56 protein-coding genes (2 of these 56 cut by a window edge) are annotated in these 56,878 nt (G+C 65.5%); 35 read left to right on the forward strand and 21 right to left on the reverse strand.

The annotated features are described in order from the left end of the window. The 3 genes in view from DFR67_RS03545 to DFR67_RS03555 are tightly spaced (each overlapping or abutting the next) and all read left to right on the forward strand, a layout consistent with a single transcriptional unit that may run on beyond the window. Window positions 1–932: the 3' portion of an MCE family protein gene (locus DFR67_RS03545; protein ID WP_110468051.1), read on the forward strand. 589 nt of this gene lie to the left of the window's left edge; the window shows 932 of its 1,521 coding nt (coding positions 590–1,521); its start codon lies off the left edge, out of view; it ends in the stop codon at window positions 930–932. Continuing rightward, complete coding sequence (locus tag DFR67_RS03550) at window positions 899–1,894, forward strand: hypothetical protein (RefSeq protein WP_146240354.1); 996 nt, start codon at window positions 899–901, stop codon at window positions 1,892–1,894. The genes DFR67_RS03545 and DFR67_RS03550 overlap by 34 nt, the downstream gene beginning before the upstream one ends. Further along, entirely contained in the window at window positions 1,895–2,506 is a 612-nt protein-coding gene (locus DFR67_RS03555) for a hypothetical protein (protein ID WP_110468053.1), read from the forward strand. A gap of 252 nt (window positions 2,507–2,758) precedes the next feature. On the opposite strand, the gene DFR67_RS03560 is transcribed toward DFR67_RS03555, so the two are convergent. Then, window positions 2,759–4,246 (reverse strand): aldehyde dehydrogenase, encoded by a 1,488-nt coding sequence (locus tag DFR67_RS03560; RefSeq protein WP_110468054.1) that lies wholly within the window; start codon window positions 4,244–4,246, stop codon window positions 2,759–2,761. A gap of 99 nt (window positions 4,247–4,345) precedes the next feature. Here DFR67_RS03560 and DFR67_RS03565 point away from each other — a divergent pair, with 99 nt between their 5' ends. Then, window positions 4,346–5,134, forward strand: coding sequence for a putative protein N(5)-glutamine methyltransferase (locus tag DFR67_RS03565; RefSeq protein WP_110468055.1), 789 nt, complete (start codon window positions 4,346–4,348; stop codon window positions 5,132–5,134). Here the strand turns inward: DFR67_RS03565 and DFR67_RS03570 are convergent. After that, window positions 5,131–5,439, reverse strand: coding sequence for an antibiotic biosynthesis monooxygenase family protein (locus DFR67_RS03570; protein ID WP_110468056.1), 309 nt, complete (start codon window positions 5,437–5,439; stop codon window positions 5,131–5,133). The genes DFR67_RS03565 and DFR67_RS03570 overlap by 4 nt on opposite strands. 136 nt (window positions 5,440–5,575) lie before the next feature. Between DFR67_RS03570 and DFR67_RS03575 the strand changes: the two genes are divergently transcribed. Then, window positions 5,576–6,340, forward strand: coding sequence for an alpha/beta fold hydrolase (locus DFR67_RS03575; RefSeq protein ID WP_110468307.1), 765 nt, complete (start codon window positions 5,576–5,578; stop codon window positions 6,338–6,340). Between the two features lie 9 nt (window positions 6,341–6,349). Here DFR67_RS03575 and DFR67_RS03580 read toward each other — a convergent pair whose 3' ends face one another. Continuing rightward, a complete protein-coding gene (locus tag DFR67_RS03580) occupies window positions 6,350–7,243 on the reverse strand; it encodes an HhH-GPD family protein (RefSeq protein WP_110468057.1) in 894 nt (297 codons plus the stop codon). On the opposite strand from DFR67_RS03580, the gene DFR67_RS03585 reads away from it, so the two are divergent. Further along, complete coding sequence (locus tag DFR67_RS03585) at window positions 7,242–7,895, forward strand: carbonic anhydrase (protein ID WP_110468058.1); 654 nt, start codon at window positions 7,242–7,244, stop codon at window positions 7,893–7,895. The two genes, DFR67_RS03580 and DFR67_RS03585, sit on opposite strands and share 2 nt — an antisense overlap. Window positions 7,896–8,064: 169 nt before the next feature. Then, the gene (locus DFR67_RS03590) at window positions 8,065–8,832 is read left to right on the forward strand and encodes a hypothetical protein (protein ID WP_110468059.1); all 768 of its coding nucleotides are present in this window, start codon (window positions 8,065–8,067) and stop codon (window positions 8,830–8,832) included. A 138-nt stretch (window positions 8,833–8,970) separates the two neighbouring features. On the opposite strand, the gene disA is transcribed toward DFR67_RS03590, so the two are convergent. Beyond that, window positions 8,971–10,053 (reverse strand): DNA integrity scanning diadenylate cyclase DisA, encoded by a 1,083-nt coding sequence (gene disA / locus DFR67_RS03595; protein ID WP_211324930.1) that lies wholly within the window; start codon window positions 10,051–10,053, stop codon window positions 8,971–8,973. A 47-nt stretch (window positions 10,054–10,100) separates the two neighbouring features. Here disA and DFR67_RS03600 point away from each other — a divergent pair, with 47 nt between their 5' ends. After that, window positions 10,101–10,667 carry a PaaI family thioesterase gene (locus tag DFR67_RS03600; protein ID WP_110468061.1) on the forward strand — a complete coding sequence of 189 codons (567 nt, stop codon included), beginning with the start codon at window positions 10,101–10,103 and terminating at the stop codon, window positions 10,665–10,667. 22 nt (window positions 10,668–10,689) lie between these two features. On the opposite strand, the gene radA is transcribed toward DFR67_RS03600, so the two are convergent. Next, window positions 10,690–12,087 carry a DNA repair protein RadA gene (gene radA / locus DFR67_RS03605; RefSeq protein ID WP_110468062.1) on the reverse strand — a complete coding sequence of 466 codons (1,398 nt, stop codon included), beginning with the start codon at window positions 12,085–12,087 and terminating at the stop codon, window positions 10,690–10,692. Between the two features lie 97 nt (window positions 12,088–12,184). Further along, window positions 12,185–12,838 (reverse strand): copper chaperone PCu(A)C domain-containing protein, encoded by a 654-nt coding sequence (locus DFR67_RS03610; RefSeq protein ID WP_146240355.1) that lies wholly within the window; start codon window positions 12,836–12,838, stop codon window positions 12,185–12,187. A 233-nt stretch (window positions 12,839–13,071) separates the two neighbouring features. Between DFR67_RS03610 and DFR67_RS03615 the strand changes: the two genes are divergently transcribed. The 6 genes from DFR67_RS03615 (at window position 13,072) to rlmB (ending at window position 18,263) form a co-directional block, all read left to right on the forward strand. Continuing rightward, a complete protein-coding gene (locus DFR67_RS03615) occupies window positions 13,072–13,998 on the forward strand; it encodes a hotdog family protein (protein WP_245937701.1) in 927 nt (308 codons plus the stop codon). Between the two features lie 185 nt (window positions 13,999–14,183). Then, a complete protein-coding gene (locus tag DFR67_RS03620; RefSeq protein ID WP_020107769.1) occupies window positions 14,184–14,672 on the forward strand; it encodes a CarD family transcriptional regulator in 489 nt (162 codons plus the stop codon). A 19-nt stretch (window positions 14,673–14,691) separates the two neighbouring features. Next, a complete protein-coding gene (gene ispD / locus DFR67_RS03625) occupies window positions 14,692–15,372 on the forward strand; it encodes a 2-C-methyl-D-erythritol 4-phosphate cytidylyltransferase (protein ID WP_110468064.1) in 681 nt (226 codons plus the stop codon). Beyond that, the gene (gene ispF, locus DFR67_RS03630; protein WP_110468065.1) at window positions 15,369–15,833 is read left to right on the forward strand and encodes a 2-C-methyl-D-erythritol 2,4-cyclodiphosphate synthase; all 465 of its coding nucleotides are present in this window, start codon (window positions 15,369–15,371) and stop codon (window positions 15,831–15,833) included. Before ispD ends, ispF begins: the two co-directional genes overlap by 4 nt. Window positions 15,834–15,844: 11 nt before the next feature. Then, the gene (cysS, locus tag DFR67_RS03635) at window positions 15,845–17,257 is read left to right on the forward strand and encodes a cysteine--tRNA ligase (protein WP_110468309.1); all 1,413 of its coding nucleotides are present in this window, start codon (window positions 15,845–15,847) and stop codon (window positions 17,255–17,257) included. A gap of 43 nt (window positions 17,258–17,300) precedes the next feature. After that, a complete protein-coding gene (rlmB, locus tag DFR67_RS03640; RefSeq protein WP_110468066.1) occupies window positions 17,301–18,263 on the forward strand; it encodes a 23S rRNA (guanosine(2251)-2'-O)-methyltransferase RlmB in 963 nt (320 codons plus the stop codon). A gap of 77 nt (window positions 18,264–18,340) precedes the next feature. On the opposite strand, the gene DFR67_RS03645 is transcribed toward rlmB, so the two are convergent. Then, window positions 18,341–19,078: a hypothetical protein gene (locus DFR67_RS03645; RefSeq protein WP_110468067.1), complete on the reverse strand. Its 738-nt coding sequence runs from the start codon at window positions 19,076–19,078 to the stop codon at window positions 18,341–18,343. 238 nt (window positions 19,079–19,316) lie between these two features. After that, window positions 19,317–20,087: an alpha/beta fold hydrolase gene (locus DFR67_RS03650; protein ID WP_110468068.1), complete on the reverse strand. Its 771-nt coding sequence runs from the start codon at window positions 20,085–20,087 to the stop codon at window positions 19,317–19,319. Between the two features lie 91 nt (window positions 20,088–20,178). Here DFR67_RS03650 and DFR67_RS03655 point away from each other — a divergent pair, with 91 nt between their 5' ends. The 3 genes from DFR67_RS03655 to DFR67_RS03665 are packed head-to-tail and all read left to right on the forward strand — an operon-like array spanning window position 20,179 to window position 22,684. Then, a complete protein-coding gene (locus DFR67_RS03655) occupies window positions 20,179–21,741 on the forward strand; it encodes a carboxylesterase/lipase family protein (RefSeq protein WP_110468069.1) in 1,563 nt (520 codons plus the stop codon). Next, window positions 21,741–22,199: a MaoC family dehydratase gene (locus DFR67_RS03660; protein WP_110468070.1), complete on the forward strand. Its 459-nt coding sequence runs from the start codon at window positions 21,741–21,743 to the stop codon at window positions 22,197–22,199. The genes DFR67_RS03655 and DFR67_RS03660 overlap by 1 nt, the downstream gene beginning before the upstream one ends. Continuing rightward, window positions 22,196–22,684, forward strand: coding sequence for a DUF2599 domain-containing protein (locus tag DFR67_RS03665; protein ID WP_245937702.1), 489 nt, complete (start codon window positions 22,196–22,198; stop codon window positions 22,682–22,684). The genes DFR67_RS03660 and DFR67_RS03665 overlap by 4 nt, the downstream gene beginning before the upstream one ends. Window positions 22,685–22,702: 18 nt before the next feature. Here the strand turns inward: DFR67_RS03665 and DFR67_RS03670 are convergent, their stop codons facing one another. The 10 genes from DFR67_RS03670 to DFR67_RS03715 form a co-directional block, all read right to left on the reverse strand. Beyond that, the gene (locus DFR67_RS03670; protein ID WP_110468072.1) at window positions 22,703–24,103 is read right to left on the reverse strand and encodes an FAD-binding oxidoreductase; all 1,401 of its coding nucleotides are present in this window, start codon (window positions 24,101–24,103) and stop codon (window positions 22,703–22,705) included. Between the two features lie 131 nt (window positions 24,104–24,234). After that, complete coding sequence (locus DFR67_RS03675) at window positions 24,235–27,714, reverse strand: ATP-binding protein (RefSeq protein WP_110468073.1); 3,480 nt, start codon at window positions 27,712–27,714, stop codon at window positions 24,235–24,237. 250 nt (window positions 27,715–27,964) lie between these two features. Then, the gene (locus tag DFR67_RS03680; RefSeq protein WP_245937703.1) at window positions 27,965–29,212 is read right to left on the reverse strand and encodes an HNH endonuclease signature motif containing protein; all 1,248 of its coding nucleotides are present in this window, start codon (window positions 29,210–29,212) and stop codon (window positions 27,965–27,967) included. A gap of 269 nt (window positions 29,213–29,481) precedes the next feature. Next, the gene (locus DFR67_RS03685; protein ID WP_110468074.1) at window positions 29,482–30,375 is read right to left on the reverse strand and encodes a metal ABC transporter permease; all 894 of its coding nucleotides are present in this window, start codon (window positions 30,373–30,375) and stop codon (window positions 29,482–29,484) included. After that, on the reverse strand, window positions 30,372–31,244 hold the full coding sequence (locus DFR67_RS03690) for a metal ABC transporter ATP-binding protein (protein WP_110468075.1): 873 nt from the start codon (window positions 31,242–31,244) through the stop codon (window positions 30,372–30,374). Before DFR67_RS03690 ends, DFR67_RS03685 begins: the two co-directional genes overlap by 4 nt. Before the next feature lie 55 nt (window positions 31,245–31,299). Beyond that, window positions 31,300–32,289: a metal ABC transporter solute-binding protein, Zn/Mn family gene (locus tag DFR67_RS03695; protein WP_110468076.1), complete on the reverse strand. Its 990-nt coding sequence runs from the start codon at window positions 32,287–32,289 to the stop codon at window positions 31,300–31,302. A gap of 104 nt (window positions 32,290–32,393) precedes the next feature. Next, window positions 32,394–32,999, reverse strand: coding sequence for a TetR/AcrR family transcriptional regulator (locus DFR67_RS03700; RefSeq protein WP_110468077.1), 606 nt, complete (start codon window positions 32,997–32,999; stop codon window positions 32,394–32,396). Next, window positions 32,996–34,243 carry a cytochrome P450 gene (locus DFR67_RS03705; protein ID WP_110468078.1) on the reverse strand — a complete coding sequence of 416 codons (1,248 nt, stop codon included), beginning with the start codon at window positions 34,241–34,243 and terminating at the stop codon, window positions 32,996–32,998. Before DFR67_RS03705 ends, DFR67_RS03700 begins: the two co-directional genes overlap by 4 nt. A 45-nt stretch (window positions 34,244–34,288) precedes the next feature. Beyond that, window positions 34,289–35,584, reverse strand: a complete 1,296-nt coding sequence (locus tag DFR67_RS03710; protein ID WP_110468079.1) for an aspartate aminotransferase family protein — start codon at window positions 35,582–35,584, stop codon at window positions 34,289–34,291. Next, window positions 35,585–36,553 carry a pirin family protein gene (locus DFR67_RS03715; RefSeq protein WP_110468080.1) on the reverse strand — a complete coding sequence of 323 codons (969 nt, stop codon included), beginning with the start codon at window positions 36,551–36,553 and terminating at the stop codon, window positions 35,585–35,587. It abuts the gene before it with no gap. Window positions 36,554–36,679: 126 nt separating this feature from the next. On the opposite strand from DFR67_RS03715, the gene DFR67_RS03720 reads away from it, so the two are divergent. Genes DFR67_RS03720 through DFR67_RS03735 form a run of 4 tightly spaced genes read left to right on the forward strand, consistent with a single transcriptional unit; the run spans window position 36,680 to window position 41,270 of the window. After that, on the forward strand, window positions 36,680–37,549 hold the full coding sequence (locus DFR67_RS03720) for an alpha/beta fold hydrolase (RefSeq protein WP_110468081.1): 870 nt from the start codon (window positions 36,680–36,682) through the stop codon (window positions 37,547–37,549). After that, entirely contained in the window at window positions 37,546–38,928 is a 1,383-nt protein-coding gene (gene mshA / locus DFR67_RS03725; protein WP_110468082.1) for a D-inositol-3-phosphate glycosyltransferase, read from the forward strand. Before DFR67_RS03720 ends, mshA begins: the two co-directional genes overlap by 4 nt. Next, window positions 38,925–39,602 (forward strand): type III secretion system chaperone family protein, encoded by a 678-nt coding sequence (locus DFR67_RS03730; RefSeq protein ID WP_110468083.1) that lies wholly within the window; start codon window positions 38,925–38,927, stop codon window positions 39,600–39,602. The genes mshA and DFR67_RS03730 overlap by 4 nt, the downstream gene beginning before the upstream one ends. A gap of 60 nt (window positions 39,603–39,662) precedes the next feature. After that, window positions 39,663–41,270, forward strand: a complete 1,608-nt coding sequence (locus tag DFR67_RS03735) for an AMP-binding protein (RefSeq protein ID WP_110468084.1) — start codon at window positions 39,663–39,665, stop codon at window positions 41,268–41,270. Between the two features lie 84 nt (window positions 41,271–41,354). On the opposite strand, the gene DFR67_RS03740 is transcribed toward DFR67_RS03735, so the two are convergent. Both DFR67_RS03740 and DFR67_RS03745 read right to left on the reverse strand, forming a co-directional pair. After that, the gene (locus DFR67_RS03740) at window positions 41,355–42,824 is read right to left on the reverse strand and encodes an MFS transporter (protein WP_110468085.1); all 1,470 of its coding nucleotides are present in this window, start codon (window positions 42,822–42,824) and stop codon (window positions 41,355–41,357) included. A gap of 388 nt (window positions 42,825–43,212) precedes the next feature. Then, window positions 43,213–43,953, reverse strand: a complete 741-nt coding sequence (locus DFR67_RS03745) for a tyrosine-protein phosphatase (RefSeq protein ID WP_110468086.1) — start codon at window positions 43,951–43,953, stop codon at window positions 43,213–43,215. A gap of 64 nt (window positions 43,954–44,017) precedes the next feature. Here DFR67_RS03745 and DFR67_RS03750 point away from each other — a divergent pair, with 64 nt between their 5' ends. The 4 genes from DFR67_RS03750 to DFR67_RS03765 all read left to right on the forward strand — a co-directional run bounded on the left by DFR67_RS03750 (window position 44,018) and on the right by DFR67_RS03765 (window position 47,351). Continuing rightward, window positions 44,018–44,764: a phosphoglyceromutase gene (locus tag DFR67_RS03750; RefSeq protein ID WP_110468087.1), complete on the forward strand. Its 747-nt coding sequence runs from the start codon at window positions 44,018–44,020 to the stop codon at window positions 44,762–44,764. Between the two features lie 96 nt (window positions 44,765–44,860). Beyond that, on the forward strand, window positions 44,861–45,196 hold the full coding sequence (locus DFR67_RS03755) for a GNAT family N-acetyltransferase (protein WP_110468311.1): 336 nt from the start codon (window positions 44,861–44,863) through the stop codon (window positions 45,194–45,196). 164 nt (window positions 45,197–45,360) lie between these two features. Beyond that, window positions 45,361–46,665 (forward strand): sensor histidine kinase, encoded by a 1,305-nt coding sequence (locus tag DFR67_RS03760; protein ID WP_245937704.1) that lies wholly within the window; start codon window positions 45,361–45,363, stop codon window positions 46,663–46,665. Next, the gene (locus DFR67_RS03765; RefSeq protein ID WP_110468088.1) at window positions 46,662–47,351 is read left to right on the forward strand and encodes a response regulator transcription factor; all 690 of its coding nucleotides are present in this window, start codon (window positions 46,662–46,664) and stop codon (window positions 47,349–47,351) included. Before DFR67_RS03760 ends, DFR67_RS03765 begins: the two co-directional genes overlap by 4 nt. Window positions 47,352–47,450: 99 nt before the next feature. Here DFR67_RS03765 and DFR67_RS03770 read toward each other — a convergent pair whose 3' ends face one another. After that, window positions 47,451–48,305 (reverse strand): DUF3109 family protein, encoded by an 855-nt coding sequence (locus tag DFR67_RS03770; protein ID WP_245937732.1) that lies wholly within the window; start codon window positions 48,303–48,305, stop codon window positions 47,451–47,453. Window positions 48,306–48,336: 31 nt separating this feature from the next. Between DFR67_RS03770 and DFR67_RS03775 the strand changes: the two genes are divergently transcribed. The 10 genes from DFR67_RS03775 to DFR67_RS03820 all read left to right on the forward strand — a co-directional run. After that, on the forward strand, window positions 48,337–49,293 hold the full coding sequence (locus DFR67_RS03775; protein ID WP_110468089.1) for a Ppx/GppA family phosphatase: 957 nt from the start codon (window positions 48,337–48,339) through the stop codon (window positions 49,291–49,293). A gap of 17 nt (window positions 49,294–49,310) precedes the next feature. Further along, window positions 49,311–50,888 (forward strand): hypothetical protein, encoded by a 1,578-nt coding sequence (locus DFR67_RS03780; protein ID WP_110468090.1) that lies wholly within the window; start codon window positions 49,311–49,313, stop codon window positions 50,886–50,888. Window positions 50,889–50,895: 7 nt separating this feature from the next. Next, window positions 50,896–51,792 carry a sugar phosphate isomerase/epimerase family protein gene (locus DFR67_RS03785; protein ID WP_245937705.1) on the forward strand — a complete coding sequence of 299 codons (897 nt, stop codon included), beginning with the start codon at window positions 50,896–50,898 and terminating at the stop codon, window positions 51,790–51,792. Window positions 51,793–51,812: 20 nt separating this feature from the next. Continuing rightward, window positions 51,813–52,661, forward strand: a complete 849-nt coding sequence (locus DFR67_RS03790; RefSeq protein WP_211324932.1) for a thioesterase family protein — start codon at window positions 51,813–51,815, stop codon at window positions 52,659–52,661. A 27-nt stretch (window positions 52,662–52,688) separates the two neighbouring features. After that, complete coding sequence (gene proC / locus DFR67_RS03795; protein WP_110468091.1) at window positions 52,689–53,525, forward strand: pyrroline-5-carboxylate reductase; 837 nt, start codon at window positions 52,689–52,691, stop codon at window positions 53,523–53,525. 166 nt (window positions 53,526–53,691) lie between these two features. Beyond that, window positions 53,692–53,907 (forward strand): helix-turn-helix domain-containing protein, encoded by a 216-nt coding sequence (locus DFR67_RS03800; RefSeq protein WP_110468092.1) that lies wholly within the window; start codon window positions 53,692–53,694, stop codon window positions 53,905–53,907. Between the two features lie 221 nt (window positions 53,908–54,128). Further along, complete coding sequence (locus DFR67_RS03805) at window positions 54,129–54,230, forward strand: 30S ribosomal protein bS22 (protein ID WP_003402602.1); 102 nt, start codon at window positions 54,129–54,131, stop codon at window positions 54,228–54,230. Between the two features lie 126 nt (window positions 54,231–54,356). Further along, the gene (locus tag DFR67_RS03810; RefSeq protein WP_110468093.1) at window positions 54,357–55,436 is read left to right on the forward strand and encodes an NAD-dependent epimerase/dehydratase family protein; all 1,080 of its coding nucleotides are present in this window, start codon (window positions 54,357–54,359) and stop codon (window positions 55,434–55,436) included. Window positions 55,437–55,575: 139 nt separating this feature from the next. Beyond that, complete coding sequence (locus DFR67_RS03815) at window positions 55,576–56,712, forward strand: lysophospholipid acyltransferase family protein (protein WP_110468316.1); 1,137 nt, start codon at window positions 55,576–55,578, stop codon at window positions 56,710–56,712. A gap of 13 nt (window positions 56,713–56,725) precedes the next feature. Then, on the forward strand, window positions 56,726–56,878 hold the 5' end (the start) of the coding sequence (locus DFR67_RS03820; protein WP_110468094.1) for a phosphohydrolase. It continues 402 nt past the right edge of the window; 153 of the gene's 555 nt are visible here — the first part of the coding sequence; the start codon lies at window positions 56,726–56,728; its stop codon lies beyond the right edge, outside the window.

Genomic DNA, 56,878 nt, shown 5'->3' on the forward strand with positions numbered 1-56,878 from the left:
TCGTCAAGCTGATCGAGCAGGCCGCGCCGTTGCTCGAGACCCAGACCGCGACGGTCGGCGACATCCGGGCCTGGACGGCGAATCTCGCTCAGGTGACCGATCAGTTGCGGGCCAACGATCCACAGCTCAAGGACATCCTGCAGAAGGGGCCCGGCGTCGCGAAACAGACGCAGGAACTGTTCGCATCGATGAATCAGACCCTGCCACTGCTGTTCTCGAATCTGAACACGGTGTCGCGGACCCTGGCGATCTACCACCCGAATCTGCGACAGATCGTGGTGATCTACCCCCGGCTGATCGCCGCCCTGATCACTGCGCTCAACTCCGAAGACGCCCGCAACGGTGCCAACGTGGACTTTGCGCTCGGGTTCCAGGACCCGGGCACCTGCACCGTCGGATATCTGCCGATGACATCCGACCGCAATGCATCGGCACAGACCCCTCGCGATCTGCCGCCCGGGATGCTCTGCCGCGTGCCGCAGGACTCCAATGTCGGTGTCCGCGGCACCCGTAACTTCCCGTGCGTGGAACTCCCGGGCCGTCGCGCCCCGACTCCCGAAGAGTGCAGGACCGGTTATGTGCCGGTCGGTGAGAACGTTCCGCTGCCGCAGGGACTTCCGGGAATCGATGTGCCCCAGGGGTTCTTGACCAATGCAAATCCCGGCGCCGACGACGGCAGCCCATCGGTGTACGCCACCACCTACGATCCCGTCAGCGGCGACTACATCGGACCCGATGGCAAAACCTACAATGCAGGAACAGGGTCTGCGACGGCTGGAACAGGGTCTGCGACGGCAGGAACAGGGTCTGCGACGACTTCTGGTACGAGTGGTGGGGCCGGTACAACGCGTTCCGGATCCACAGATGCCGGCGCACAACCGCAGGAAGACAACAGCCAATGGCAGAGCCTGATAACGGGGACCGTGAGGTGACCCGCCCTTCGGCCAAGCGTCGTCGGGCACGTCGCCCGGCGGGCCCACCCGAGGACGTCGAGCGCGCCCGCTCCACTCCCGGCGGCAAGTCGAGTCCCACCGGCAAGTCGACTCCCGGGGGTAAGTCGACTCCCGGGGGTAAGTCGACTACTGCCGGAAAGCCGGTCAAATCGGCACCGTTGGGCCGCAAGCGCAAGCTCACACCGAAGCCGGAGCCCGCGACCGAAGTCGTCGCCCCCTCTGTGGACCTGAACAAGTCCGACGAGCCGGACTCGAGCAAGCCTGACTCAACCCAGGCCGGCGAGACGGTTTCGACGCCACCGGTCGAGAACACCGCCGTCGTCGCATCCCGCGTCTCGTACCGCGAACGCCGCTCTGCCGGCCGGGGTGAATCCGACGGCAGGCCGCGCAGAACCAGGGGTTCGCTGCGCCGAGGCAAGTCCGGCCCCGGCAAAAAGCGCGCGAGTGTGCGGGGACTCGGAGTGGTCATCGCGGCGGTCTCCGCTATCGCGCTCATCGCGGCCATGGTCGTCGCCTCGACATTTTTTGTCCTGGGCACCAACAAGATCGACGACCGCAACGATCTGCGGGCCGAGTACTCAGCGTTCGCGCGGCAGATGGTCACCAACCTCACCACCCTCAACCCGGAGAACATCGACGCCTCGATCAAGTCGTTCCAGGACGACACCAGCGGCAAGGCGATGGAGCAGGTCGGGCAGTCGGTGGAGCAGACGGTCAACATGATCAAGTCCGAGAACGTCTCGACCAGGGGCGCGGTGATTTCCGAAGCCGTCACCGCGAGCGATGCCGATTCGGCGACGGTCATCATGGTCTTCAGCTGGGAGATGAACCAGCCCAACGTCACCGAGCAGCAAACCGTGCTCCAGGTTTTCCGGTGGAAGCTGGAGATCACCCGGATCAACGGTGAACTCAAACTCACCAACGTCGAGTGGGTGACCTAGATGTCGCGTCGATTCTGGATATGGACGGTGTCGTTGCTGACCGTCGCGCTGCTGGTGGCCGGAGCGGTCATCACGACGATCGTCGGTCTCGACTACCGCGACACCAAGCTGGCAGAGGATGCCCGCGGTGAGGCGCTCGATGCCGGGAAGCAGACCGCCACGATCATGTTCGGCTATCAGCCCGACAACGTCGAGCAGCATGTGGCGGACACCCGAAAGTCGTTGGCAGGGCCGGCCGAGCAGCAGTACGACGAGATCATCAAGGAATCGAATCTCGTCGCAGAAGTACAGAAGCAACAGGTCAAGTCGGAGGTGTCCATCCAGGACGCAGGCGTGGTCAATTCAACTCGCGACAAGGCTCTGCTCCTCATCTTCATGAACCAGTCGGTCACCAAGGGCGGCAAGGACCTGGTGTCGGTCAATGCGAGCCGGTTGCAGTACTCGATGGAGCGGTCGGGTGACCAATGGAAGGTCACCAACATCGACATCCTGACCGATGATTCGGTGAAGGCCCGCCTCGCCGAAGAAGCAGACAAACCAGGTGCGTCCACCGCACCTGCGCCGGCGCCCGCGTCGTCGGCCCCGGTACCCGCGCCGGTACCAACTCCCTGAGCCGGATACCCCAGCCATGAGTCAGGCCCTCCCGTTTCGCAACCGGAGGGCCTGACTGGTGTCGGAGGATCTGGCATTTCCTCCGACTGTGGTGACTTCCTCCGGTTGCAACCGGAGTACCTGACCGGTGTCGGAGGATCTGGGACTTCCTCCGACTTCGGCGGTGACTACCTCTGGTCGGAACCGGAGGATCTGGGACCTCCTCCGACTTCGGCGGTGACTACCTCCGGTCGGAACCGGAGGATCTGAAGCCTAGGCGTTCGGGTCGTATCCCATCGGCAGGATGACCGACTTGTGCTCGAGGTAGGACTCGAGACCCTCGGGTCCGTTCTCACGACCGATACCGGAGTTCTTGTATCCACCGAACGGTGAACCCGGGTCGATCGCGTACCAGTTGACCCCATAGGTTCCGGTCCGGATCTGGGCGGCGATCTGCAGTCCGTGTTCGACGTCGGCGGTCCACACCGTGCCTGCGAGACCGTATTCGGAATCGTTGGCGATCGCGACGGCCTCTTCTTCGGTTTCGTAGTCGATCACCGAGATCACCGGTCCGAAGATTTCCTCGCGGGCGATCGCCATGTCATTGGTGACCCCGGTGAAGATCGTCGGGCTCAGGTAGTATCCGGACTCCAGCCCTTCCGGCCGGACGCTGTCGAGAACCGCCGTGGCGCCGGCTTCCTTGCCCTGGCGGATGTAGTCCTCGACCTTGGTGCGCTGCTTCTCGGTGATCAGGGGTCCGAGCTGGGCCTCCGGGTCGTCGGGCAGACCCGGCTTGAGGAGCTTGGCCGCGTCGATCATGGCCGAGACGATCTCGTCGCGCTTGGCGCTCGGTACCAGGACGCGGGTCTGGGCGACGCACGCCTGTCCCGTGTTCATCAGGCCGGTGAACGTCAACATGCCCGCGATCTCGGCCGGATCGGCGTCGGCCAGCACGATGGCGGCGGACTTGCCGCCGAGTTCCAGGGAACAGCGCTTGAGCTGCTCACCGCATGCTGCACCGATCGCGCGTCCGGCTGCTGTCGATCCGGTGAAGGTGATCTTGTCGACGTCGGGGTGTGCGACGAGCGCCTTGCCGGTGTCGGGGCCACCCGGGATCACCGACAGCACCCCTTCCGGCAAACCGGCCTCGGTGAACAGTTCGGCGATCAGGTTCGCCGACAACGGCGTTTCGGGGGCAGGCTTCAGCACCACGGAACAGCCCGCGGACAGGGCGGGACCGAGCTTGTTGCAGATGAGGAACAGCGGCACGTTCCAGGCTGTGATCGCGCCGACGACGCCCACCGGCTCGCGGGTGATCTGGGTCTTGCCGAAGAGGCCGTCGCGATACTCGTGCCAGGTGTAATTGGTTGCTGCCTTGGCATATTCGCGCAATACGCCCGTGGCGGGTAGCTGCTGCAGTGTCGCCACCGCCACCGGGGGAGCACCCATTTCGGACGACACCAGCTCCGCGATCTCCGCGCCGCGTTCGTCGATCAGATCGGCGACCTTTGCCACAACTGCGGCCCGGTCCTGCGGCGACGTGTTGCGCCAGACGCCCGAGTCGAAGGCAGCCCGGGCGGTTTGCACTGCGGTGTCCACGTCGGTGGCATCCGCCAGCGGGGTGCTGCCGACACGCTGCCCGGTCGCGGGTGAATGGACCTCGAGGACTTCAGAAGAATGAGGGGCGACCCAGGTGCCGCCGATGTAGAGCTGAGAGAAGTCATGCGAGGTCGTGGGTGCGGCTTGCGCAGTGTCCGTCATTGGTCCTCCGTTGGGTTATTGCTTTCCCGCCAATGTTAGAACACGTTCCAGTTTTCTGGAATGGAGTTGGTTGCACCCGTATGCGCTACCTTCGACCCAATGACGGAAACGGCCAGGTCTGCGGCGTCGTCGGCGGTGGTTGTAGCCCGTCTGCGGGCAGCCGGTTGCGTCTTCGCCGAGGACGAGGCGCAAATCCTCGTGGCCGCTGCCGCGGACCCGGTGGCCCTGGAGCGGCTGGTGCAGCGCCGTGTTGCAGGCGAACCGCTCGAGTACATCACCGGGTCGGTCGAGTTCGGCGACCTGCAGGTGTCGGTGATCCCGGGGGTCTTCGTGCCGAGGCAGCGGTCGCTGCTCCTGGTCGAGATCGCCGTAGAGCTCGCCCTCCCGGCGGCAACGATCGTCGATATGTGTTGCGGATCCGGGGCCCTCGGGTCGGTGTTGGCGACGCGATTGCCTGCCGCGACGATCGTCGCCGCAGACATCGACCCGGTCGCGGCCGACTGTGCCCGGGTCAACCTCGCCGGGCGTGGCCAGGTCCATCTCGGCGATCTGTTCGATGCATTGCCGCACGAACTCGGGAGGCACATCGACGTGGTGGTGTGCAACGCCCCGTATGTGCCGACCGCAGCCATCGCGACGATGCCGCCCGAGGCCCGCGAACACGAGCCGCAAGCGACACTCGACGGCGGTGTCGACGGGCTGGATCTGCTGCGACGAGTTGCTGTGTCGGCGCCGCGGTGGCTGGCCCGGCCGTCCCACCTGGTGATGGAAGTCGGTGCAAGCCAAGCTCATACGGCTTGCGACATCTTCACGGCCGCCGGCTTCGCGGCGTCGATCCGACGGGATGACGACCGCGGCGCGATCGCCGTTGTCGGGGTGCTGGACTAGGTACCGGGCTTGACGTCCAGGACGATTTCGAATTCCAGCAGGTCGGCGCCGCTGGAGACCGGCTTGGCGCGTTCCCCGGCGTGGGCCTCACGGGCAGGACCGGCGGCCCAGGCCTGGAAGGCCTCTTCCGACTCCCATTGCGTCACCACGAAATACCGGTCGTCGCCCTTGACCGGGCGCAAGAGCTGAAAACCGAGGAAACCCGGCGATCCGTCCACGGAGTGGGCGCGATGGGCGAACCGCTTCTCCAACTCGGGTCCGGAACCTTCGGGAACGGAAATCGCGTTGATCTTCACAACAGCCATGGATGTCACACTACCGCCGGGCCCGGATGCACGGAACTTCCGGCGGCGCCGCCGCAGGCCGCCAAGCTGACGTCGTGCAGGGCGGATAACGTTCTACCCCGTGAGTGCGGACACGGGATTCATCGACTACGGCGGAATGCCGGATCAGCCGCCGATCGTCCTGATGCACGGGCTGATGGGTCGAGGCCGGACCTGGCAACGGCAGATCCCGTGGTTGCGGCGGTACGGCCGGGTCTTCGCGTTCGACGCCGCCTGGCACACCGGTCGCGACATCGCACCGCCCGCGGACCTCGACGAACTCAGCACCGAACGGTTCGTCGCCGACCTCGCAGAAGTGCTGACCTGGATCGACATGGGGCCGGCGGTCCTCATCGGCCATTCCATGGGCGCCCTGCACTCGTGGTGCGTGGCAGCCGAATACCCGGAACTGGTGTCGGCGCTGGTGATCGAGGACATGGCTCCCGACTTCCGGGGCCGCACGACGCAGGGCTGGCAGCCCTGGTTCGATTCCTGGCCCTCGAAATTCGACTCCCTCGAGCACGCTCAGGACATGTTCGGCGACATCGCTGGGCGCTACTTCTACGAAGCGTTCGACGACGGTGTCCTGCATGGCCGGCTCGACATATGGGCGCAGATCGCCGAAGAGTGGGGGCAGCGAGACTTCTGGGACCAATGGCACCGGGTCGCGGCTCCGAGCCTGTTGATCGAAGCCGGCAACAGCGTCGTACCGCCGGGTCAGATGGCGACCATGGCCGAATCGAAAGACAACTCGATCTATCTCAAAGTTGCCGGCGCAAGCCATCTCGTGCACGACGACGCCCCGAACGAATACCGCGGCGCCGTCGAGGCCTTCTTGTGCGGGCGGCCTGCGCCCTGGCGGAGCAGCAACATCAAACCCTGACCACCGCGATCAGCCTTCGCCCGCGAGCGCGAATCGGCCGTCCGCGGTGATCTCGGCCAAGCCGTCGACCAACAACGAATCGAGCGCCCGGTCGCGTTGTGCGGTGTCGGAGGTCCAGACCACGTCCAGTGCCGCCCGCGACACAGGCATCTCACTGCCGCGCAACACGTCGAGCAGCAGGCCACGCACCTGCCGGTCGGTGCCGGCGAACTTCTGCACCTTGCGGGCCGGCCCCACATGCGCGGGCGACCCGGCAGCCACCCACCGGCAGTCGGTCAGCGGGCAGCGCTCACAGCGCGGATTCTTTGCGACACACACGAGCGCACCGAGCTCCATCAGGGCGGCCGAGAAGCGCGGGGCCCGAGCATCATCGGGCAGCAGCAGTTGGGCGTCGACGAGATCTGCCCGCGCCGGATTGCCTGGTTCGGCGCGCCCATGAACAGCCCTGGCGATCACCCGTCGCACATTGGTGTCGACCACCGGCACGGACTGCCCGTACGCGAAGCAGGCGATGGCCCGCGCGGTGTAATCCCCGATCCCGGGAAGGGTCAGCAGCACGTCGACGTCGGCGGGCACCACGTCGCCATGCTCGGCGGCCAACACTGCCGAACACGCGTGCAGACGCATCGCCCTGCGCGGATAGCCGAGCTTGCCCCACGCCCGCACCACCTCACCCACCGGCGCGGCCGCCATCGCCGACGGCACGGGCCATCGCTCGACCCACTGCTGCCAGATGGGCGCGACCCGTGACACCGGGGTCTGCTGCAGCATGATCTCGCTGATCAGGATGTGCCACGCGGTCACGTCGTCCCGGCGCCATGGCAGGTCCCGCTCGGCCGTATCGAACCAACCGAGGAGCTTGCCCGGCGAGACCGGATCGGGACGGGGCACAATGTCACCCATGGCTCAGACAACTCCGGCGCAGGCGTGGAAACAGCTGCGCGAAGGTAACGAACGTTTCGTGGCAGGCAACTCGGCTCATCCCAGCCAGGGTATCGAGGATCGTCACCGGCTCACCGGCGGCCAGCATCCGAAAGCCGTACTCTTCGGGTGCGCCGACTCGCGTGTTGCCGCCGAGATCATCTTCGATCAGGGACTCGGCGACATGTTCGTCATCCGCACTGCCGGCCACGTCATCGACTCGGCGGTGCTCGGCTCGATCGAATACGCCACCGAGGTACTCGGCGTACCGCTCATCGCGATCCTCGGCCACGACAGCTGCGGCGCGGTCCGCGCGACCCTCGACGCCCTCGACGATCTCCAGATCCCAGGTGGCTTCATCCGCGACGTCGTCGAACGCGTGACCCCGAGCATCCTCGCCGGCCGCAGCGAAGGGCTCACTCGTGTCGACGAGTTCGAGGCGCGACACGTCAAGGAGACCGGCCGGTTGATGGTGCAGCGCAGTCGCTACATCGCAGACCGGGTCGAGAAAGGTGAGGTCGGCATCGTCGGCCTGACCTACGAGCTCTCCGAAGGCAAAGTCCGGCTGCGCGGCACCCTCGGTGATGTCGGCGAAGACAACAGCAACCCGGAGACCCCCAGCCTCAGCGCCTAGTCGAGCTCCGCTCCGCTGCGCTGCGTCTCAGGCGACCGGTTCGAGCTCCGCTGCGCTGCGTCTCAGGCGACCGGTTCGAGCTCCGCTGCGCTGCGTCTCACAGGACCCGAAATGCGACACGCCGCGTCTGGTCAGCCGGTGGGTGGCTACCGGCCACTAGCGTCAGGGTGTGCTAGATCCTCAGGGCCCACTGCCACCGGAAATCTACTGGCGCCGACGCGCACTAGCGGTCGGCGTCCTGGTGGTCGTGCTCGCAGTGATCATCGGCTTGATCTTCTGGGTGACCAGCGACGACAGCGGCAAGAACACCGCAAACTCGACGGACCTCTCGGGAACTCCCAGCTATGCGTTGCCCTCGGCATACAGCGATCCGTCGGCATCCGCCTCGGGTGTGCCAGGGGTCAGCGGCGGCTCGAGTGGCGGCGGCGGCGGTAATGCGGCGGCCCCCGGCGAGTCACCTGCGCCAGGCGAGCCGGGCATCCCCGGCGGTACGCCCGCCGGTGAGACCCCACAGCCGGTTCCCGCGAGCGGACTGTGCCCTGATCAGAACATCTCGGTGGTGCTCTACACCGACAAACCTGCCTACGTCGAAGGCGAACAGCCGATCTTCACGATCGCCGTCACCAACGCCGGGCTCTCCGAATGCACCAGGGACGTCGGCAAGGCGATGCAGAGCGTCACCGTGCTCAACCTCGCCGGAGACCGGCGCATCTGGGCCTCAGGCGATTGCGCACCCGTCGAAGGCGTCAACAATCAGCTGCTCAAGCCCGGACAGCAGGTCAAAGACACCATCGACTGGTCCGGCACCACCAGCACCCCGGGCTGCGAGACCGTGCGTCAGCCGGTCGCTCCCGGTGCCTACCAGGCGGTCGCACGGATCGGCGAAAAAGCAAGTGCCCCGATCACATTTAACGTGAATCGCCCCGCCGCGCAGTAACATTTTGCTCGCCCGCTCGCTGGGTCGTCGCGGCCCTGATCGCACGTTCTTCCCTCGTCTTCACCTCGCTGGCGCTCGTTCATCCTCAGTCCAGAACGTGCGGGGCCACGAGACCGTTGTGGTCACCCGAAGTGGTTTCTAATCAAACCGTTCGATGCTGGACTCGGCCAGACGGGAGAGTCCCTCTCGGATGTGGCGGGCCCAGATGCTGCCGATACCCTCGACAGCCTGTAGATCGGCTGCGGTGGCCGCCAGCAACGCCTGCAGCGTGCCGTAACTGCGCACCAAGCGGTCGATGTGCGCGAACTGCAGTCGCGGGATGCGTGCGAGCAACCGATAGCCGCGGGGACTCATTGCGATGTCCTGAGCGTCAATGGTATTCGGGTAGCCGAACGCCCGGGCCAGGGCTGTCAGGTCCAGCAGGTCTGCGTCGGTGAGTTCTTCCACCGCGGCCAAGGCCTGTTCCACTTCTTGCGTGCTCGCCGGTTCCGGGCTCGCGAAGTAGTCGCGCACCACCAACTCACGTTGAGAGTCGTTCTCGCCCACCAGTTCCTCGAGCTGCAAACTGAGCTGACGGCCGTTGACTCCGAGTTCGAGGACATAGTGCTGGATTTCGTCCCGTACCCGGCGGACCATCTCGAGGCGTTGCACCACGGTCATGGCGTCGCGGAGTGTCACATAGTCTTCGATCTCGGAACGCGACAGCTGTGCGCTGACCTCGTCCAGGCGGGTCTTGTAGCGCTCGAGCGTTGCCACCGCGAGGTTCGCACGGGAGAGAATCGCGTCGGAACCCTCTACGACGTAACGGATTCCGGCCACGTAGGCGCTGACGATCGACATCGACGCACTGACCGAGATGACGGGATAGCCGGTCTGGATCGCGGTCCGCTCGGCAGATCGGTGCCGTGTTCCGGACTCGTCGGTGGGGATCGAGGGGTCAGGGACGAGTTGCACGTTGGCGCGCACGATCCGGCTGCCGTCGGTGGAGAGCACCACGGCACCGTCCATCTTCGACAGCTCGCGCAGGCGGGTGGGGGCGAAGGCGACGTCCAGGTGGAAACCACCGGCGCAGATGCGTTCGACCTCCGGATCATGCCCGATGACGATCAAGGCACCGGTACGGCCACGGAGGATACGTTCGAGGCCGTCTCGCAGAGGGGTGCCGGGCGCTAGCCGGGCAATCGTCGTGCGAAGCAGGTCCGAGGCCGGAACCTCAGGCATGAGGCGCCTTTCTGTCATGAAGCAGGTGGAGACTAGATTAGCTGTCTGTGAAAACCTCTTTCGTATTGCCCGACGACCTGGTCCCCGCAGTGCGGTCCCCGAAGGCTCCGGCGGCGGGCGGACCCGTGCGGGCGCACAACCCGATGTGCTTTGGATGTGGCGAGGATGCGCCGTCAGGTCTGCAGCTCAAGGCCGTCGCAGGTGAAGGGGTCGAAATCACCGCTCATATGCAGGTAGAGCCCCGTTTCGAGGGCGGGCCCGGCGTTATCCACGGCGGCATCCTGTCGTCTGCGTTCGACGAGGCGATGGGCCTCGCGCAGTGGATGGTCGGAGCAATCGCCGTGACCGCCCACCTGGAAATCGATTTCGCGAAGCCGATACCGATCGGCAGTGAGTTGCGCATCGAGGCCGAATGCATCGGCGAGGTCCGTCGCAAGCTGTACACCCGCGCGGTCGCTTACCTGGGTGACGATCCCGAACCGGTCGGGTCCGCACACGCGCTCTTCATCAAGATCAAGCCGCTCGAGCATTACCGAGACAGTTTCGCCGCCAGCGGCGCGGCGGACTTCTATGCCGACAAGGTGGCTCGCCGAGAACGCAGCGGCGGAGTCTAGGGTCCAGGCCCCGGCGTCGACTCTAGAAGGAGTACGGGCTCGACGGGCCTTTCAGGGCGACGCGCATGGCCGTCTGGAGATCGGCCACCTGTGTGATCTTGATGCCGGACGGCAGATCGAGTGATCCGGCCGGGACGATGGCATGTTTGAAGCCCAGCCGCTTGGCCTCGGCCACCCGCCGCCCGACCCCCGCGACGCGGCGCACCTCGCCGGCGAGCCCGATCTCGCCGAGCGCGACCATCGACCCCGGCAACGACCGCTCGGCCAGTATGGAACTGAGCGCGAGTGCGACGGCGAGGTCGGCGGCGGGTTCGCTGATCTTCATGCCCCCGACGGTCGCGACGTAGACGTCCTGGTCGAACGTCGGAAGGTTGGCGCGTGCGGCACAGACGGCCAAGATCATTGCCACCCTTGCCGAGTCGATACCGACGACGGCGCGACGCGGGTTGGCCAGGCTCGACTTGGAGACCAGGGCCTGCACCTCCCCGAGCAGCGGGCGTTTGCCGTCCATCGCCACGGTGATCGCAGTGCCGGCCACGCCGATGTCGCGGTGATGCAGGAACAGTTCCGAGGGGTCGGTGACCTCGTGGATGCCGTCCTCGCGTTGTTCGAAACAGCCGACCTCATCGGCAGATCCGAAGCGGTTCTTGATCCCGCGAACCATTCGCAGGGTGGAGTGCTTGTCGCCCTCGAAGGACAGGACCACGTCGACGAGGTGCTCGAGGGACCGCGGCCCGGCGACGGTACCGTCCTTCGTCACGTGGCCGACGAGCACGACGGCTATCCCTGAATTCTTCGCAAGCGACGTCAAAGCGGTTGTGACTGCCCGGATCTGGGTGACGCCACCGTTCACACCGTCGACGCTCTGCGCAACCATCGTCTGCACCGAGTCGACGATCATCAGCGACGGCATCACGGCCTCGGCATGACCGAGGACGGCGCCGAGATCGGATTCGGCCGCCAGGTAGATCTCGTCGTGAACCGCGCCGGTGCGTTCAGCGCGCAGCCGCACCTGTCCGGCGGATTCTTCGCCGGTGACGTAGAGGGCTCGCCGGCCCTGTAGTGCCCATTGTTTGACGGCCTCGAGCAACAGCGTGGACTTGCCGACGCCGGGCTCCCCGGCCAGCAGCAGGACCGATCCGGGGACGATTCCTTTGCCCAGTACGCGATCGAGCTCACCGATGCCGGTGGAGAAGGCCGCCGCGTTGGTGGCGTCGATCTGCGTCATCGGCCGCGCGGGTGTGCCGGGAACCGTTGCGAGCGTCGGCGACTTACCGGCACTGATCCCCGAGGAGGCGGCTGCGATGGACGCGACCTCGCCTACAGAGCCCCACTCGCCGCAATCGGGGCAACGCCCAAGCCATTTCGCGACCTGATAGCCACACGCACTACACCGGTACGTCGTTTTGGTTTTGGCCACCGGGCAACTCTAACGACGGCGACCGACAGACCCGGTTTTGGTGGCTTGTGGCGACGGCGACCTGGGCAAACGGTCGCCGAAACCCACCAAGATCGGACTAGTGGGCTTCGCCCTCGGCCTCTTCGACGCCGCGCGGCTTGTCCTGGCGCGGGAGGATCGCGCCGGCGTCGACCGGGACCTCGATGGTGGTCTGGCCGGCCTTCTCGAAGTCGAAGACCATCGGGACGGTCAGTCCGGGGGTCAGGCTCGGCGGAGCGCCGGTCACGGTGACGGTGATGCGCTCTTCGCTGGGATTGCTCGGCTCTTCGCTCGTGGTGAGCAGCAGGGCCGGTTCTCCGGCGCGCAGCGACTGGTTGGGTCCGATCTCGGTCTTGCCCTCGATCTCGACCTCCCCGCTGCCGTCGGCGAACGAGATGCTCTCGAGGGTGTCTGCGGTGTCTGGGCTGCCGTTGGCGATCAGGAACGCCATCTCGAGGGGTCCGCCGTTGACGAACGCCTGAGTGCTGCCGTCCTTCGGGAAGACGATGTGCACGTCACGGAGTGCAAGGGGACCGGCGTCGATCTCGTTGCCGTTGATCGCGGGCGCCTGGTTGGCCGTCTGCGCGATCTGCCCGGCGCCGCACGCGGTGGTGCCGATCAGCAGGCCTGACGCGATGGTTGCGGCGGCCACTGCCGAGACGAATCGACTGCGCCGGACGCTGCGCACCGACCGAGAACCCGTGGGCTGGGCCGAGACATTCTGCACTGACACCGGTTTTCCTCCGAGGTAGGTCATGATGCTGGCGCGCGCCATGCGCCGTTCGGGCGCCGGGAGATCCTGGTGCCGCCGAACACGCAGTGCGTGCACTACGGAGCGTAGTGGGCGGCGCCCGGGAAAGTCTGTCCGGGTCGTGAAATCGATGCGTTTTCGTATTTCGGCCGGTTCGCCTCACATCCGTGACCTCGCGCGCACCGGTGCCCACCCAACCGGGCATGATGATTCTCATGAATGAGAATGCCTCTTCCGGGGCCGTGTCGGCGCGCGTGACATTGAGTAGTCGCAGCTTCGCGTCCGACTTCGGTCTGGCCTCCTTACAGCCGACCCGAGAGCGCTCGCTGATGCGCAGTGAGTTCACCCACAAGATGCGGTCGCCCGCAGGCACGGCGTCGCTCGGTTTCTTGCTGACCCTGGTCGACTACGTGACCTCGGATCCGGCGCTCACGGTGTCGGCGCCGGATTGGACGGCGACGCAGAACCTGTCCCTGCACGCCGCGGGGTCGGTGCGTCAGGGCCCGGTGCTGATCGACAGCAATCTGGTCCGGGTCGGTAAGAAGGCGGTCGTGGTGTCCGCCGACGTGTACGACGGCTGCGGCCTGACCGATCTGGGTGAGTTCGCGAAGACCATCGACAGCGCGGCGCCGCCGACCGGACACGGCCCGATTCTCGCGGGGCGGGCGCTGGCCACGTTCGTCCGGCTGCCTCGTGCCGCGGCGACCGGCGCGGACGACTACAAGCCGGAGGAGTGGGTCGGCCGACTCCGTGAGCGGAACATCGAAACTGTTGACGGGGACATCTACTCGCGCCTGGCCATGCGGGTCGTCGACCCGGCGGCCGGGATCGTGGAACTGGAACTCTCCCCGTTCGTCGCCAACATGATCGGCACCATCCAAGGTGGTGCTCAGGCCTTGCTGGTCGAGGCGGCGGCGCATGCGATCCGCCCGGGCCTCGTTGCGACGGACATGCAGCTGCACTACCTGTCCCAGGTGCGGGTCGGACCGGCGCGTTCGTACGCCGACGTGGTCCGTGATGCGACCGATCACAGTCTCGTGAACGTCCGTCTGGTCGATGCCGGCGACGACAATCGCCTACTTGCTCTGACGACGGTGACACTGCAACGTGCGGCGGGGTTGGACAACCGTGTGGACAGGTGACCGATCGCCGACCGCCGCCTAGCCTCAATCGGTCCGTCGGCGGCATGGTTCGGGCTATGTGCCAGCACACTTTTCAGGTGCCGTCAAGGTTTACGAAACCGCTGGTATGCCGCTGACCTGCACCGTTGGCTGATGACTCGGGACGCGCCGTGCTAGACTGGGCAAATCGAAAGGGGCATGGAACATTGAATTTCAAAGTTGGTGACACCGTTGTCTACCCCCATCACGGTGCCGCACTGGTCGAAGACATCGTGACCCGAACCATCAAAGGTGAGGCCGTCGAGTACCTCGTTCTGAAGGTGGCCGATGGGGACATGACAGTCCAGATCCCATCCACGAAGCTCGAATATGTGGGTGTCCGCGACGTCGTCGGGGAAGAAGGACTGGGCAAGGTCTTCGACGTCCTCCGGGCGCCGCACACCGAGGAGCCCACGAACTGGGCCCGTCGGTTCAAGGCGAACCAGGAAAAGCTCATCTCCGGTGACATCATCAAGGTCGCTGAGATCGTGCGTGACCTCTGGCGTCGCGAGCAGGATCGTGGTTTGTCCGCAGGTGAGAAGCGGATGCTGACCCGCGCTCGCCGTGTTCTGGTCGACGAGCTCTCGTTGGCGCAGAACACCAATGACGAGAAAGCCTCCATCATCCTCGATGAGGTTCTCGCCGCCGCTTCCTGACCGAAGCAGCTAGGTTCTGGTGTCTACAGTCGCGTTGATCCCGGCCGCCGGCCGCGGAGAGCGGCTCGGCGCGGGACTTCCCAAAGCTTTCGTCGACCTCGCCGGTCACAGCATGTTGCATCACGCGGTGCGTGGTGTGCAGGCCAGCGGGGTCGTCGATGCAGTTGTTCTCTCCGTACCGATCGACCTCGTCGATCAGGTGCGGTCTCAGTTTTCCGAGGTGATCGTGGTCGCCGGCGGTGCGGAGCGCTCTGACTCCGTACGCGCAGCCCTTTCCGCGGCGCCTCCGTCCGACGTGGTGCTCGTCCATGACGCAGCCCGCGCTCTGACCCCGCAAACGCTTTTTGTCGACGTCGTCGCGGCCGTGATGGCCGGCGCCCCTGCAGTCGTGCCCGGGTTGCCCGTCGTCGACACCATCAAGTCGGTCGATCCCGCAGGCACGGTGACAGGCACTGTCGATCGCGGTCCTCTCCGTGCCGTGCAGACCCCGCAAGGATTCGACTCCGCCATGCTCAGCGCCGCCTACGCCGCTCTCGCGCACTCCGCGGACGGTGCACAGTTCACCGACGACGCCGGGCTCGTCGAAGCCCAGGGCATCCCGGTGCGGATCATCCCCGGCGATCCCATGGCGTTCAAGATCACGACTCCGTGGGACCTTCAGCTGGCGACGTGGTTGTTGCACGAGCGGACCCGCGCATGAGAGTGGGTATCGGAACCGACGTGCACCCGATCGCCCCCGGCAAACCGTGTGCGATGGCCGGACTGCTCTTTCCTGACGACGACGGCTGCGAAGGCCACTCCGACGGCGACGTGGCTGCTCACGCCCTCTGCGACGCCCTGCTCTCGGCCGCAGGGCTCGGCGACCTCGGGTCTGTGTTCGGCACCGGTAGGCCGGAGTGGGACGGGGTCAGTGGCGCCAGAATGCTCACCCACGTTCGGCAACTCTTCGAGGCCGCCGGTTTCCGACTGGGGAATGCTGCCGTCCAGGTCATCGGCAATCGGCCCAAGATCGGTCCCCGGCGCGCCGAAGCGCAGCAGGTGCTCGGCGAGTTGCTGGGCGGACCGGTTTCGGTGTCGGCCACCACCACCGATGGTCTGGGTTTGACCGGTCGCGGCGAGGGGATCGCCGCCGTGGCCACAGCCCTGCTGCTCGACAAGTAAGATTGCCGACCGTGACCCTGCGCCTTTACGACACCGCCACCCGAGACGTGCGTGAATTCACGCCGTTGCGTCCCGGTCATGTTTCGGTGTACCTGTGTGGCGCCACCGTGCAGGGGGTGCCGCACATCGGGCACGTCCGCAGCGGGATCGCCTTCGACGTCCTGCGGCGCTGGTTGACGTACAAGGGTTTCGATGTGGCATTCGTGCGCAATGTGACCGACATCGACGACAAGATTCTCCGCAAGGCAGCGGAGAACGAGCGTCCCTGGTGGGAATGGGCGGCCACCCACGAACGTGAGTTCACTTGGGCCTACGACCAATTGGGGGTCTTGGCGCCGTCGGCCGAACCGCGGGCCACGGGCTTCATCACCCAGATGGTCGAATACATGGAGCGCCTGATCGAACGCGGGCACGCCTATGCCTCCGACGGCAACGTCTACTTCGATGTGTTGAGCCTGCCCGAGTACGGCTCGCTGTCCGGACACCGACTCGACGACGTCCATCAAGGTGAGAGCGCGGGCACCGGTAAGCGCGACGCCCGCGACTTCACTTTGTGGAAGTCGGCGAAGCCCGATGAGCCGTCATGGCCCACCCCGTGGGGACGCGGGCGGCCGGGTTGGCATCTCGAATGCTCGGCGATGGCCACCTCGCTGCTCGGGCCCGAATTCGACATCCACTGCGGTGGAATGGATCTGGTGTTTCCGCATCACGAGAACGAACTGGCACAAAGCCATGGCGCAGGAGACCCTTTCGCGCGCTATTGGTTGCACAACGGCTGGGTCACCATGGGCGGCGAGAAGATGTCCAAGTCGCTAGGCAATGTGGTCGCCATACCCGCGATGCTGCAACGTTTTCGGGCCGTCGAATTGCGTTACTACCTCGGTAGTGCGCACTACCGGTCGATGCTCGAATATTCCGAGCATGCGGTCGAGGATGCTGCCAGGGGATACCGCGGGCTCGAAGCCTTTGTGCAGCGAACTGTTTCGCGGGTCGGCGAGGTCCCGGTCGGGGAGGTGCCCGCAGAGTTCGCAGCGGCGCTCGATGACGACCTCGGGGTACCGGCCGCCTTGGCGCACATCCATGGCACGGTCAAGGCCGGCAACATCGCGCTCGACAGCGGCGATCACGTAACCGCGCTCCAATCGGCGTCCTCGGTTCGGGCCATGCTCGACATCCTCGGGGTCGACCCGCTTGCAGAGCACTGGGTCGACGGCGGCAACGACACCGATATGACCGAGGCGCTGGACGTGCTGGTGCGGGCCGAGCTCGATCGCCGGACCACCGCGCGGGCCGAAAAGAACTGGGCGGTGGCCGACGAGGTTCGAGATCGATTGGCCCAGGCGGGAATCGATGTCACCGATACTCCGGATGGCCCGCAGTGGTCATTGACCGAGAAGCAAGACAATTCAGAGGCAGGCCAATGATTGGCAGGCCACATGGGCACATTCAGCGGAAGGTGGTTGGCTGATGGCCGGCAATTCACGACGTAAGGGTGCGGTCCGAAAGGGCGGCACCAAAAAAGGACAGACGGTTGGATCGGGCGGTCAGCGTCGCCGGGGCCTCGAAGCCAAGGGAGCGACCCCGAAGGCCGTCGACCGGACTTATCACCAGGCCCACAAGAAGGCGAAGGCGGCGGCCCGGAGTACTGCCACCTCCGGAGGCCGGACGCCGCGCGGCAAGACGCTGACCGAGCAGCCGGAGTACGTACTGGGTCGCAACCCGGTGGTGGAATGCCTACGCGCGCAGGTGCCCGCGACAGCGCTGTATGTCGTTCTCGGCGGCGACGCCGATGAGCGCGTCTCCGAGTCGGTGCAGCTCGCCGGAAACATGGGTATCTCGATCCTCGAGGTCCAGAAGCCCGAACTCGACCGGATGAGCACCAACGGCATGCACCAGGGCATCGCGCTGCAGGTACCGCCGTACCGCTATGCCCACCCGACCGATCTGATGCAATACGCGATCGATTCGGGGCAGCCGCCGCTGCTGGTGGCGCTCGACAACATCACCGATCCCCGCAACCTCGGTGCGGTGATCCGTTCCGTTGCGGCGTTCGGCGGACACGGCGTGGTGATCCCCGCTCGGCGCAGTGCGTCGGTGACGGCCGTCGCGTGGCGCACCAGCGCAGGTGCGGCCGCCCGATTGCAGGTCGCGCAGGCCACCAATCTGACCCGCACCCTGAAGGAATGGGCCGAGACGGGCGTTCAGCTCGTCGGCCTCGACGCCGACGGCGATGTGACCCTGGACGATTACGACGGTTCGGGTCCGACGGTGATCGTTGTCGGATCAGAAGGCAAAGGGCTGTCGCGGCTGGTTCGTGAATCCTGCGACTCGATCCTGTCGATCCCCATGGCGGGCGACGTCGAAAGCCTCAACGCCTCCGTGGCTGCCGGCGTTGTTCTCGCCGAGTTCGCACGGCAACGCCGCTCCTAGACCAACCCGGAAATGGGTCCTTCTGGCGAATGAAACCGCAGGTCGGCTTCGCCACAAGGACCCATTTCGGGAGTAGTTCAGGCTTTCTTGTTGTCGGGGGAGAGCGCGCGCATCCCGAGTTTGATCACGACACCGACGACGATGATGATGACGCCGAGCGTGGTGCTGGTCGAATCGGTGACCAGGCCGGCGACGCCGGTGACGATGATGAAAATCGGCACCCAGTCCAGCAGCCGCATCAATGATTGGGGTACCGCGTCTTCGCCGGCCTTCGCCATTTCCTTGGCGACGGCGTACTCGGGGTAGAACTCGGTGAACGAGATCGCGAAGATGGTGCCTGCCAAGCCGATGATCCAGCCGGTCCAGAAGTTGTTGTTGTCGTTCAGGACGTAGTCGCCGTAGAACCCTGCGATCGCTCCCACCCCGAATCCGAGGACCCACGACCAGGTGATCATGTAGTTGATGTGGATGAACAACGGATTGTCCCACATCTCTTCTGGCTCAGACTCTTTCGCGTACTGCATGGTGAACGGTTGGCGGATCAAGATCGATACGAACGCGAATGAGACCAGCGCAATGTTGGTCATCTCCCCGCCCCACAACTCGAGCCAGTCGACCACGCTGGCCGCCGCGAATTGCGCGAGCAGCACCATCGAGGAGAAATAGACGAGGTCGAACACTTCCAGGAACTTGATCTTGCTGCCGCGTTTATGGCCGCCGAGGACAAATAGCAGAGAGAGGCCGAATGCGACTGCTGCCGCTTCCTCGAATCGTCCCGGGCCGTTGATGAAACCCATCACGATCCACGGGGTCATACCGGCGAAAGGCGAATTCAAAAAGCCGGATAGAACTCGACTGAACTTAGACGGGGCGACGACCGGCGAGACCGTGGTCTTACTCTGATCGGTATTTTCTGTCACGGCTACGTGGCCTTATCTCGCGTTGATGCACAGTGATTGGGGGATCATGCTCAGGATTGATGATCAACTTGTCCAATCTTGAGGATGCTTGATGATCGTAGCGGTAGATGCGTTTCGTTACCGTGTAAAAGAACTAAGCCGGATCGCCGTTGAGAAAGTTGATGATGACCGGGTTGACGACGCCGGGGGTTTCAATTGGGATCAGATGTGTGCCCGGCAGGACCGCAAGACGCGCGTTGGGCAACGCCTTCACGATTTCCGCGCTGTGTTCGAGCGTCACCTCGTCGTGATCGCCCTGCATCACCAGTGTCGGTGCGGTGATCACCGCCAGATCAGAGAGTTCGATCTCGGGTTCATTGGCGATCATTGTGATGGTCTTCTCGAACACGACAGGGAAATGGTCGTCGCCCTCGGGTGCGGCGGCGGCATAGTCGGGGCGCAAGAATTGCACGATCTCGGAGTTGATGTCGTCGATGTTGTCGAGGAGTCCGCCGACCGCGCGCCCGGATGAGTTGAGGTACTGCCCGAGCACCACCATCCGGTTCACCAGGTCTGGCCGTTTGAGAGCGACGAGGAATGCGATGACGGCGCCGTCACTCCAGCCGACGAGGTGAGCCGGACCGCCGACGATGTCGTCGAGGTAGGCGATGGTCTCGTCGGCCATGGCCTCGTAGTGGAACTCGTCCATGACGTCGGCGCTGTGTCCGTGGCCGTGGCGTTCGGGTACGTACACCCTGAATCCGGCGTCGACGATCGGTCGGTATTGACCGCCCCAGTCGGCGGCGGCGGAGAAGGCGCCGTGCAGGAGGACGACGGGGGCTCCGTCTCCGTCCACCTGGTGCCAGATCTCCGTGCCGGGAGCTGGATGATTGATTTTCACGTAACCGGTGTACTCGATCGTCATGTCCCAAATATTCCAGAAAAGTGGATGCCGGACCTCCCGAATCAACCCATAGCGGGCGAGCGTCCGCTATCAGACCGCTAGGGTCGAAAACATGGCAAGTGCGAGCACGAAGGTGGCCCTGTCCGACGGTGTCGTCGAAGGAGTCAGAGACGGCGATTTCATCCGCTGGCGAGGCATTCCCTACGCCGCGCCCCCGGTCGGTGACCTGCGTTTCCGATCCCCGGAGCCGGCCATCCCGTGGACCGGGGTTCTTGCCGCCGACAGCTTCGGCAACGCGGCTCCGCAGAACCCGAAGTACGCCCTCGTCGAGCGAGGAAAGCGTCAGCCGGTGAGCGAGGACTCGCTGATCATCAACGTCGTGGCACCCGGTCGGACGTCGGAGAAGCCGCGTGCGGTGATGGTCTTCATCCACGGGGGCGCATACATCCTCGGCTCCACGGCAACCCCCCTGTATTACGGCCACGACCTGGTCAAGCGGGGCGACGTCATCTTCGTGTCGATGAACTACCGGCTCGGACCGCTGGGTTACGGCGACTTCAGCCAGTTCTCGACCGAGGATCGGGTCTTCGAGTCGAATCTCGGCCTGCGTGATCAGGTCAAGGCGCTCGAATGGGTGCGCGACAACATCGCAGACTTCGGCGGCGATCCCGACAACGTGACGATCTTCGGCGAGAGCGCAGGCGGCAACGCCGTCACCACGCTCATGGCGACCCCCGCAGCGGGTGGGCTCTTCCATCGCGCCATCGCGGAGAGTTCGGCCCCGATGCTGACACTGCACAAGCACTACGCCGACCGCTGGGCCCGCAAGCTCACCGAGTTGCTGTGCGCCGACATGGGAGTCGACGACGTGGTCACGGCACTGAACACTGCCTCTCTGGCCGAGATCGGCCGTGCCGGGCACCGGCTCGCGCGCTGGGTCACCAAGGACACCCCGGGTCTGCTGCCGTACGGTCCGGTCGTCGACGGTGACTACCTTCCGGTGTCTCCGGTCGAGGCGTTCGCCGATGGGACCGCACATCAGGTTCCGATGATCATCGGGACCAACCGCAATGAGGGCACACTCTTCAAGAGACTTCCCGATGGGATGCTGTCGACCGAGGAGTCGATCACGGCGATGTTCGCGAACACAGAACCTGATGCGCAGGAGCGGATCACCGGTTCCTACGGCGAGAAGCTGACGTCGAAGGAGATGGTCCAGTTCGGCGGCGACTACATCTTCTGGGTGGGCACGGTCGCAGTCACCCAGGGCCACTCCGAACACGCACCTACCTACGCCTACCGCTACGACTTCGCGCCGCGTCTGATGAAGTGGCTGGGACTCGGGGCCACCCATGCGTCGGAGTTGTTTGCGATCTTCGGCATCTACCGGGGTCCGGCCGGGCGACTGCTGACAGCGGTCGGAGACCGTCGCGACGCCCTGCGGGTCACCGCGGAGATGCAGGACCAGTGGCTCTCGTTCGCCAAAACCGGTGAACCGCTGGAAAGTTGGCCCAGGTACACTCCCAAGGTCCGGGCAACCCGGATCTTCGATCGGCATTCCTATGTGGAGGTCGACCCGTGGCGGGCACGTCGCGAGGCGTGGTCCGGGTTCGGCGATTATGCCGCCAAGATCCCCGGTGCGGAGAAGGCAACCGAGGAGATGGAGAACGTCTGATGCGGGTTTTCACGTCGGCTGAAGAAATCTTGGCCGCTGTCGGGACCGAGATCGGCAAGAGCGAGTGGCTGACCATCACACAGGAGCGGGTCAACCAGTTCGCCGAAGCGACGGGTGATCACCAGTGGATCCACCTCGACGTCGAGCGGGCCAAGAACGAGAGCCCATACGGCGGAACCATCGCGCACGGGTTCCTCACCTTGTCCCTGGTGCCCTTCTTGACCGCCCAGATCTTCCGTATCGAGGGTGCCAAGATGGGCATCAACTACGGCAGCAACAAGGTGCGGTTCCCGTCGCCGGTGCTCGTCGGTTCGTCCGTGCAACTAACCAGCACTCTTGCAGAATCGAACGACCTCGGTGATGGTGCGCTGCAGAACACCTTCACCCATGTGATCTCGGTCGAGGGCGCGACCAAACCGGCGCTGGTCCTGGAAATGGTCACCCGGGTCATCTTTTGAGACATGGCTCGTTCGCCGCGGGATTACTGATCGTGGCGATGGCGATGGCGATCGGCGGCTGCGGCGACGAGTCCGCATCCGCTGATCGTTCGACCATGAACACCACGTCCGCGACGACATCCACGACCACCGCTGCGTTCACTCCGACGCCGCCGGCGCCGGTGTACGACGCACCGTTCATCGACCGCGTCGAGTGGACGACCACCGAACAGGGCCCCAGCCTGCAGGTGTTACCGACCGAGTCGGGTCGGTACGTCCAAGGGGAAACCGACCTCGACCCCGCCTGGGCCGAGGTCGTGGCACTCGATCCCACCGCCGACAGTCCGGGTATGCGCGAGCAATTCGCGTGTCACTGGCGCTTCGCCCGGATCGTCGCACCGGACAAGACCAGCTGGAATCTGGAACCGGGGCGACCGGTGGTGACCGATGAGGAGATGATCGCGTCCCGCTGCAATCCCGGCGGCGCCGAAGAGCAGATTCCCTGACTCGAATGTCGAGTTCGCTCAGGCAGGACTGATCGCCCGGACGACCTGACCGACGCGCAGCACCCCAGCCGGATCGTGCTGATCGGCGAGTGCGCTGAGCCAGGCGAGGGTGTCTTCGTCGTAGCAGCGGGCGAGCCATGCCGGATCGCTGCCTGGGGAGAAGTTGGGCAACTGACCCACCGACCACGGCGCGACGGCGCCCACGACGGCAGCCGCATGGGGCGCGACATGCTCGGCGATCGGCGGGGCCAGGACACCGACCGTCATCAGGTTGTAGGCCGCTTGACGGTGGCAGAAAGCGCTGCGCTGTGCGGCCGGGCGCGACATCGCACCACCGAGCAGTCGTACCTCGACGACGATCTGCGGGGACTGTGAACCGGGCCCTGCCAGGGCGAGCAGGGCTTCAACGGCCTCTTCGCCGAGTTCTCCGAGGAGGGTGCCGTTCTCGTGGACCGGCATCGGATCGACCGGGTCGGCGTGAATCGCTCCCATCGCCGAGTAGGGCATCGGGCCGACGATGTCGATCAACGGTGCGGCGACCGCGCGGATCGGCGCGATAAGCGCTTCCGCCTCCGCGTGTTCGGCCAGAGATGCGTACCGGACGGCGAAAGTGAGCTTGCCCGCGAGCGGAGGAGGAACGTCTGGAAGTGGCGGCAGCTGGAGGAAGGCGACGGACGTGGTGGCGTGTTCGGGCAGCCCGACGCTCCACTCGCGCCATGCCCGAAACACCGCTGGCGCGTCGGATCCGTCGAAGTAGATTGCTCCACCATAGATCTCGGAGATCGGTAGGAGATCGATCTCGACGGACGTGACGATGCCGAGGGTGGCCTTGCCGCCGCGCAGGCCCCAGAAGAGTTCAGCGTGGTTCTCGGGGGACACGTGCAGGATGTCGCCCTGCCCGGTGACCAGTTCGAAAGAACGGACGTGATCGGACGACAGCCCCACTGTGCGGACGAGAGGCCCGATGCCACCTCCGGTGAGGAAGCCGATCACCCCGACCCCGGGTGCCGAACCGGCCAGCGCCGCCAGGCCATGGGGGGCGGCCGCGTCGATGACCTGCTGCCAGCGCACCCCGGCGCCGACTCGCGCGGTTCTGGCGGAGACGTCGATGTCGAGGTCGCCGAGACCTGCGGTGTGCACCAGGATCGTGCCTTGGTCGACCGGCAGCGCCCCGTGCCCGGTGGATTGAACCCCGACGCTCAGGCCGTTGCGCTCGGCGATCCGGACAGTCGCCGCGACGTCGGCGGCTGACTCGGCGAAGACGATCGCGCACGGGTTGATCGGCACCGCCACGTTGAAGGGGGTCGCCCGCTCGGATCCGGGTTCGCCTGGGCGTACGACCGGTCCGGCCACCGCTGCCCGCAAATCCGCGGCGGGATCTGCGCTGGTGTTCTCGGGAGTCGGGGGAGAGATGGTCATCGGGGCGGGCCTTTCATCACTGGTTTGCGAGCTGATGAAAGCAGGATGCGCCGCGGCCCTTGGCAGCTTCTTGGTGATTCCATCCAAGAAAGATTCAAGAACCAGGTCCGTTGATGCCAGTGAACTCGATGTCAGGCCTGCTCACGCAGCGCGCGGACCTCGTGGGCCAGTCCGATCATGCCGAGTGCGGTTGCATGATCGGCGAGGACTGCGAGTTCGTCGGTATGTCGTTCGGCTGGTCGACGCAGCTGCCAATCGAGAAGCCTGCAGCGAAGTAGGGTCGGCGTGCCGCCCGAGCGCTCGGCGATTCGCGCAGCGGCGGCAACGGACTCTCTTGCCGCAGCCTCGCCGGTCGCCGCGTCGTCACCGACGAGCATGTGCAGCCGGGCGAGGGCGAGGCCCACCGGTCCTACGCCGGCGAGCTGCCCGATCACGCCGACACAGTCAGTGAACGGTTCGAGCTCGGCGATGAACTCGGCGGCGTGCTCGGTCAGTCCGAAGTCGGCGACGACCTGTGCCAGCGCGACCGCATGCCCCAGGGTGAACCAGACGTGTGCACCGCGGGTGGCCTGCCGTTGCCGGACCAGTTTGTCGGCGAGGTCGCGGTCGATGGGTGCGCCGGCGACGGTCGCCATCCCCGCCGCGATGACCCCGAGCATGTTGGTGTCGGTGGGGCTGGCTGCGACATCGGTGATCAGGTCCCGGGCGATCGCGACCTCGGCCTCGGACAACGTGCCCTGTTCCCGGCGCAGACCCATCAGCGACATCGTCGATTGGCCGGTCACGTAGAGCTCGGTCTGCTCGTGCACCCGCTTGGCGATGGACTGGTGGCGTTCGGCCCGCTCGAAATCGCCGTGCCAGATCGCCAGCACCACCTCCATCCACCGCAGCTGTGCACGCAGGATGGGCAGACTCAGCTCCTCGCTGCCCGAGATGGCCTGCTGTAGGTGGCTTTGCACGGCCGAGATGTCGCCGAGTGTGAACGCTGCCATCGTCGCTATCGAATGGGCGATGACGGCGTCGAACCGGGCCTGCCGGTGATCGAAAGCCAGCAGGTCATCGATCACGGTGATGACTTCGCTCGCGTGGGTGGAAACCCCGGAGAAGGTGATCAACCATGCCATCATCACTTCGGCGGTGATGTCGGGGTCGTCGGCGATCGCCGCGTATTCCTGTGCCCGCTTGATCAATTCGGGGGCAAGTGTAGGGTCCGGGTGATAACTGTGCCCAACGCTGAGTGCACCCAGCACTTGGGCACGCGCGGCCGGATCCTCGGCAACGACCTTTTCTGCCCTGGCCAGTAGAAGCAGCAGCGGCGCCGGATCCTTGGTCGGGGAGACCCACGGCCAACCGCCGCCGGACCGCAGGAGCGAACCAGCGAGTCGTCCTACGGTCGAGGGCTTCTCGGCCCGCACCGCCACCGCCAGTGCCGTTTCGACGGTCTCGAGAACCGTTTGTCCACGCCCCGACCGCGAAAGCGCCTCGAGCAGTGAGACAGTCAGTTCGTCGCGCTGTTCGTCGATCTGCTCGGCGGGAGGGAGTAGTTCGTACGCTGCCAGCGCTTGCTGCCACCAGTGTGCAGCTGCCTCTGAGTTCCATCGGTTCGCCGAGTCGGCGGCGGCGGCGGCGCAGGCTGCGACGGCGTCCCCGGGATCGACGAGGGGCAGCGCGGCCATCAGATGCTTTGCCCGCCTGGTCAGCACGTCCACACCGACACTCTCTGCCAACACATCGGCAACCCTGGCATGCGCCCGCTTCCGGCGTAGTGCGGGCATCTGGGCCAGCACCTCCTCGCGCAGCAGGCCGTGGGCGAACGTATAGCCGTCGCTACCGGGCGCCGCAGTGATGATCCGCTCGTCCGCGGCGTCGTCGAGATGATCTGCGAGCGAGTCGATGTCGAGGTCGGTTGTCTGCGACAGCACATTGATGTCGATGGTGTCTCCGATGATCGCCGCCATCCGCAGCGTCTTCAGTACCCCAGGGGCGAGACCGGACAGACGCAACCCGAGCACCGAACGTACCGCCAGTGGAAGTTCCCCGGAATTGCGTTCGTCGCGGGAGAGCCTGGCGTACTCGGACACGAACAGCGGATTGCCGCCGGTCCGCCGGACCAGGCGAATGACCTCGTCGTCGGTCAATTCCTCGCCCGCCGTCTGCGTCGCCAGGGCAGAGGCCTCGTCGTCGTCGAGTGCGGGCACCACGACCTGACGGTTGCCGGTGGCGCGGGCGACCGCGCTGAGCAATCTGCCGACGGCGGGATGATGATCACCCTCTCGGAGGGTGATCACGAACGCGATCCGTTGGTGGTGGACGGACGTCGCCATCGACGCCAGTGCGCCGACCGACATCGAATCAGCCCATTGCGCATCGTCGACCACTACAGCGAGGGGACTGGTTGCGGCGCCTTCCTCGAGCACTCGCTGGATCCGGTCGTATGCGGTGAAGCGGGCGGTGTCGGCATCGACATCACCCGCGGTGGCGAGCAAGTCGGCAGGGTCAGTACCCAGAGCGTTCACCAGTTGGCGCGCAGGCCACCACGCAGGCGCACCCTCCTCCGGGTTTCGCGCCCAGATCGCGCGCCCACCCATCGATTGCAGCCGTCGGGCCGCCTCGTCAGCGAGCCGGGTCTTGCCGATCCCCGGCGGCCCGATCAGGATCAACCAGCGCGTGTGCCCGGCGACGACGTCGTCGAGTAGCCCTGCGATCAGAGCCTGTTCGCGGACCCGACCGACCAGCCCGCCGGGCGCGAAAACGTCAGGTACAGCAGTTGAGTGGTGCACCGACGGAGCGGGTTCGGGGGTCCGAAGTTCGCCTGCACCCGACCAACTGGGCCGTCGCGGCCAGGCCGCCAGTTCCGGGTCGTGCCGCAGGACAGCGCCTTGGAGATCCCGTAGTTCACCGCTCGGTTCGAGACCTAGGTCGGTGTCGAGGCGACGGGCGTGATCGGCGTAGACGTCCAGTGCCTCGGCTGAACGCCCGGCGCGGTGCAACGCGAGGATGTGCAGCCAGGCACTGCGGTCGCGATACGGCTTGTCGGTACGTAGGGAGACGACATCGGCCAGTGCCTGCGCGAGCCTTCCGAGTGCCAGCAGCGCGGTGACCCGGACCTCGCGACAACCGCTGCGGATCTCCTCCAGACGAGCGGCTTCGGTATGCACCCATTCCTCGTCGCGCTGACCTACGAGCAGCTCACCGCGCCACAGCTTCAACGCCTGATCAGCGGTATCGAGGGCGAGCGCCCATGCCTCGTCGTCGGATGCCTGCCGGGACCGGTTGGCGAGGTCGAGGAACTCGCTGACGTCGACATCGGGGTCGGCGACATCGAGGATGTATCCGGTCGACTGCCGGCGGATCGGAGAGGCCCCCACGGCGTCGTCACGCAGCGCCCGCCGCAGGTTCGAGATGTAGGCCTGCAGGCTCGACATCGCGCTCGGGGGCGCATCTTCGCCCCACAACGCGTCTGACAAGCGGTCGGTGGATACGACCGTGCCGCGATTGATCAGCAGAATGGCCAGGATCGTCTGCTGTTTGGGCGAGCCCAGATCGACCGGCACGGCGTCCTCGCCTGTTCCCCTGAGCACGGAAAGCGGGCCGAGCAGCTGGTAACGCATGGCCTGGCTGCCTCCGAACTCGTGTCCCGTACGCGAATCGAGTTAGAGCTTAGGCGATTCGGATTGGATTCGGGCTGGATAGTCCGCTCCCCTCTCACCAGGCGATCTCGGCTCCCGGGGGCTCACACTATGGAGTTGTCAATGTTCGAGCCGCGCCGGTGTCATCCGGTGCTGCGGTAGTAACTTCGGGCTGCGTCGTCGTGTGTAATTTCTCGTGAACTTGTGGCGGCCTCGATCGGGCCGGCCGGACTTAGGCGGCGAGTGGTTCGTTGGTCAGTGTGCGTCTGGCGTGGGAGCGCATTGGTTCGGTCTTCCCGGGCGCTATGAACCAGGGGTGGCCGTCGTGTCCGAGGAACACGGTCCAGCCTTTGTGGTGGATGTAGTTGTGATGCCGCCTGCATAACAGGACGGTGTTGGCCAGGCTGGTCTCACCGCCGTGGCTCCAGAACGTGATGTGATGAGCATCGGTCCATCCGGCGGGGCACCCGCAGCCCGGGAACGCACAGCCCTTGTCCCGCGCAATCAGTGCTTTGCGGATGGCGGGTGTGACAGTCCGGAACTCACGCCCCACATCCAGGGGCACAGCATGGTTGTCGAGCAAAATCTTGGTGATCACCGAATCACACACCGTCATCTGCGCCGTCGGCACCGACACCGGCCCCGTCCACTCGAACGTCGCCGCTGCGGTCGGTACTTTCGCGCCCGCGATGCCGTTCATCTGAAACGCCAGGAGCTGCTCCGCGGACACGGTCATCGTCACCCGCGGTTTCACTCCACCTTCGCTGGGCCGATCGTGGTGGGCGAAGAACACGTCCAGGATCTTTCCGAGGGCTTCGGCGAGACGCTGGGGGGTGCTGCGCGGATCCGGTGATCCGTCAGGTTCAGGGACGGGTTTGGCCAGCGGACGCAACGCGGTCGCCAGTTTCTCCCCCAGGGTCTTGTCGAGGTCGAGGGTGCCGTGGGTGCGGCCATCATCACCGGTCCCGAACGACACCTCGTTCAGCTCATCGTTCTCCGCATCCGGGATTTCTTTGTCCGGCGGCGAGAAGGCGATCGCCATCTCGTGGGCCCGCTCGACAACCGCGGCCGGCGTCGAGATACGGGCCTCGGTCAACAACCCACGGACGCAGTCGTCCCGGTCGGTCTCCGACAGGTCCGGGTCACGTCGGTCGATGTGGTGCAGGCCTTTGACGATGGCGTCCACGTGCTCCCCGGACAGGGTCCCGTCCACGGCGTACGCAGCGACCGAGGGGATGGAGCCGAGGGCGCGACCGACCCGTACGTAGCGGTGCGCAGCGGCCGGCGATACCTGCACCGATTGCAGCAGCTCAGCAGTCGAATCCGCACCCAACGTTCTGGCGACACCACGCTTGTCGAGATCAGCAGTGAACCGAAACAGCAATGCGTCCAACACATTCTTGGCCCGCAGCGCGAACACCGTCTCCTCCGACAACGCCACATCGTCGAGGGGCGCCAGCAGCAGTGGATCAGCCGCCATCGTTGATAAGTGTTCGAACAACCCCCGAAAGTTCATGACCTCAATCTACCGCGATTTACGTGTTCGCACAAGTGTTCGAAAAGACTTATTTCACTGTGCTGCAACACCTTTCGCCACGCGTAGCACTACCGGCGGCAGTGTATCAAAGGCGTCTGACATCGCCTGCTATGCACGAAAATGGCACGCTCAACGCTAGTTTCGGCACGCTCGAGGCTAGTTTCGGCACGGTCGACGGCCCGTTCGGCACGGTCGACGGAATTGAACCGCTGTCAGGCGCCGGGGGTGAGCAGTGAGCCCGTGGTCTTGACCCGACGGCGCCCCGAGGTCTTTGATCGGCGGGTGCCGACCACGCGGCACACCAGGTAAATGGCGAATGAGATGGTGGTGACGAACACCGACGGTGGCAGGGCGGGTGCCAGCGACAGGATAATGCCGCCGACGGCTGCGACCACACCGAACAGGATCGACAACCCAAGTACGGTGGTGGGATTCGAGGAGATCCTCATCGCCGCGGCAGCGGGCGTGATGAGCAGCGACATCACCAGCAGGGCGCCGATGATCTGCACGCTCTGGGCGACGGCAGCGCCGAGCAGAACGGCGAACACCACCGACAGCAGTTGCATCGGGACACCGCGCGCTTCAGCAACCCGCGGATCCGTACTGGCGAACAGCAGTGGCCGGTAGATGACAGACATCACCGCGACGACGATGACCGTGGTGATCACCACGGCTGCAACACCTTTCGCGCCGGCGTTGACGGCCTGACCGGTGAGGAGGTTGAAGCCGGTGCCGGTGCGCCCGTAGAGCGCGATGAACAGCACGCCGAGCCCGAGGCCAAAGGCCATCACCACCCCGATGACCGAATCGCGCTCACGCACACGGGTTCCGAGCAGTCCGAAGATCACCGAGGCGATCACCGCGCCGATCAGTCCTCCGAGGTTGACGCTGAATCCGAGCAGCAGGGCGGCGGCGGCGCCGGTGAAGGTCAGTTCGCTGGTGCCGTGGACTGCGAACGACATCTGCCTGCTCACGATCATCGGACCGAGCAGGCCGCCGAGGACGCCGAGCAAGGCCGTGGCGAGCAGGGCCTGCTGGACGAAGCCGTACCCCAGCAGGTTGGCGGTTTCGCCGAAGTTGAAGAAGTCGGACCAGGTCGCGCTCACTCGGAGGCCTCTGAGGTGCCCGCGAACTGTTGCTCGGTGAGGTGATGGTCGCCGTGGCAGGCGGACTCGTCGGCGCCGACGACGATGAGCCGACCCTGGACGTTGAGTACGTCGACCCGGGTCTGGTACAGCTCGCTCAGCGTCTCCGACGTCATCACCTCTTTGGGTGTGCCGATCCGGAACCTGCCATCGACGAGATACACGACGCGGTCGACGTACGGCAGGATCGGATTCAGCTCGTGGGTCACGAACAGGACCGCGGTGCCATGGTCGCGTCGTCGCCGATCGATCAGCGCCGCCACTCGGCCCTGGTTGGCAGGATCGAGGCTGAGCAGCGGTTCGTCGCAGAGCAGCACCGTCGGATTCCCGGACAGAGCCTGGGCCACGCGTAGCCGCTGTTGTTCGCCGCCACTGAGCAGGCCCAGTGGGGCATCGGCGAAGTCGCGGGCGTCTACCTGGGCGATGGCGTCGTCGACCAGCGCCATGCGGCGTTTGCGGTTGCGCCAACCCACTCCCCAGGCCTGACCATCCACGCCGAGGCCGACCAGGTCACGGCCCCGCAGCGGTACACCCTCATCGTGGGTCTGCTGCTGCGGGATGTACCCGATGGTGCTGTCGCCTCGACGCAGTGCCCGGCCTTCGACGGTCACCGATCCGGCATCCAGTTCGTACTGACCGAGCAGGGTTTTCAGTAGCGAGGTCTTGCCTGAGCCGTTCGGTCCGAGGACTGCGACGAACTCTCCACGAGCGAGGGTCAGGTCGAAGTCGTCCCACAGCACCCGATGCCCGAACGACAGTCGGGCGCCGCTGATGGTGACGGCGGCGGGCCGCTGCTCGCCGAAGACGGGAGCCGGTACGGGCTGGGTCATCTGTTTGGCTGCCTAGATCAAGTGGTGCTGGATGGATCGGGGATTGCTGGATCGATCACGGAGTGCTGGGCGCGCCAGACGCCAGGGCGGACGTCAGCGTCTCAACATTAGCCCGCTGCCACGCGATGTAGTCGGTGACTCCGGCAGGAAGGGTTTCGGTGAAGTCGACGACCGGCACACCGGAGGCGCTCGCGATGTCGAGTAGGCCCTTCGCGCTCTCGTCGACCGCCTGCGTGTTGTAGACGAGTGCCCGCACCGAGCGGTCACGGAGCAGATCCTGGGTCGCGGCGACATCGCGTGCCGACGGCGACTGCCCGGCTTCGACAGCGTCCTGGAACCCGGCGGGAGTGACGTCCTCGAGACCCGCTTCTGCGAGCAGGTAACCCGCGAGGGGTTCGGTCTGTGCCACTCGAGCACCGGAATCGGTGGCCTTGATCGCTGCGAGTTGGGTCTGGAGGTCGGCGATCTGCTTGTTGAACGTCCCCGCATTGTCGCGGTAGTACTGCTCGTTGGCGCTGTCTTTCTCCGACAGCGCGTTTGCGATCTTGTCGGCCACGTCGCCGACGACCGTCAGGTTGTAGAACACGTGCTCGTTGACCGCGCCGGGAGCGTGGTCGTGGCCCTCTTCTTCGTGAGCCTCGCCCTCGGCGTGGTCGTGCCCGTCGCCCTCGGAGTGCTCAGCGCCCTCCATCAGGTCGAAAGCGTTGACGACGATGGCGTCGGGGCCCTTCGGGGCCTCTTCCATGTACGCGTCGTAGTGACCACCGTTGAGGACCACCACGCCTGCGTCGGCGACCTTGGCGGTGTCCTTCGCGCTGGCCTCGAACTCGTGCGGATCGCCGGCCGGGGAGGTGTAGAGCGCTGTGACCTGCGCGTGCTCGCCGCCGATGGCCGAGGCGACCGCACCCCAGACGTCGGTGGACGCGACCACGTCGACCTTGCCGTCGGAGGTGGTGCCCGCGTCGTCGGACGAGCATCCGGCAGCCACCCCGGTGGCCAGGGTCAGGGCCGCGGTGACCCCTAGGAATCGGGTCCAGGTGCGCATGGGGAGGAACCTTTCACGTCGTGTGTCGGCGCTTCGCGCAGGGCATTGCAGCGAACTCCGCCGAACAGACGCTAATGATAACCGTTACCGACAGGGATGCGAAATCAGTTCGGGCCGAGGACTGACGGAGTCACGAAACGGCGCACCAGCTCGCGTTCCTCGGTGGCGTCGGCGCCCGGTGTCATCAACAGCGACAGAATCACTCGCACCACGAAACGACCCTCCAGGTTCGATTCGGTCCCCGGGTCGGCCGTGGTGTGATCAGCTGCGCTGCTCCCGTCCCCGTCGTGCACGAATGCGACCGCAATCCGGTTCACCAATGCCGACGATGCTCCCAAGGCGCCGGCGAGCGCAGCGGATTCGGGCACGAACCAGGTTCGCAGCACGGGATCTGTCCGCACACCCTCGACTGCCGCCAGAATTGCCTCGGTCATCCGCTCGTGGACGTCGACGACACCGGAGACCTGATGGGCGACCTGTTTCGCCAGCGTCCGCGCTTCCCGCTCCACGTAAGCCAGGTGCAGGTCGGCCCGGGAGGCGAAGTAGCGGTAGAGGGTCGCTCGTGAACACCCGGCGGCAGCGGCGATCTGATTCATGTTGACCGGCGCGACACCATGGGTGAGGAACAGCTCGGCGGCAACGTCGAGGATCCGATTGGCCGCCATAGCGGCCCGATCGTCGCCGAGCCAGGTGGGCGTCCCTGAAGTCATTGACCCACAGTATGGTTCGGTGACCCCGGGTGGAAGTCCAGGGTGAGTGGTCGGCGAACGTAATTCCCTGGGGCATAGGTGACCGACGCCGGATCGATCGTGTACTCGGGGCATCGCGCCAGCAATTCCTCGATCGCGATTCTGGTCTGCATCCGGGCCGCGGCAGCTCCGAGGCAGTGGTGACCGCCGCGGCTGAACGACAGGATGTGGCGGGGTCGGCGATGGATGTCGAGTAGCTCGGCGTCGGCGCCGTAGGCGCGCGGATCCCGGTTCGCCGACCCGTAGGCGAGCAACACCTTCCGGTCGGCCGGAATGGTGCCGCCGTCGAACTCGACGGGGGTCGTGGTGGTGCGGGCGAGACCCTGGACGGGGGAGGTCAAACGCAAGAACTCGTCGACCGCGTCACCGACCAAGGCTGGATTCGCCGCCAGTTCTGCCCGCTGGCCCGGGTTTTCGGCGAGCAGCTGGGTCGCACCGCCCAGTACGCCGGTGGTGGTGTCGTTGCCGCCGGCGACCATGGTGAAGGTGAAGGCGAGGATCGACAACAACCCCTCGGTGTTGCCTTCCTCGCCCGCTCCTGCCGTCACCAGATGCGACACGGTGTCGTCACCGGGGTGCTCGCGGCGGTAGGAGACGAGCCGGCCGAAGTAGGCCATCATCTCCATGATCGCCTCGCCCGCGCTTTTGCCTGCCTGCGCGAGATTCGAGGTATCCGCACCGACAACGGCCTCGGTCCATCTGTCGAACGCCGCGCGATCCGACTCCGGCACACCGAGATAGTGCGCGACCACCATCGAGGGGAGCGGTTTGAAGAGGTCGGCGACGATTTCGCCGCCGCCTGATTCGATGAGCTGGTCGAGCCGGGCGGTGACGAACTCTCGCACTGCCGGTTCGATGTCGGCGACTTGTCTGGGGGTGAAGCCGCGGGAGACCAGTTTCCGGAAATCCGTGTGCTGTGGCGGATCCTGCATGACCATCGGCGGGTTGTCCACCAGGCCGATGCTCTCGAGTTCGCCGTAGGTGACGGTCAGCCCCTTGGTGGAGGTGAACGTACGCCAGTCGTCGGCGGCGCGCGTCACGTCCGCGTGCCTGGTGAGGACCCAGAAATCCCTGTCGGGATCGTCGGTGTGGACACGGTGCACAGGGTCGTGGTCGCGTAGGTCGGCGTACATCTGCCAGGGGCTGCGCCATGACTCGCCGGAGCACAGGCGGAAAGGTGCAAGGTTGGACACTTCAACGGTCATGTCTCAAGAATGAGACAGATCGCCTGAAGTGTCAATGTTGTCGAATCAGGCCTTCGTCACCGCAGACAGTGAATCGTCGAGCATCTCCATCGCGCGGTCGAGGTCGTCGTCGCTGATGTTCAGTGGCGGTGCCAGTCGGAAGATGCCGCCCATCCCGGGCAACTGGACGATGTTCATGTGCAGACCGCGCTCGAGGCACGCGTCGGTGACCTGCTGGCCGAGCTGGTCGGCGGGCGCTCTGGTCTCCCGGTCGGACACGAGTTCGATGCCCTGGAACAGTCCGCGACCGCGGACGTCGCCGATCACGTCGTGCCGCGACTGCAGCTCGAGCAGATGGTCGCGAAGTCTTTTCCCGGACCGGGCTGCGCGATCAACGAGATCGTCGCGCAGCACCACGCGCAACACGGTCGAGGCGACGGCGCCTGCAAGTGGGTCGGAGACGTGCGTGGTGAAGAACAGATACCCCCGCTCGTGGCAGCGTTCTTCGATCTCGGCGGACGTCACGACCGCGGCTACCGGCAACCCGGCACCCAGTGTCTTCGACAGCGTGATGATGTCGGGCACCGCGCCGTCTCGCTCGAACGCGTACATCGCTCCGGTGCGTCCGAGCCCGGTCTGCGCTTCGTCGACGATCAGGAGCATCTCGCGCTCGGTGCACTTCGCCTTCAGTGCGGCCAGATACCCGACCGGCAAATCGATGAGACCGCCCGATGAAACGATCGGCTCCACGATGCATGCCGCCAGCGAGCCCGCGGACTGCTGGTCGATCAGCGCGAACCCGTAGTCGAGTTCGCTCTGCCAATCGTGATCGCCGCCGGCCGTGCGGAATGGTGACCGGTAGGCGTTGGGGGTCGGCAGCGTGAAATTGCCGGGAGGCGGCGGCCCGTATCCCTTACGGCCTGCAGAGTAAGTGGCGGCGGCCGCACCCGAGGTCATCCCGTGCCAGGAGCGATCGAACGACACGATCTCGTATCTGCCGGTGTACAGCTTGGCCATCTTCAGTGCGGCCTCGTTCGATTCGGCGCCGGTCGAGAGCAGCATGACCTTGTCGAGTCCGTCGGGCAGCGTTTCCGACAGTGCCCGGGCGAACTCGACGACGGGGCGGCTGAGCATCCCACTGAAGAGATGGTCGAGGCTCGTCATCGCGGTCTGAACCGTCTCGACGATCTCCGGATGACCATGGCCCAGTATCGAACTCATCTGGCCCGAGGTGAAGTCGAGAATGGGTTTGCCGTTCGAGTCGTACACGTAAGAACCGCTGGCGCGCTCGATGATGCGGGGCGTGAACGTGCCGCCGTAGCGGATGATGTGGTCACGGGCGGTCGACCAGAACTCGTCCATTCAGACAGTGTGCGGCATCAGTGCACCCGGCGGGATCTGACCGAACTTGCCGGCGTTGAAATCTTCGACCGCCTCGACCAGCTCGGCCTTCGAGTTCATCACGAATGGTCCGTACTGGAAGACCGGCTCGCGGATCGGCTGGCCGCCCAGCAGGAGCACTTCGAGGGCGGGACGGTTGGAGTCCTGGTTCTGAGCTGCTGCGAGCGAGATGCGGTCGCCGGGCCCGAGCACCGCGAGCTGTCCCTGCTGGATCGGGTTGTCGACGGGACCGACCGTGCCGCGTCCGGACAGCACGTAGACGAGTGCGTTGAAGTCGCGATTCCACGGCAGGTCGAGAGCGGCTCCGGGCTGCAAAGTCGCGTGGGCCAGAGTGATCGGTGTGCGGGTCGAACCGGGGCCGCGATGGTCGCCGACGTTGCCGGCGATGATGCGGACGAGTGCGCCGCCGTCGGGGGAGCTGACCAGTGTGGCCTGGTTGCCCTCGATGGCCTGGTACGCCGGATCGGTGAACTTGTCGCGCTTCGGCAGGTTGACCCACAGCTGGACGCCGTGGAAGAGGCCGCCGCTCTCGACCAGCTCAGCGGGTGGGGTCTCGATGTGAAGGATCCCCGAACCAGCGGTCATCCACTGGGTGGCGCCGTCCTCGATCATCCCGCCGCCGCCGTGCGAATCCTGGTGGGCGAAGCGGCCGTCGATCATGTAGGTCACGGTCTCGAAGCCGCGGTGGGGGTGCCAGCTGGTGCCCTTGGGTTCGCCTGGCTCGTATTCGACCTCACCCATCTGGTCCATGTGGACGAAGGGGTCGAGGACGGTGGCCGGTACGCCGGCGAACGCCCGGACGACGGGGAATCCCTCGCCTTCGTGGCCACGCGGGCCGGTGGTCACCGTGCGCACGGGGCGCTGGGTGTCGGCCGCGACCGAACCGGCGATGCGGGGGAGGGTCAACGTATCTGCGCTCACAGCGGGCATGAGGTGCTCCTTCGAGGCTGGAAGTTCTTACGATCACTATAACCGGACCGCGGTCCGATTTGTTCCGATCGGCCTCCGGTCGTCGGCGTCACCTGTGCTGACGGGCTGCAGGATTAGTGTGGACCCATGGGCACCTTCACGCGCCGGGTCGCCGCCGGCGACGGTACGGACATCGCATACCGGGTCACCGGCCCCGCGGATGTCGCCGCAAGCGCCGGCGATGTACCGACATTGCTGCTGATCCACGGGTGGGCGCAATCCGGCGCTTGCTGGGGTGACGGCCTGATCGGAGACCTCGCGGCCCGGTGTCGCGTGATCGCGATGGACCTGCGCGGCCATGGGGGTTCGGACGTGCCGGCGGTCGATCGGTTGACCTCCGAAGACTTCGGCGGTGACGTCGCGGCAGTGCTGGCGGCCGAGGTGCCGTCCGGCGGGCCGGTGTTCCTGCTGGGCTGGTCCTACGGCGGTCTGGTGATCTGCGACTACCTCGCTCGCGCTGACGCGATCGCGCCCGCCGGGCTGATCTTGGTCGGCGCCATCACGTCCATCGGGCGCGGCCAGGCGGGCGGCCGGGTTGGGCCGCAGATGCGGGCAGCACTTCCCGATGCCTACTCCGACGACCCGGCGACAGCGGTGGCTGCGCTGCAATCGTTCGCCGGCGGACTGGCCCCGGCCGGTCAAGGTGCTTGCGTGCAGCGGCTCCTGGGTACCTCACTCACCGTGCCCCCACAGATCCGCGCCGGCTTGTTCGCGCGGGAAGCCGCCAACGACGCATTGTTGGAGCAGTCAGGACTGCCGATGTTGCTGATCCACGGGACGGCCGACGCGGTAGTGGACATCTCCAGCGCCGAACATCTCGCCGGGCTCGTGCCGGGTGCGCTCACCCGGTTCTGGGACGGCGCGGGTCACGCGCCGTTCCTCGACGACCCGGATCGTTTCGCCCGGGAGGTCGATGAGTTCGTCGCGACGAAGGCCGTTGCAGGTGGTGTGAGGTGACCGGATTGCTGCCGCGCCGCGTCGCGCTGATCTCGGTACACACCTCGCCGCTGGCCCAGCCCGGTGTCGGGGATGCGGGCGGGATGAACGTCTACGTGTGGCAGACCGCGAAACGTTTGGCACAACGTGGAGTCGAGGTGGAGATATTCACGCGGGCAACATCTTCCACCGACGACCCTGTGGTGACTGCGGCGCCGGGAGTGACTGTTCGCAACGTGGTGGCCGGACCCTTCGAGGGACTGGACAAACGAGACCTGCCCACTCAGCTCTGTGCCTTCACGGCCGGCGTTCTGCGGGCAGAGGCGGGCCGGCCGGTCGGTTACTACGATCTCGTGCATTCCCATTACTGGTTGTCCGGTCAGGTCGGGTGGCTGGTGCGCGACCGCTGGGCGGTACCGCTGGTCCACACCGCCCATACCCTGGCTGCGGTCAAGAACGCGTCGCTTGCCGCGGGTGACACCCCCGAACCGCCCATGAGGCAGGTCGGTGAGCAGCAGGTCGTCGATGAGGCCGATCGGCTGATCGTGAACACCGAATCCGAGGCCCAACAACTGATCTCGATCCACGGGGCCGACCCCGCGCGGATCGACGTGGTCACTCCCGGTGCGGACCTCGATTGTTACACCCCGGGCTCGCGAACCCAGGCGCGGCTCGAGTTCGGGCTCGACCCCGACGAGGTCGTGGTGACCTTCGTCGGCCGGATCCAGCCGCTCAAAGCCCCAGACGTCCTGCTCAGGGCGGCGGCGCCGCTGATCCGGCGCGGGCTCGCCGACGGCAAGAAGCTGCGGTTGCTGATCGCCGGTGGACCGTCCGGATCGGGCTTGGATCGCCCCTCGTCGTTGATCGACCTGGCCAGAGAACTCGGTGTCGAATCGTCGGTCACGTTCATCCCGCCGCAGTCGCCGCAGCGACTCGTCCAGGTTTATCGCGCATCCGATCTGGTTGCGGTTCCCAGCTATTCGGAGAGTTTCGGTCTGGTGGCGATCGAGGCGCAGGCAACCGGTGTGCCGGTGCTCGCGGCCGACGTCGGTGGGCTCGGTGTCGCGGTTAAGAACGGCGTCAGCGGCGTGCTCGTCGACGGGCATGACATCGACGACTGGAGCGCGGTCCTGGACAGGCTGCTCGGTGACCTGCCGGGGCTCGAGGCAATGGGTGCCGCGGCTCACCAACATGCGCAACACTTTTCGTGGGATCACACCGCGGACCAGTTGCTCGCCGGCTATGGCAAGGCAATCGAGACCTTTCGCAGCCGCACAGCGCTGCGAACCGCCGCCTCGCCCGGCGCGGCGAAGCTCAACGGCGCAGATGCCGAAGACGATCGACCATTGGCGCGGATCGCCCGCCGATTCGCAGGACGACGGAATGGAGTACGTACGTGACCTCACAGGTGACCACAGATCTGAGCGGAACCATCGAGGACTTCCTCGGTGAGCGGGAATTGACCTACAGTCGCAAGGATTCCGGCGGAAAAGACGCCGACTACTTCGTGATCGAACTGCCGGGCGAGAAGAAACTCAAGACGACCGTGCTCTTGACCGTGGGCCCCCACGGGCTGCGCCTGGAAGCGTTCGTCTGCCGCAAGCCCGACGAGAACCACGAGGGTGTCTACAAGTGGATGCTCAAGCGCAATCGTCGGCTCTACGGGGTGGCCTACACCCTCGACAACGCCGGCGACATCTATCTGGTGGGTAGGCATTCGGCCGACTCCATCACCGCCGCTGAACTCGATCGCCTGCTCGGTCAGACGCTGGAAGCCGCAGATGGTGATTTCAACGTGCTGCTGGAGATCGGGTTCATCACCTCGATCCGCCGGGAATGGGCATGGCGGGTCTCGCGGGGCGAGTCGTTGAACAACCTCAAGGCGTTCGAGCACCTCATCGAGGGGCATGAACCCGGGGGTGTGCGGCCGGATGGTGTCGGAGTGGGCCGAGCGGACGGCGCCGGGGCGCCACCAGCCGGTGGCAGCAGGGCGGAGTCTGTTGTGCAAAACGGGGTGGCGCCTCGTGATCTCGGCGATGATGAGGATGATGTGTCCGATTCGGCGAAAGCCTGACAACAATCATTGGTATGTTCTGCTGCAGAAGTCACCCACGATGCCGGAGGTCAGTCAGCCATGAGTTTCAAGAGTCCGTATCCACCTGTTGAGATTCCCGAGGGCTCGATCTACGAGACGCTTTTCGGCACGATCAGCGAAGAAGATCTGGAGCGGGTCGCGCTCATCGACGCCGGTGCCACCGAGGGCACCACGTACCGGGAGCTGATCGGGCGGATCAACGCGTTCGCCGGGGCGCTGGCAGCCCGGGGGATCGCGGTAGGGGACAAGGTCGCACTGCTGTCTCCGAACACGTCGGCCTTCGCCTTCGCGTTCCACGGCATCCTGCGGGCAGGTGCGACCGCGACCACGGTCAATGCTCTGTTCACCGCACCTGAGATCGCCAAGCAGCTCACCGACTCCGGTGCCAAGATGCTCATCACGATCACCCAGCTGGCCGACGGTGCGAAAGCCGCAGCTGCGCAGGTGGGTCTTCCCGAGAGTGCAGTGATCATCCTGAACGGGCCGGGTGAAGGTGAGAGTCCCAACCCGAACGCCGTCGACCTGCTGGGCGCCGGACTGCCGGCGCCTGACGTCAGCTTCGACCCGGCGACGCACCTCGCGGTGCTGCCGTACAGCTCGGGGACCACGGGCAACCCGAAGGGTGTGATGCTCACCCACCGCAACCTGATCGCGAATGTCGCACAGAGCCAGCCGCTGCTGAAGATGTCGCACGACGACTCGGTGCTCGCGGTGCTGCCGTTCTTCCACATCTATGGCATGACGGTGCTGCTGAACCTCGCGCTGTACAACCGGGCAAAACTCGTCGTGATGCCGCGCTTCGATCTCGTGCAGTTCTTGGAGTCCATCCAGAACTTCAAGTGCAGCTACGTGTTCATCGCGCCGCCGGTTGCCGTCGCGCTGGCCAAACACCCCCTGGTCGACGATTACGATCTGTCATCGATCAACACCATCATGTCGGGCGCGGCACCCCTGGACGAAGAACTCGGCAAGGCCGTCGCGAAACGGCTGGGTACCCAGGTCATCCAGGGTTACGGCATGAGTGAGCTCAGCCCGGTCAGCCACGTCATCCCGGTCGATCCGGGCGACGGCCCGCAGGCTCCGCTGAACTCCTGCGGATGGCCGATCCCGAACACGGTCAACAAGATCGTCGATCCGGCCACCGGCGAGGACATCGGCATCCCGGCCGAAGGACTGAGCGAGCCCGGCGAACTGTGGGTGGCCGGACCCAACGTCATGGTCGGGTACCTGAACAATGACGCGGCGACCAAAGAAACCATCGACGACGACGGATTCCTGCACACCGGCGACATGGCCAAGGTCGACTCCGACGGCTTCGTCTACATCGTCGACCGGCTGAAGGAACTCATCAAGTACAAGGGTTATCAGGTGCCGCCCGCCGAGCTCGAGGCCCTGCTCCTCACCCACGACGATGTCGCCGACGCAGCCGTGATCGGTGTCATCGAGGCGGATACCGGCGAGGAGATCCCGAAGGCGTTCGTGGTCAAGCGCGAGGGCGCCGACCTCACCGGCGAGCAGGTGATCGAGTTCGTCGCTTCACAGGTGGCTCCACACAAGAAGGTTCGTGAGGTCGAGTTCATCGACGCCATCCCGAAGAGCGCTGCGGGCAAGATCCTGCGTAAGGATCTGCGCAAGCCCGTCGCCTGACCCCAAACGCTCCACCAATACGAAGACGCTCCACTTATAGGTGGAGCGTCTTCGTATTTCCGGCGCGTTTGGGGAGGAGGGTGGTCAGGCGTTCTGGGCGGCCTCGGCGTTGTCGTTCGTCTCGATCGCGCCGAGCGACTTCGTCGGCCGCACGTACTTGTTCGGGATGCTCAACGCCAGGAGCGCAGCCCCGATCGCGGCGACGCTGCCGACGATGAACACCAGCCGGAAACTCGACTCCGACGGCACACTCTGACCGCCGCCGAGGTCGATCACCGAGCTGGCGAGGATCGTGGCGAGCAGAGCGGATGCGATCGCCGTGCCGATCGAGCGCATCAGCGAGTTGAGGCTGTTCGCGGCCGCCATCTGGTGCAGAGGCGCCGCTGACATGATGAGTGCGGGCATCGCCGAGTACCCGATGCCGACGCCTGCGCTGACGATGATGTTGGCCACGAGGATCTGCCACGGTTCGGCCATGAGGAAGACCGATGTCACATAACCGGCCGCGATGACCGACGCGCCGATCAACAGCGTGAACTTCGGGCCGATGACGATGTTGAGCCGTGCGGACACCGGCGACAGGAACATCATCATGAGGCCACCGGGGGCCAGGATGAGGCCGGTCGCCAGAATCGTCTCGCCCATGCCGTAGTCGACGAGACCGGGAATGTTCGGGATCTGCAGCAGCTGTGGCGCGGCCAGGCCGATGGCCATCAGCGAGAAGCCGACGAGCACCGACGCCGCGTTGGTCAAGACGATGACCGGTTGCCGAGACGTTCGCAGATCGACGAGCGGGGTCTTGGTCCGCAGTTCGAACCAACCCCAGATGGCCAGCACCGCGACGCCGGCAGCGGTGAGCCCCAGCGTCATCGCACTCGTCCAACCCCACGTCGCACCCTTCGACAATGCGAGCAACAGCGCGACCAGAGCCGCGGTCAGCCCCACAGCGCCGATGATGTCGAAAGTGCCCGGCGACTTCACATGCGACTCGCTGACGAGCGTGAACACCAGAAGGAACGTGAAGGTCGCAAGACCGGCAGACGTCCAGAACAGCACATGCCAGTCAAAGGTCTGCGTGATCCAGGCTGCGACCGGCAGGCCGATGGCACCGCCGACACCCAGGGTCGCCGACATCGTGGCGATCGCCCCGGGGATCCGGGCCGGGTCGAGCTTGTCCCGAAGCAGGCTGATGCCGCAGGGGATCAGGCCCATCGCCAGACCCTGCAGCCCACGCCCGACGATCATCGGGATCACCAACGACGTCAGCGCGCAGATGACAGACCCGACGATCATCGCGGCGATACATCCCAGGATCACGCGACGCTTGCCGAACATGTCGGCCAGCCGCCCGGCAATCGGCATGCCCACAGCCGCGGCGAGCAGCGTAGACGTGATCACCCATGAGGCATTGTCGGCGCTGGTGTCCAGGTATTCCGGCAGCTTGCCGACGATGGGGATCACGAGAGTCTGCATGAACGACGCCAGCAGACCGCCGAAGCACAGCACGGCGATCAACAAAGTCGGGTTCGAGGACTTCTCGGGCGCGGTAGTCATTACTTGCATCATGCATGCAAATGGGAGGTGCAAACAAACCGAGGTGTTGGTTTGGCTCGCTGCTGTGCTGGTCTGGCTCGCTCCGCTCGCGGGCAGTCGGCCCTTCAGCGCGCGCTCTTCCTTCGTCGACTCAGTCGCTGCGCTCCCTCGCTCCTCTGTCCAGAGCACGCGGGGCCGACTGCCGGGTCTCGCTGTGCTGGTCTGGCTCGCTCCGCTCGCTTTGTCGGCGCGGCCATCAGGCGGGAGTTCTTCCCTCTTCTTCGCATTGCTGCGCTCGCTCATCATCAGTCCAGAACACCCGCGGCCGCGCCTCCCGGGGCCTCACATCGCTGCGCTCGCTCAGCCCTTCCGTCGAGCGTGCTGGAGGTGACGGTGCGAAAGGGGGCCTTCAGACGAGCAGACGGGTGCGCAGACGATCGAGGTCGTCCTCGGTCACCCCGCACGCCGCGAGATAGTTCTCGAGCGACTCATATTGCTCGAGCATCGCCTGTTGCGCTGCGGCCAGATATACCTCGTTGACACCGAGTAGATCGTCCGAGATCTCGATGGGCTCGCCCTCGGGCAGTCCGTAGATCTTCTGCATGTGGGCACGTAGAGGTCCGATGCTCGCGTTGCTCTTGAGATAGTCCTCCACGATCTCGTCCCGGGCCACTCCCAGCGCCCCGAGGACCACGGACACCACCCAGCCGGTCCGGTCTTTACCCGCAGCGCAGTGGACGAGTACCCGCCGATCTGGGTCGCCGAGCAACTTGATCACCTGTTCGATGCAATTCATCGCTCCCGGCAGCATCGGCATCGTCGCGTACACCTGCGACAGGTACCGGGTGCGGTTCGCCATGTACTCCTCGCGAGAGATCTCGTGAGGGGCCTTGCCGTCCGGGCGTAGGTCGAAAGGTAGGACGTGGAGTTCGATCCCGTCGGGCAATTTGTCAGAGCCGCTTCGCTCGATCTCGGCTTTGTCGCGGACGTCGAAGATGTCGGTGACACCAAGGTCGACAAGGTCTTGTGAACCGGCTTCGTCCAGTGCGCTGAGCTCTGAACTCCTGAAGAGAAAACCTGAACCGACACAACGCCCTTCGGTCGTCTTCAGGTCGGATACATCGCGGAAGTTCCAGGCGCCGGAGAGCATGGCGGTCAGTGTATGTGGTCGCGGGCGCAGCCGCCCTGGTCGGCCTGTGGAAAACTATTGCTTCATGAGCAACGGAACCCTGATCCTGATGCGGCACGGCGAGAGCACTTGGAACGCCTCCAACCAGTTCACCGGCTGGGTCGATGTCGATCTCACCGACAAGGGCAAGGCCGAGGCAGTGCGGGCCGGCGAGCTTCTCGTCGAGCACCATTTGTTGCCTGACGTTCTGTACACCTCGCTGCTCCGCCGGGCGATCACCACCGCCGAGATCGCCTTGGACAGAGCCGATCGGCACTGGATTCCCGTGGTCCGGCATTGGAAGCTCAACGAGCGGCACTACGGCGCGTTGCAGGGCCTGAACAAGGCCGAGACGAAAGAGAAGTTCGGTGACGAGCAGTTCATGCTGTGGCGTCGCAGCTACGACGTTCCGCCGCCAGCGATCGAAAAGGGTGCCGAGTACAGCCAGGACGCCGACGTGCGTTACGCCGACCTGCCCGAGGTCCCGCTGACCGAGTGCCTCAAAGACGTTGTGGACCGTCTGATCCCGTACTTCGAAGAGACCATCGCGGCCGACCTCAGGGCGGGCAAGACCGTGCTGGTCGCCGCTCACGGCAACTCACTGCGCGCGTTGGTGAAGTACCTCGACGGCATTTCCGATGACGACATCGCCGGCTTGAACATCCCCACCGGTAACCCCCTGCGGTACGACCTCGACGAGAATCTGAAGCCGCTCAATCCGGGTGGTACATACCTGGACCCTGACGCGGCTGCTGCGGGCGCGGCCGCAGTGGCCGCGCAGGGCAGCAAATAGTACGGATTCACGCGCCTCGGTCGTCTTTGGCGACGGAATCCGCACCTCTTCGAACAACCAACGCTGGTGGTCAAAGGTGAGGTCTACCCTGGTTCCATGGCGGGAGAAAACACATCGGGCACCGGGACCGACACGCGTAATTCCACGATTCGGGTGACACATTCACTCGCTCAGGAACGGTACGAGATATTCGTCGGCGACGATTACGTCGGCTATCTCGACTACGTCAGCGAACCCGAACAGGTGTTGCTGACCCATACCGTGGTGCACAGCCAGTTCAGCGGGCACGGATATGCCGCCCATCTGGTCAAATATGTGCTCGACGATATCGCCAAATCGGGTAAGCAGGTGGTGCCGCTGTGCTCCTACGTCGGGTATTTCATCGACAAGAATCCCGAATACGCGGGCATGGCCACCGAAGTGACCCGCTGATACCTCTCGAAATCGGTCGTCGATCGAATCAACATCGTCGCCGGGGCCATTCCGGCGACAATCGGGTGAACAACGCCCCAACTCTGGCGCGCTGACTTGTTACCGGCACCCGATGCCGAGCATTCTGCATAGGTGTCATGTTCAGCTGCCCGTAAGATTTGCCTGTGACCGCATTTGTTGTCGCGGGCGTGGCTTTGCTGGCGCTACTGATCGGCGCGACGGCCGGATGGCTCGTCGGCCGCCGCGCAAACCTGTCTCCATCGATCGAACCGGCCGAAACGCTCGCCCCGGTGATCCCGACAGTTCTGCAGCCGACCCCGCCGTCCCCAGCCGCCACCCGGATGACCCGCGCGATGCTCCTCGACCTCATCATCGAAGGCAGCGAGACCGGCATAGCGGTCGTCGACGACGTGCGGGACGTCGTCTTCTACAACGAGCAGGCCGTCCACCTGGGGATGGTCCGTGACCATCTGCTGGATGATTCGGTCTGGGAGCATGCCCGCTTCACGCTGGAGAGCGGAGACAACGGCCGATTCACGTTCGTGCCGCCCCAGGGCACCGGCGCGTTCGTATCGACCGGCCGCGCGCCCGGGCGCAAAATCCAGTCGGTGTCGTGCCTGTCCGAGCTGATCGCCGATGGCGACGAGCATTATGCAGTGGTCTACGGCCATGACGACTCCGAGAACATCCGTGTCGAGGAGACCCGCCGCGACTTCGTGGCCAATGTCTCCCACGAATTGAAGACTCCCGTCGCGGCGATCGGTCTGCTCGCCGAGGCTTTGTTGGAGTCGTCCGACGACCCGTACTCGGTCGAGCATTTCGGTGAGCGCGTCCGCATCGAATCGGTACGCATGGGCAACATGGTGTCGGAGCTGATCGCGTTGTCGCGGCTGCAGGGGGCCGAGCGGCTGCCGGATCTCGAGGACGTCGAGGTCGACGTCCTCATCGACGAGGTGCTGGACCGGGCGCAGATCAACGCCGAGGCCGCAGGTATCAAGCTCACCACCGACGAGGATTCGGGGCTGCACGTCGACGGCGACCACACCCTTCTGCTGACGGCGCTGAACAACCTCGTCGCGAACGCGATCGCCTATTCGCCCAGCGGGACAGCGGTGTCGATGAGCCGGCGGGTGGTCAACGTCGACGGCAGGCCGATGGTGGCCATCGCCGTCACCGACCGCGGGATCGGTATCGCCCCGCAGCATCAGCTGCGGGTGTTCGAACGCTTCTTCCGCATCGACAAGGCACGCTCGCGCGCGACCGGCGGTACCGGGCTGGGTCTGGCGATCGTCAAGCACGTCGCCTCCAACCACGGCGGCGCCATCGAGCTGTGGAGCAAACCGGGGACCGGTTCCACCTTCACCCTCACCATCCCGCTCGCCGCTGCGCCGCGCTCGACGGACGCCGCAGCCAGGGAACCAGACAAGACCGCAATCGTGGTCCACGAAGAGAGAGAACTGAGCCGTTGACACATGTGCTGATCGTCGAGGACGAAGAATCCTTGGCCGACCCGCTCGCGTTCCTGCTTCGAAAAGAGGGTTTCGAGGCCACGATCGTCACCGACGGTAACTCGGCGCTGCCGGAGTTCGAGCGGGTCAGTCCCGACATCGTGCTTCTCGACCTGATGTTGCCCGGCGCATCCGGCACCGAGGTCTGCAAGGCAATCCGGGCGCGCTCGTCCACGCCGGTGATCATGGTGACCGCGCGTGACAGCGAGATCGACAAGGTTGTCGGACTCGAGCTGGGCGCCGATGACTATGTGACAAAACCTTATTCGGCGCGCGAGCTGATCGCCCGGATCCGTGCGGTACTCCGGCGCGGCGGCGATGCGGGCGATGCTATCGACCTCGACGGCGGGCTCATCGAGGCGGGACCGGTGTCGATGGACGTCGAGCGGCACACGGTCTCTGCCAGCGGTCAGTCGATCACGTTGCCGCTGAAGGAGTTCGATCTCCTGGAGTACTTGTTGCGGAACGCGGGCCGGGTGTTGACGCGGGGCCAGCTCATCGACCGGGTCTGGGGCGCGGACTATGTCGGGGACACGAAAACCCTTGACGTGCACGTCAAGCGGTTGCGGTCGAAGATCGAATCGGATCCGGGCAACCCGAAGCATCTGGTGACGGTTCGGGGTCTGGGCTACAAGTTCGAGCCCTGAGTCGTTCATCCGCTGAGAATTCGCGCCACCTGCTTGCGCACGCGCCGGTTGCACCTGGCGCGTACGTCGGCGGATGGCGCGAATTCTCGGGTGGTGAGCTCAGGCCTCTTCCGGGTGCTGGGCGTACTTGATGTCGCCCTCCTGACGCTTGGTGGCAGCGGCGGTGGCCGGGTGGATCGCGATGAGACCGAGCCCTTGACGACGTCGGCAGGCCTTCGCGAGCTCCTCGTAGGCGGCCTCGCCGAGAAGCGCGATCAACTCGGGCCGGTACGACTCCCAGACCTGCTTCGCGCCGATATGCGCGTCAGGGGATCCGGAGCAGTACCACTCGAGGTCAGCTCCGCCGGACCCCCAGCCGCGCCGGTCGAACTCTGTGATGGTCGTCTTGAGTACCTGTTCGCCGTCGGGCCGTTCCACCCATTGCTGCTCGCGCCGCACCGGCAGCTGCCAGCACACCTCGGGTTTGACCTCGAGCGGCTCGATTCCCTTGCGCAGCGCCATCGAGTGCAGCGCGCACCCCTGACCGCCGGCGAAACCGGGACGGTTCAGGAAGATGCAGGCCCCTTTGTGCTTGCGGGTCTTGAGGGCGAGTTCGCCGTCTAGATCATCCTCTTCGAGGTATCCGCGCTTGCCCAAAGGATCTTTGCCCGAGCCCTTTTCGTAGAACTGCCAATCGTCCGGGGTGAGCATCGCCACGCCCTTGGCGAGGATCTTGCGGTCACCGGAGTCGGAGAGATACGCCCCGTGGCTGCAACAGCCGTCGTTCTCCCGGCCCTCGATGATCCCCTGGCACGCAGGGGTGCCGAAGACACAGGTCCAGTGCGACAACAACCAGGTGAGGTCGGCGTTGATGATGTGTTCGGGGTTCTCGGGGTCGACGAACTCGTACCACTCGCGCGGAAAGTCCAGAGGAACTTCCGGGGCCGGGTCGATTTTGGAGGCTGCTTGCACAATCACCAACGGTAGACGCACTAAGTTGTAACCCGTGCGTTTAGGAGTGCTTGATGTCGGCAGTAACACAGTCCACCTGTTGGTTGTCGATGCCCACCGGGGCGGTCACCCGACCCCGATGAGTTCGACGAAGTCGACACTGCGCTTGGCCGAGCAGATCGATGCCGACGGCCGGCTGTCGCAGCGCGGCGCCGACGGGCTCATCGAATCGGTCGACGAGTTCACGAAAATCGCGTACACCTCGGGTTGTAAGCAGGTCATGGCCTTCGCCACCTCAGCGGTACGGGACGCGGCGAACTGCGACGACGTGCTCGAACGCGTTGCAGAGGCGACGGGGGTCAGGGTCGTGGTGCTCTCGGGGGTCGACGAGGCCCGCCTGACGTCGCTGGCGGTGCGCCGGTGGTACGGGTGGGGTTCCGGCCGGATCGTCGCCCTCGACATCGGTGGCGGCTCGCTGGAGCTGTCGAACGGCGTCGACGAGGAGCCGGACGTCGCGTTGTCGCTGCCGCTGGGTGCCGGCAGGCTCACCAGGGAGTGGTTGATGGAGGATCCCCCGGGCCGCCGGAGAGTGGCTGTGCTGCGCGACTGGCTCGATGCCGAACTGGCAGCCGGGGCCAAGGAACTGATCGACGCGGGCTCTCCGGACCTGGCGGTGGGCACGTCCAAGACCTTCCGCTCGCTGGCGCGACTCACCGGGGCGGCCCCTTCCAGCGCAGGACCCCGTGTCAAGAGGACACTGACGATCAGTGGTTTGAGACAGTTGATCGCGTTCATCTCCCGGATGACGACCGCCGATCGAGCCGAATTGGAAGGGGTGAGTGTGGACCGCGCAGGACAGCTGGTGGCGGGCGCACTCGTCGCGGAGGCGAGCATGCGGGCGCTGTCGATCGATACTTTGGAAATATGCCCATGGGCCCTGCGCGAAGGTGTCATTCTGCGCAGACTGGATCTGGAGTCCAGCGATACCGAGCTGCCGGCGGGCGAACGCTAAGGATGGTGAACTAACTCATGGCCAGAGGATCGGATCCCGATTCACGCCCCATCTCGGTTGCCGAGTTGCTGGCGCGTGCCAAAGAGGCCGGCGCGACCGACGTCGCCGAGGCGGCGGCCGGCTCCCCGGCAGCCACCGGCCGTCGCCATCGCGGCGGCAAGGACGGCATCTCGGTCGCCGAGTTGACCGGCGAGATCCCGCGCATCGCCGAGCCCGCAACGCCGCCGCCGACCCGGGACTTCAACTCCGCCGCCGTCTCCGAGCGGGCCGCCGCGTCGCCTCCGCAGGCCGAGGCAGCGGAGACGAAACCCACCCCTGCGGTGTCCGCCGACTCGGCGAAGCCGGACGAGGCGTCATCCGACCGGGCACCTGCCCCGGAACCGGAGCAGGCCGAACCCCAGGCCACGAAGTCGACGGCCGCAGATTCGGACCAGCACTCGGACTCCGAGACCACCGGTGTCATCGCTTCGGTGCAGGCGTATTCGCAGGTCGACGACAACGACCCGAATCGCGATCCCCAGGATGATCATCGGGTGCTCAGTGCCGCCGAACGCGACCGCGAGTTCGAGGCATACCGCAATTTCGAGGACGTCGACGCGACCCCGGCGCCGACCGGCGAGCCGAAGAAGAAGCGCGGCATCCTGGGATTCGGACGCAAGAAGGCGGCCGCTGCTGCGCCGTCCGCACCTGCATCGCCCAGGACCTCTCGAGATCAAGCGGACGATACTGATCACGAAGTGACGCAGCTCATTCCGACGGTCACCGCGACACCGCCGACCCACCCTCCGGTGTTCGCCACGGACGGTCCGCCGCCGCCCGTGCCCGCCGAGATCCCCGAACCGGCTCAGTCGCCTGCGCCCGGTGTCGCACCGGCCACACCCGGCCGCTACCTGCGTTTCGACGTCGACGAGGATTCGTCGCCCACCGGTGACGTCGCGAAGGGTGCCGCCGGTGACGCCGTGAAGGGTACGGGCGCCGGTGAGTCGAATGCCGCGCCGACGCAGGCGGATACCCGCGTTTTCGGTGCGTTCGCGAGCTCAGCTCAGACCGCTCAGACCCCGAAGGTCGACTCGCCTGCAGAAACCCCGACCGCCAAAACCCCGACCGCCAAGACCCCGGCCGTAGAGCCGTCGACGGCCCAGGCACCCGACTCCGGCGCCGACGCCGTCCGGTCCCGGCTCACCGGAGCGACCGTCCAGGACGACTCGCAGGACAGGGCCAACCAGGATCGGGCCGACCAGGATCGGGCCGACCACGGCCGGGCCGGCCAGGCGCCCGCAGGCGACCTCGCCCATGATGACGCGACGCCCGCGGAATCTGCCCAGAAGTCCCCGTCGGTGCAGTGGCTGCTTCTCATCGGCCAGGTGCTGGCGGGATTGGCCGTGGGTGTCGCACTCTTCTGGGGCTTCACCGAATTGTGGCGCTGGAATGTGTATTTCGCTCTCATCCTCGCAGTGGCGGTGATCTTCGGACTGGTCACCCTGGTGCATGTGGTGCGCAAGAGCCAGGATCTGATCAGTACCCTGCTCGCGCTGGGCGTAGGACTGCTCGTGACGATAGGTCCGCTGGTCCTGCTGCTCGTCGCCGGAGACTGAGGAGTCGGTGTCGGAACAGGGTCGGGACGACATCGCGGCAGCCGTGCCAGATCAGTCGCTGCGAGCTGAGATCGCCGTCGGATTGTCGACGGCGTCGGTCTATCCGCAGAACACCGAGGCGGCCTTCCAATACGCCAACGAACTCGGTTATGACGGCATCGAATTGATGGTGTGGGCCGAACCGGTCAGCCAGGACATCGATCGGGTGGCGATGCTGTCCGATCGCTACCACCTTCCGGTGCTGTCCGTGCACGCACCGTGTCTGCTGATCTCGCAGGGGATATGGGGCCGCGACCCCATCGCGAAACTGGCGAGGGCGGTGACCGCTGCCGAGGACCTGGGGGCGGAGACGGTGGTGGTGCATCCGCCTTTTCGGTGGCAACGCAGGTACGCGCGGGAGTTCTCGGTGCTCGTGGCGACCCTCGAAGAGGATTCCGATGTCGCGGTGGCCGTGGAGAACATGTTCCCGATCCGCACCGACAGATTTTTCGGGAAGTACGAGGGCGCGGCCGACCGGATGCGCAAGCGCGGTGGGCCCGGTGCGGCGGTGTCGGCGTACGCCACCTCGTTCGACCCCACCGATGACGGGTACGCGCACTACACCCTCGACATCTCACATGCCGCGACCTCCGGCGTCGACATCCTCGCGATGCTCGACCGGATGGGCGACGGGCTGAGTCACCTGCACCTGACGGACGGGTCGGGGGCAGCCGTCGACGAACATCTGGTCCCCGGTGATGGGTCCCAGCCGTGTGTGCAAGTGTGTAGGCGTCTGGCCGACAGTGATTTCTCTGGTTCGGTTGTGCTGGAAGTCAGCACCAGCTCGGTGAACACCAAAGCGCAGAGACTTGAAATCCTTTCCCGCTCACTGGATTTTGCACGTACACACCTAGAGCGGCCTTGACTTACAGGAGCATCAGGACGTTGTCTGCGCCCACTCTCGACCAACTCAACACACTGCGTACCCACTCCAGGAGTGGCGCAGATCGCATCGAGTACACCGCTGTGATCGATCCTGTGTTCACCATCGGGCCGAAGGTTCATGGCGGCACCACCCAGATGTTGTCCGCGAAGGCGGCGATGGCGGGCTTCGTCGCCACGGCACCCGACGGTGCGCCACCGGCCACCGGTCTCGCGCCGGTCGCCATCTCCACCAACTACCTCGGCGCCCCGGACCCCGCGGAGATCACCCTCAAGGTGTGGGTCCGCAAGCGAGGCCGGTCGGTGTCGCTGGTCGACGTCGAGGTGCACCAGAACGGCCGCAATCTGATCCATTCGACGGTCACCATCGGCTCCCTCGACACCGAAAGCCACTTTTCGGCCCCCACCCCGTTGACCGCGTTGCCGGTCGAGCCCCCCGACGATGTGATCTGGGTCGACCAGAGCCCCATGGGCGACGTCATGCACTTGTCGGCGTCGATCGACGTGGCCATCGAGGCCAACTCGCTCGCATTCATCAAAGGCGAGAAGGCCGACCCCGTCTTCCGGATGTGGGCGCGACCGAAGGAGGGCGTGACCGATGAGCTGTTCGCGGTGCTGAGCGGCGATCTGAGCGCCCCGGTGGTGATGAACCTGCACCTGTTCGGCTGGGCACCGACCGTCCAGCTGACGACCTACCTGCGGCGCATACCGGCCCCCGGCTGGCTTCGTATCCAGGCCTCGAGTTCCGAGGTCGGGCACGGTTGGTTCGAAGAAGACCACCTCGTCATCGACTCGGCGGGCGAGGTCATCGTGCAAACCCGCCAGCTTGCGCTCATCCCGGCGGCGAAATGATCCGATCAGAAACGAGAAAGTGAGCTCATGACCCAGCGAATCGCAATCATCGGCGGTGGAAACATCGGGGAGGCGTTGCTCGCCGGCCTGATCGGATCCGGTAAACCGACCAAGGATCTGGTGGTCGCGGAGAAGTCGCCCAGCCGCGGCAAGGAGCTCACCGAGGAGTACGGCATCCGGGTCACCGACATCGCCGACGCCGTCGAGGGCGCCAACATCGTCGTTCTGGCCATCAAGCCGGGTGACGTGGACGCGATCCTGTCGGTGATCGCCGACGTCGAGGACGTGGGTGAGGTCGAGCGTTTGACCGTCACCCTGGTCAGTGGACTGCCCACCGCCAAGTACGAGAACGCGCTGCCCGCGGGTGCGCCGGTGGTGCGGGTGATGCCGAACACCCCGATGCTCGTGGGGGAGGCGATGAGCGGGGTCACCGCCGGGCGCTATGCGACCGAGGAACACGTGGCGACGGTCGTGACGCTGCTCGAGACGGTCGGCAAGGTCGTCGTCGTCCCGGAAAAGCAGATCGATGCGATCACCGCGCTGTCCGGTTCGGGCCCGGCGTACCTGTTCCTGGTGGCCGAGGCGATGATCGACGCCGGGGTGTCCCTCGGCCTCACCCGCGCCCTGGCCACCGAATTGGCTGGGCAGACCGTGCGCGGTGCGGGCGTCCTGCTCACCGATTCCGGGTTGTCGCCGGTGGATCTGCGAGCCGCGGTGACCTCGCCGGCCGGGACGACTGCCGCCGCACTGCTGGAGATGGAAAAGCACGGCCTGCGACACGCAGTCGCCGAAGGGGTGCGTGCCAGCGCAGCCAAGAGCGAGGCGATCGGTCGCATCGTCTTGTCGGGTCTCGAGTCGTCCTAGCGGGCGCCGAACAGCTGATTTCCACCAGCAAATCGAATCAGTTGCCCACTCACGTCGCTTTAACCCCACCCGCCACGCTAAGCTTCGCTGAGCACGTGCGTGTCTGGAGTCCGCCGGAGGGGAAGCCGAGCGGCCGCGACGCGTGCCCCGGAGGTATGAAATTTTCATGGCATCTGTAAGTAAGCCAGGTGACAACGCCGGTGGTGGAACTCAGTTCCTGACCGTCGCAGAGGTCGCATCTCTGATGCGCGTCTCGAAGATGACCGTGTACCGCTTGGTGCACAACGGAGAACTCCCCGCGGTACGCGTGGGTCGGTCCTTCCGTGTGCACGCCAAGGCTGTGCACGACTATCTCGAGACGTCCTACTTCGACGCCGGATAGAAAACCCCGACTGACAAACTGAGAACTGCTCCAGTTCGGTGGGTCGGCCGCACCCGTGCGGCCGATCGATCGAGCGGGCGATTTCGTCACCGGTGCGCCGGGCGGTAAGGTTTGCAGTCGACCCGTTCGCCGGTGCTCTGGCGCGCGAAGTAAGTGAGCCAGCCTGTGTGGACGGCCAAAACCTGTAGGACCATCCGGTCAGATCGTGAGGAAGTTCCCAGATGGGTTCAGTGATCAAGAAGCGCCGCAAGCGCATGTCGAAGAAGAAGCACCGCAAGTTGCTGCGTCGCACGCGAGTGCAGCGCAGAAAACTTGGTAAGTGAGTTTTCTTTCCTCAGAACCCGCCGCATGTCGGCGGGTTTTGTTTTGTCCGGACAAGTTCGCCACCGGTGCGGGCCGATGTCCGACTCACCGGGTGAACCGTCGGCGGGTTCCGTACGCTGGTCGCCATGGTCGACGGTAGGAATGTGCCAGGGGGTGGGGAGCGCTCCGGCCAAACGCCGCGGGTGGTGCTCGTCACCGGCGCATCGACGTTTCTCGGTGGCTACCTGACCACCAGACTTGCTCAGAACCCCGCCATCGAGCGGGTGATCGCGGTCGATTCACTGGCTCCCTCGAAGGACATGCTGCGGCGGTTCGGGCGCGCCGAGTTCATTCGTGTCGACATCCGCCGGCCCACCATCGCGAAGGTGATCGACCAGGCAGCGGTCGACACCGTCGTCCACGCTGCGACCTCGGTGATGGACACGGTCGGCCATTCGCCCGCGATCAAAGAGTTCAACGTGATCGGGTCCATGCAGCTGTGTGCTGCGTGTCAGCGCAGCCCGACCGTCAAACGGTTCGTCATGCGCTCGACCGGCATGGTCTACGGCGCGAGTTCGGCCGATCCCGCGCACTTCTCTGAAGACACCTCCGCGCGCCGGGAACCGACCGGTGGCTACGCCCGCGACCTGATCGATGTCGAGGGATACGCTCGCGGTCTCGGACGTCGCCGCCAGGACATGGCGGTCACCATCCTGCGCCTGACCGCAATGCTCGGACCGCAGATCTCGAGCCGGATGAGCAAGTACTTCTCGTCGACGATCATCCCGGTCGCGATCGGGCACGAACCGCGTTTGCAGTTCCTCCACGAGGAAGATGCGCTGTCGGTGCTCGAACACGCGACGCTCGCCGGCAGATCCGGCATCTTCAACGTCGCCGGCGACGGGGTGCTCACCCTGAGCCAGGCGGTGCGCCGGTCCGGCCGGATCGCGCTTCCGGTGCCGTCGTCGATGTTGGGTACGGTCGCGGGCGTCTACCGCGGGATGCGGGTGAGCACCCTGCAGCTCGATCAGATCGACTATCTGACGTTCGGGCGGGTACTCGACACCACCCGGATGCGTAGCGAGCTCGGTTTCGGTCCGAAGTACACGAGTATGGAGACGTTCGACGACTTCCTGTCTCGAAAACCTCTGGCGCCGGTGGTGTCGCCGGCGGCGTGGCGCCGTGTGGAGGAATGGACGAGGCAGGCCGCGCAACAGTTGACGTGAGAAAAAATGACCGTCACGATCTGATTTCGATGGTGCCGGGTGGCGCAGAGTTCACCGGGGCGGGGACAATCAAGATGCGAATGAGCAAGCAGCATCACGAGTGGGGTGTCAGGCTTACAGCTTGAGGGAGGTGTGCGCGGTGCCCAATCGGGACCAGACGTCCGATGCACGGACGGCAAAAGTGATCCAGCTCTATTCGAGCTCGCCGGGTCCGGACGGTCAGCCACGCCGTAGGCATCCTTCGCAGAGCAATGGTTTTCCGACGAAATCTGCTGCGTCGCAGCAGAACCCGGTCGGACATCCGAACACCGACGCGTTCGATCAGGCCGCCGTCACACCGATCAGCGCAGACGTCCGGGCCCAGATCGAGGCGGGCCGATATACCGAGGCGGCCAAGGCTTCGTCGTCGCTGCTGAACCTCGACGGCGTTCGTCACGCTCTTGCCGACACCCTCACCGGTGCGGCCGGGTACCTGCGCCAGCGTGTGACCGGCGACTACGAGGTCGACGACTTCGGCTTCGACGCGCACTTCACCGAGTCCGTCTGGCTGCCCGCGATGCGTGTGCTGTTCGACAAATGGTTCCGCGTGGACGTCAGCGGGATCGACAACCTCCCGCTCGAGGGCGGTGCACTCCTCGTCGCCAACCATGCGGGCACCATCCCGATCGACGCCCTGATGACCTCGGTCGCGGTGCACGACTATCACCAGAACCGGCGCCACCTCCGTGTCCTCGCCGCGGACCTGGCCTTCGACACCCCGTTCATCAGCGAGGTCGCGCGACGTACGGGGTCGACCCTGGCCTGTACTGCCGACGCTCAGCGACTGCTGCGCGCGGGAGAACTCACCGCCGTGTGGCCCGAGGGCTTCAAGGGCATCGGCAAGCTCTACAAGGACCGCTACAAGCTGCAGCGATTCGGTCGCGGTGGCTTCGTGACGACCGCACTGCGGGCGGGGGTCCCGATCATCCCGGTCTCGATCGTGGGCTCGGAGGAGATCTATCCGATGCTCAACGACCTCAAACCCATCGCCCGTCTGCTGGGGCTCCCGTACATCCCGGTCACCCCGACGTTCCCACTCCTCGGACCGCTGGGTCTTGTGCCGTTGCCGTCGAAGTGGCAGATCCACTTCGGGACGCCGATCGCGACCGATCATTTCGACGAGCAGGCGGCCGACGACCCGATGGTCGTCTTCGACGTCACCGACCACGTGCGCGAAGAAATCCAGCAGACGCTGTTCCGCATGCTCAGTCGTCGCTCCAGCGTCTACTTCGGCTGAGTGGGGCCCGGGCATGAGCGCGGTCGTCGACGAGCTGGACAGGCGGCTGACGCCGTGGCGTGAGGAACTCGGCACCGACTGGGACGCCTATCGCAATCACGTCCGGCGGGTGCTGGCCTTCTGCGATGAGTTGCACGCGATCTCGTTCCGCGCGCCGCACAGTCCG

The organism is Williamsia limnetica, from assembly GCF_003217475.1.
Classification (GTDB): domain Bacteria; phylum Actinomycetota; class Actinomycetes; order Mycobacteriales; family Mycobacteriaceae; genus Williamsia; species Williamsia limnetica.

Bases quoted from the DNA above. Each gene is read 5' to 3' on its own strand.
- DFR67_RS03700 (WP_110468077.1), bottom strand. From the start codon at position 32,999: ATGACTTCAGGGACGCCCACCTGGCTCGGCGACGATCGGGCCGCTATG.
- DFR67_RS03745 (WP_110468086.1), bottom strand. From the start codon at position 43,953: ATGCTCTCCGGCGCCTGGAACTTCCGCGATGTATCCGACCTGAAGACG.
- DFR67_RS03565 (WP_110468055.1), top strand. From the start codon at position 4,346: ATGACGGAAACGGCCAGGTCTGCGGCGTCGTCGGCGGTGGTTGTAGCC.
- DFR67_RS03670 (WP_110468072.1), bottom strand. From the start codon at position 24,103: ATGACCATCTCTCCCCCGACTCCCGAGAACACCAGCGCAGATCCCGCC.
- DFR67_RS03555 (WP_110468053.1), top strand. From the start codon at position 1,895: ATGTCGCGTCGATTCTGGATATGGACGGTGTCGTTGCTGACCGTCGCG.
- DFR67_RS03800 (WP_110468092.1), top strand. From the start codon at position 53,692: ATGGCATCTGTAAGTAAGCCAGGTGACAACGCCGGTGGTGGAACTCAG.
- DFR67_RS03650 (WP_110468068.1), bottom strand. From the start codon at position 20,087: ATGACGATCGAGTACACCGGTTACGTGAAAATCAATCATCCAGCTCCC.
- DFR67_RS03720 (WP_110468081.1), top strand. From the start codon at position 36,680: ATGGGCACCTTCACGCGCCGGGTCGCCGCCGGCGACGGTACGGACATC.
- DFR67_RS03575 (WP_110468307.1), top strand. From the start codon at position 5,576: ATGCCGGATCAGCCGCCGATCGTCCTGATGCACGGGCTGATGGGTCGA.
- DFR67_RS03735 (WP_110468084.1), top strand. From the start codon at position 39,663: ATGAGTTTCAAGAGTCCGTATCCACCTGTTGAGATTCCCGAGGGCTCG.
- DFR67_RS03550 (WP_146240354.1), top strand. From the start codon at position 899: ATGGCAGAGCCTGATAACGGGGACCGTGAGGTGACCCGCCCTTCGGCC.
- DFR67_RS03780 (WP_110468090.1), top strand. From the start codon at position 49,311: ATGGCCAGAGGATCGGATCCCGATTCACGCCCCATCTCGGTTGCCGAG.
- disA (WP_211324930.1), bottom strand. From the start codon at position 10,053: ATGCCTGAGGTTCCGGCCTCGGACCTGCTTCGCACGACGATTGCCCGG.
- DFR67_RS03715 (WP_110468080.1), bottom strand. From the start codon at position 36,553: ATGCCCGCTGTGAGCGCAGATACGTTGACCCTCCCCCGCATCGCCGGT.
- DFR67_RS03705 (WP_110468078.1), bottom strand. From the start codon at position 34,243: ATGACCGTTGAAGTGTCCAACCTTGCACCTTTCCGCCTGTGCTCCGGC.
- DFR67_RS03805 (WP_003402602.1), top strand. From the start codon at position 54,129: ATGGGTTCAGTGATCAAGAAGCGCCGCAAGCGCATGTCGAAGAAGAAG.
- DFR67_RS03710 (WP_110468079.1), bottom strand. From the start codon at position 35,584: ATGGACGAGTTCTGGTCGACCGCCCGTGACCACATCATCCGCTACGGC.
- rlmB (WP_110468066.1), top strand. From the start codon at position 17,301: ATGGCCGGCAATTCACGACGTAAGGGTGCGGTCCGAAAGGGCGGCACC.
- ispF (WP_110468065.1), top strand. From the start codon at position 15,369: ATGAGAGTGGGTATCGGAACCGACGTGCACCCGATCGCCCCCGGCAAA.
- DFR67_RS03740 (WP_110468085.1), bottom strand. From the start codon at position 42,824: ATGACTACCGCGCCCGAGAAGTCCTCGAACCCGACTTTGTTGATCGCC.
- DFR67_RS03580 (WP_110468057.1), bottom strand. From the start codon at position 7,243: ATGGGTGACATTGTGCCCCGTCCCGATCCGGTCTCGCCGGGCAAGCTC.
- DFR67_RS03655 (WP_110468069.1), top strand. From the start codon at position 20,179: ATGGCAAGTGCGAGCACGAAGGTGGCCCTGTCCGACGGTGTCGTCGAA.
- DFR67_RS03615 (WP_245937701.1), top strand. From the start codon at position 13,072: ATGAATGAGAATGCCTCTTCCGGGGCCGTGTCGGCGCGCGTGACATTG.
- DFR67_RS03755 (WP_110468311.1), top strand. From the start codon at position 44,861: ATGGCGGGAGAAAACACATCGGGCACCGGGACCGACACGCGTAATTCC.
- DFR67_RS03645 (WP_110468067.1), bottom strand. From the start codon at position 19,078: ATGACCCCGTGGATCGTGATGGGTTTCATCAACGGCCCGGGACGATTC.
- DFR67_RS03810 (WP_110468093.1), top strand. From the start codon at position 54,357: ATGGTCGACGGTAGGAATGTGCCAGGGGGTGGGGAGCGCTCCGGCCAA.
- proC (WP_110468091.1), top strand. From the start codon at position 52,689: ATGACCCAGCGAATCGCAATCATCGGCGGTGGAAACATCGGGGAGGCG.
- DFR67_RS03690 (WP_110468075.1), bottom strand. From the start codon at position 31,244: ATGACCCAGCCCGTACCGGCTCCCGTCTTCGGCGAGCAGCGGCCCGCC.
- DFR67_RS03675 (WP_110468073.1), bottom strand. From the start codon at position 27,714: ATGCGTTACCAGCTGCTCGGCCCGCTTTCCGTGCTCAGGGGAACAGGC.
- DFR67_RS03560 (WP_110468054.1), bottom strand. From the start codon at position 4,246: ATGACGGACACTGCGCAAGCCGCACCCACGACCTCGCATGACTTCTCT.
- DFR67_RS03680 (WP_245937703.1), bottom strand. From the start codon at position 29,212: ATGGCGGCTGATCCACTGCTGCTGGCGCCCCTCGACGATGTGGCGTTG.
- DFR67_RS03660 (WP_110468070.1), top strand. From the start codon at position 21,741: ATGCGGGTTTTCACGTCGGCTGAAGAAATCTTGGCCGCTGTCGGGACC.
- DFR67_RS03570 (WP_110468056.1), bottom strand. From the start codon at position 5,439: ATGGCTGTTGTGAAGATCAACGCGATTTCCGTTCCCGAAGGTTCCGGA.
- DFR67_RS03585 (WP_110468058.1), top strand. From the start codon at position 7,242: ATGGCTCAGACAACTCCGGCGCAGGCGTGGAAACAGCTGCGCGAAGGT.
- DFR67_RS03695 (WP_110468076.1), bottom strand. From the start codon at position 32,289: ATGCGCACCTGGACCCGATTCCTAGGGGTCACCGCGGCCCTGACCCTG.
- DFR67_RS03750 (WP_110468087.1), top strand. From the start codon at position 44,018: ATGAGCAACGGAACCCTGATCCTGATGCGGCACGGCGAGAGCACTTGG.